This window comes from Mesorhizobium sp. 113-1-2, assembly GCF_016756475.1.
Classification (GTDB): Bacteria; Pseudomonadota; Alphaproteobacteria; order Rhizobiales; family Rhizobiaceae; genus Mesorhizobium; species Mesorhizobium loti_C.
Genome location: NZ_AP023242.1, coordinates 7,512,021 through 7,569,691, shown reverse-complemented (window position 1 = coordinate 7,569,691; position 57,671 = coordinate 7,512,021). Strand labels below are relative to the sequence as shown.

The window sequence follows — 57,671 nt, the reverse complement described above, 5'->3', positions numbered from 1 at the left end:
ATTTGGCTGCGCACCAGCGCCGCTTTCATCGATTAAGAATCCTCTTGCGAATCGATCGAGTCGGTAAGCGCGCGCGGTCTCATGAGGAGTATCGGTAGCAAGAAGATGGGCGAAGGCGTGGCCGCTGGCGGGCGTCGCCTTGAAGCCTCCAACGCACCAGCCCCCGTTGAAATAAAGGCCTTCGATGCTCGTGCGGTCGATAATCGGTGAGCCGTCCATCGACATGTCCATAACGCCGCCCCATTGCCGCAGGAGCCGCACCCGCCCGATCATTGGCATCACGGCCATGGCGCCTTCGCAGACATCCTCCACCATCGGCAAGTTCCCGCGCTGCGCATAGGAGTTGTAGCCGTCGATTTCGCCACAAAAGACAAGTCCGCCTTTATCGGATTGGCTTATATAGAAGTGCCCCGCGCCGAACATGATTACACCGGGGAGAACGGGCTTCAGACCTTCCGTGACGAATGCCTGCAGTACATGGCTCTCGATCGGAAGGCGCATCCCCGCCATCGCCATGACGCGGCTCGAGGAACCCGCCACTGCCACGCCGACTTTGTCAGCACCGATGTAGCCGCGCGAAGTCTCCACACCACAGATCTTGCCATCAACGATGCGGAAACCGGTCACCTCGCAATTCTGGATAAGGTCCACACCGTGCAGATCGGCGCCACGAGCGTAGCCCCATGCGACAGCGTCATGACGTGCCGTTCCCGCGCGTGGTTGCATCAAAGCGCCATGGATCGGGAAGCGCGCGTTGTCGTAGTTTAGGAAGGGAACCATCGTCCTCAGATCCTCCCTGCTCAACAGGCGGGCGTCCGCGCCGGTCAACATCATCGAATTGGCGCGGCGCCGATATGCATCTCGCTGCCAATCCGAGTGAAGGAGGTAGATGATGCCGCGCTGGGAGACCATCGAGTTGAAATTCAGTTCCTGCTCCAGTCCCTCCCAGAGTTTCAGTGAAAACTCGTAGAAGGGCCCGTTGCCGGGCAGCAGGTAGTTAGAACGGATGACCGTCGTGTTCCGGCCAACATTCCCGGAACCGAGCCAACCCTTCTCTAGAACGGCGATACGGGATTGCCGGAAGGTCTTGGCTAAGTAATAAGCCGTCGCGAGGCCGTGCCCGCCGCCACCAACGATGACGTAGTTATAGAACGGCTGTGGATCGGGATTGCGCCATAGAGGCTTCCATCCGGAATGACCTTTGAGCGCTTCAGTAAGAACGCGGAAGCCTGAAAATCTCATAACCGGGACCCTCGGTAGCACCATCCGAATTACAATTGCGTCATTCAAGACAAGCAGCTTCGAGATGTCCGAATGTGGGCGTAAGAGGTGTAACATTGCGCAAAAGGCGGCAATTACACAAAAAATCTGAGAATCTGCCCGAGATGCGTCAAAAAATGGCGTCGGTTGACGGGATTACGCCACGCGATATGCATTTCGCGAACAGAAGGTTTGCGATGGGTTGGGCGATCTCTTTGGGGGCGACTTTGATGAGGGGACTCGCTGAAGCTTTTGGCACGACACGCGATGGACGCCGGTCAAGCGCGGCGGTTGCTGGCGCTTGCGTCGATCTATGATGTGGCTCTCGTGACGATGCAGCGCGCTCGGCAGGGTCACGGTGCAGACCATGCGTGGTGCATGGTCCCGATGGTTTGGTCTAGGACAAGGCTCTGGGGAAGCTGAATGACGCTCAGCATTGTCGCAAGCAATCGACCTCGACGGCGTCATGTGCTGGCGGCTGTGCGACCTGGCCCGGTGGCTGTGGGAGGAATTCCGTGTCCCAGTAAGCGAGCAGACCCGCGAAGTGCGCCCTACGTGCTACCGCAAACCCTCGTCTCGCCCGAGGCATCAAGCGCAGATGCCTCGGGCGCTTCCAATCGAATATAGAGGCACCCAATCACCCAATATTGGCGAATATCGACATGTCGCCGTTGGGAGTCGCCGACGTGCTCAACAGCTTCCCAGGTTTTGCCAATCGATGCTCTGCCTTTGCAGCGCCTACAAAGAGGAGCAACTCGCCGTCGCCGATCAGCGGCAGGTGGCGATGGTCGGAGGCTTGATGCGCAGCGGATCCGGTCGCGTGGGTGCGAAGATTCCTCGCCATATGACGCAACTGCTTTCCTGCCCCAGAACTTGCGACGGAAAAATTGGCAGCCGCCGTTTCGGAGTCCGCTGCGCTCGCGTCGAGGCGGATACAATCGGGATTGTCTCGGGATCGACGCGCCGGTTGGACCGACACAGCCGAGAGGTGATGCTCGACGACTGCTTATGCTTGGCACGAGGATATCAATATCGCTTTGGGTTGATAGGTTACTCTAAGGGTCACAGCGGTGATCTTTTGGATCGCTGTCGCGTCTCGAACAGGGTTGGATCTATTCGCCTACCAAGCCTTGCGATTGAGGGGGCAGCCAATGATGCTCTAGAGAGCGAATCTCACGTTGAGATATCGGGAGTTACCGAATAGCTGTAATGTCTCATATCCTGTCGCCTGCCTCTTCCACAGTTTCAACAGACGCCTCATGGTGGCATCAATATTTCAGAGGAGGCCCCAGATTGGTGCAAACACTTCGGCCACATGCACCATTCTGTAGGGAGCACTCGAAGACAGTTTTTCAATTGAATCGGCGGCAGCGAAAATTGAAACTTATCGGGAGTGCAAATGGCGCAGATAGGCTGACGCCACTTTCACAATAGAGATGAACTGCCAAGTTATATTGGTTCCAGAAGATTAGGGGCTTTTGCAAACATGAAAGAGGCTGATGTTTTCCGGAAGCTGCAAAGCGAAGTCACCGATTGGCGCCGTTACCTTCATGAAAATCCGGAGCTGGACTTCCAGGAGTACAACACAGCAAGGTTTGTTGCCGAAAAGCTCGCTTCTTTTGGCATAAATCACATCGAAACGGGAATTGCGGGGACCGGCGTCGTTGCATTGCTTGAGGGAGAAGGCGGCGATGGGCCGACGATTGGCTTGAGAGCGGATATGGATGCCCTGCCAATAGTCGAGACATCAAATAAGCCTTGGGCTTCAAAAATCTCTGGTGTAATGCACGCCTGCGGCCATGACGGTCATACCGCCATGCTCCTGGGCGCCGCAAAACATCTTGCGAGGTCCCGCAATTTTAAGGGCTCCGTTGCCCTCATCTTCCAGCCGGCCGAGGAGCCAGATTTTCCAACGGGCGGCTTTAAAATGGTCCAGGAAGGGATCATGGATCGCTTCGGAATCTCCCAGGTTTTTGGCATGCATATCGCCCCGGGCATCGAGGTCGGCAAGTTTGGCATCCGCCATGGTGGAATCATGGGCTCCCAAGATGACTTCGATATCATTGTTAAGGGTCGGGGTGGCCATGCGGCCCATCCATATTGGACCATCGATCCCGTTGTCATTGCAGCCCAGATCATTATTGGCCTGCAAACCTTGGTATCCCGTAAAACCGATCCCCTAGAGGCGCTGGTAATCTCCGTCACCAAGTTAAACGCCGCACAGGCGTATAATGTCATTCCCGATCAGGTCGAGATCGGCGGGACCGTCAGGACCTCTGCATCCCACCTGCGGGATTTCGCCGAGCGAGAGATTTTCGCATCTGCCCAAGGCATTGCGCGAGGCTTCGGCGCAGATATCGAGTTCAAATATATCCGATCGGTTCCAGCGACCTTTAATTCCACCGAGGAAACCAATCTAGCGATCCAGGCGGCACGTAATCTTGTCGGGTCTGCAGCTGTTGATGATAACGTCAAATTTGCTATGGGAGCGGAGGATTTCGCGTACATGCTCGAAGCGCGACCGGGCGCTTACATTTTTCTTGGCAATGGGCCAACACCGGCGTGTCATAATCCAGCGTTTGACTTCGATGACGAGGCTTTGCCGTATGGCATCGGCTACTGGGTAAAGCTGGTCGAGACCGTATTGGGGTGAGCGGAGTTCACGTAGTCGTGCTAAAAAAACGCAAGATTGCCTTGCAGGGTTATCCCAAAGGCGCAGCCGACGCATGAGTCTGTCAAGGCCGAAGAGGTTGGGGGCACTCGCACTATATTTCGCGAGCGATGAAGCTAGCCCGGTGACCAGGACGCACATCGATCGATGGAGGCTTAGTTACTCCTGAAACCTACAGAGGACGACAGAAACTGCGAACGGCGCTGTGATCGCAAGTGCAATCCGTGGATCTATTATGACAACTTATGTACTGATAGTGACGTGCAAATCAACGCGCCGGATCGTTGCGGCGATATCGAACTGCTTGGCCGATCAAGGCTGCAAGATCATTGATTTCAGTCAGTTCGACGATCTCGATACCGGCAAGTTCTTCATGCGGGTCTCATTCATCTCTGAGGAAGGGGTCAACAAGCAGACACTGGTCGAAAGCCTCAAGCCGGTCGCCGAGACATTCAAGATGGATGCCGGGATCTACGACGCCCAGAAGCGGATGAAGGTGCTGCTCATGGTGTCGCGCTTCGGCCACTGCCTGAAGGACCTGCTCTACCGCTGGAAGATCGGCGCGCTGCCGATTGACATCGTCGGCGTCGTCTCCAACCATTTCGACTACCAGAAGGTCGTGGTCAACCACGACATTCCCTTCCACCGCTCCAAGGTGACGAAGGAGAACAAGCTGCAGGCCGAAGGCCAGATCATGGATATCGTCGAACAGACAGGCACTGAGCTGATCGTGCTGGCCCGCTACATGCAGGTGCTTTCGGACGCGGTGTGCAAGAAGATGTCGGGCCGGATCATCAACATCCACCATTCTTTCCTGCCGAGCTTCAAGGGCGCAAACCCTTACAAGCAGGCCTATAGCCGAGGCGTGAAGCTGATCGGCGCAACCGCGCATTACGTCACCGCCGATCTCGACGAAGGCCCGATTATCGAGCAGGACATCGCGCGCATCACACATGCGCAAAGCGCCGAGGACTATGTTTCCATCGGCCGCGACGTCGAGAGCCAGGTCCTGGCGCGGGCCGTACACGCCCACATCCACCACCGTTGCTTCATCAATGGCAACCGCGTCGTGGTCTTCCCGCCGAGCCCGGGGAGCTATGCCTCGGACCGGATGGGATGAGACGGCGATTGGCATCGATAGAATGGAGATCCGGCCGCCGTCACTACGTCTCTAAGCGTGTCGACAGCCCAACGTTCCCTTTGCCTGAGATGGCGGCGGTTGTCGACTCTCGACATTGCATCACGCTTTCTTAACGCCGCGGTGGGTTAGGGCAGATTATCCCCGACCACTACCGCCGCACTACGACGCCGTTCGGGTTTCCCGATCAAATTACTGCTCGCCCGGCCCAGGGCCAAAGACGGAAAGGCCAGCGAGATGTGCGGTTCGATGGTCGGACAACGGCGGTCTCGGCAAGAAAAGTGAGCCGATCCACGTGAAAGTCGCAGCAAGGGTTCAGAGATATTGTGATCGTCGTGCTGAGCGACCTGCCCGGTGGCCAGCAAGGTCACAATGGAATCCGAGCGTTGCAAATTGACATGGGTGGTCGCAATCATTGCTGCCCGCCCTAACGTCTGGGGCCGGCCGTACGTTTCAAATACCCCCAGATTATGATTCTCTTGTTTCAATAAGGTGGCAACAATCCAGTTTATCGCCGCGCAACAACATCTATAAATCTGATTGTTCAACATGCTGTACGGGAGAGATCGGTCCAGCGCCGACGCCACGGAGCAACCCCCCAAGGAAACTCTCAGGCACAAGAGACCGTACAGTGGGACAATCTGGAGAGATGCGCCGTTGCGCACGCCGAAGGGGAAAGCCAGGTAAGTCATCCGGGCTAAGCTCTCAGGTAAAGGAGACAGATTTGGGGACACCGCAGGTCAATCGGCTTGCACCCACTGTTCTTTCTGGAGATCGAAATGACGAAGATAGTTGTGATCGGCGCCGGCATTACGGGCGTTTCGACTGCCTATGCCCTTCTGAGCCAAGGGTATGATGTAACAGTCCTCGAGCGCCAACGCTATGCAGCGATGGAGACTTCGTTCGCAAATGGTGGCCAGCTATCAGCGAGTAACGCCGAGGTCTGGAACCATTGGTCGACAGTGGTTAAGGGGATCAAGTGGATGCTTAGGCCGGACGCGCCGCTGCTTATAAATCCTCTGCCAAACTGGCATAAGTACAGCTGGCTAGCCGAATTCGTGTCCAATATTGCGAAGTACCGCGACAACACCGTTGCGACCGCTCGGCTGGCCATATCCGCTCGGCGGTATATGTTCGACATTGCGGACCGCGAAGGTATCGAGTTCGATCACGTTACACGGGGCATTCTGCATATTTACTGGGACAAGCCGGGTTTTGATTACGCAACGAAGGTAAATGAAATGCTCACGGACGGCGGGCTCGATCGGCGGCCGGTGACGCCAGAAGAGATCGCGTCTATTGAACCTACGTTGCATGGGAAATTCTACGGCGGCTTTTTCACGCCCTCGGATTCGACCGGCGACATTCACAAATATACGACAGGCTTAGCGAGAGCCTGCGAGAGGTTGGGAGGTGCGTTTGAGTACGACGCAACGGTTGCTCGTATCGACCGCCGCGACCGGCTCGGGGTGTCCTATATGGTGCACGGCGGAGACGGGAAGGGGGTCGAGCAAATCTTGCAGGCCGATGGGATTGTAGTCTGTGCGGGCTCTGCAAGCCGTCAAATTGCAGCGATGCTTGGCGACCGCCTGAACATCTATCCCGTAAAAGGATATTCGATAACTGTGCACCTTGACGATGAGCGCTCCCAGTCTGCCGCGCCCTGGGTCAGCTTGCTTGATGACCGGGCGAAGATAGTTACCAGCCGGCTCGGCGATGGCCGCCTCCGAGTTGCGGGTACGGCGGAATTCAATGGCTACAACCGCGATATCAGAGATGATCGGATCAGGCCTTTGGTTGATTGGGCCCGAGAACTGTTTCCAGGAGTAAACACAAACCGCGTAATTCCCTGGGCCGGACTGCGCCCAATGATGGCAAGCATGATGCCTCGCGTTGGCAAAGGACGCGCGCCGGGCGTTTTTTATAACACAGGACATGGACACCTTGGCTGGACCTTGTCCGCGGCCACGTCCGCCCTGCTGGCGCACATCGTCGCTGACAGTCTGCCGGTGGCATCCCGCCATGCCGCGTAAATCTGGAGCGAAATATGAATAATGCATTTCGCTCAACCGTCGTCGAAGCCGCTCGGCTAACGATCGCTCGGGAATTCTATAATTTCATTTGCGACGATTCGTCAGCAAAACGCCATCCAGTCGGCGCTGTCCGGTCGCCTTGCGGCGAGCGAGACCTTCGCGCAGCTCGCCCTGCCGGTGTCCTCCCCACCGGCGGGGCGAAGTTTTCTTGTGCTCTGCAGGGAGACGCCGTTCCAGCTACAGCTCCTTGAGCAGGAGGAGTTGTATCGTTGAACGACTGTCGCCAAACATCCTCGTTCAAAACGTTGGCCGATCTTCCGCACCTCGAGGATACGCGACAGCTTAGGTTGTTTCGCTCGCAGCTATGGCCCTGAGAACACTTGAGTTATCACAGTCGTTCACAGGCTGCTATCTCCGAGCGCTTAAACGGTGGCGTGTCCTGGCGATCGCGAGGAGATGCATTTGATAGACACCTCGCGCGGCGTCAGTTTTAGGGCAAGTCTCAGGAGGTTCGAGTGTGTTGAGAACTTGGTTCCAGAAGCTGTCCGATATCTCGTCCCTGGCAAGAAAAGAGGGGATGTTGAAGGACGCGCTCACCGATGCCATCCAGCAGCTCGGTTTCGACTGCTATGCCTATCTTAACATCCGGCCAGTGCGGAGCTACGCGGTATCGAACTACGCGGACGAGTGGCAACAGCGCTATTTGGATCGGAACTACAAGGATATCGATCCTGTCGTCAGGACAGCGCGGGCAAGAATGGAGGCGTTCGCGTGGGCACCTGAAAGCCAGAGAAAGGTTTCGTCCCGTGTTCGCGCCTTCTACGCCGGGGACTGTCAGGAATTCTGTGCGCGAGGCCATGATGATGGAAAGGAGAGAATCATCACATGGCTATCGAGAAGGAACTTCTGGACCAGTTGCTTGCGGGTCGCGATCCGAATGAGGTTTTCGCCAGAGACGGGCTGTTCGACGATCTGAAGAAGGCGCTTTCGGAGCGGATTCTGAACGCCGAACTGGACGAGCATCTTGAAGATGAAGGCGACGCCGGCAATGCCAATCGCCGCAACGGCCATTCGAAGAAGTCGGTTCTGACGGGCACGTCGAAGATGACGCTTTCGATCCCGCGCGACCGGGCCGGAACATTCGACCCGAAGCTGATTGCCAAATACCAGCGCCGCCTTCCCGACTTCGACGCCAAGATCGTTTCGAAGTATGCGCGCGGCATGACGGTTCGCGAGATCCGCGGTCATCTCGAAGAGCTCTATGGCATCGACGTGTCGCCAGACCTGATCTCGGCCGTCACCGGCGCCGTCCTGGAGGAAGTGGCCGAGTGGCAGAACCGCCCGCTGGATGCGATCTATCCGCTCATCTTCTTCGATGCGATCCGGGTCAAGATCAGGGACGAAGGCTTCGTTCGCAACAAGGCCGTCTACATCACGCTCGGCATCCTGCCGGATGGCACGAAGGAGATCCTCGGCATCTGGATCGAGCAGACCGAGGGCGCCAAGTTCTGGCTGAGGGTGATGAACGAGTTGAAGAACCGGGGCGTCGCCGACATTCTCATTGCCGTTGTCGATGGCTTGAAGGGCTTCCCCGAGGCGATCAACGCCGTCTTCCCGCAGACCGTGGTCCAGACCTGTATCGTGCATCTGATCCGCCATTCGCTGGAGTTCGTGTCGTGGAAGGACCGCAAGCCCGTCGTGCCGGCGCTGCGCGCGATCTACCGGGCCAAGGACGCAGAAGCCGGCCTGGCCGCACTCGATGCGTTCGACGCCGGCTATTGGGGCCAGAGATATCCGGCGATCACGCAGAGCTGGCGGCGCAACTGGCAGCACGTTGTGCCGTTTAGGAGGTCTACAACAAACGCAGGCTCCATTCGGCGCTCGGATATCTGAGCCCGCAGCAGTTCGAGGATCAACACATCCGGCAGACTGGCAAATCAGCAGCCTGATATCTGTCCACCCCCAGGGGCGCACTCCAATCGGCGTCCAATTTTGCACACGATGACGTAATTGCTGTCGTTGCTCCTTTGGACGAAGACTCCGACGACGGCAGAAGCCGGCGAGGATTGAGATCAAGGAGGCCGCAGTGAAGCAATATGTCGGACTGGATGTGTGGCAGCGTGAGACCAGCGTGTGCGTGGTCGACGATGCCGGAAAGACAATCTTTCAAGGGAAAGCGAAGTCCGATCCAGGAGCGTTGACCGAGTTGTTACGCAAGCGTGCGCCTCACGCTGAGAGGATCGGCTTCGAGACTGGCGCCATGTCCAGCTGGTTATGGCACGAACTTAAACGGGTCGGATTGCCGGTCGTCTGCATTGATGCCCGACACGCGAAGGCGGCGCTTTCGGTTCGGATGAACAAGAGTGACGAGAACGACGCCCGCGGCCTGGCGGAGCTGGTTCGCGTCGGCTGGTATCGCGAAGTGAAGGTGAAAAGCGCAGAAAGCCAAGCCACGCGATCCATGCTAGTCACCCGATCAAGACTCGTCGGGATCCGACGCGATCTCGAAAACCAGGTCCGATCCATGCTGAAGGAATATGGCCTGCTGTTCGGACGGTCCATCGGTTCGCAGTTCAGGCGAAAAGCCCTGGAGCTGGTTGCTGACGGGCATGAGCTTCTGCCGGTTATCCAGCCTCTATTGACCATTCATGAGCAGGTCTGTCGTGAGCAGGAGAAGCTCGATCGGCAAGTTCGGCGTCTTGCCCATGGCGATGAAACCACCCGCCGGCTGATGACCGTTCGCGGCGTCGGTGTGGTGACCGCGCTCACCTTCCGACACACGATCGACGATCCGTCGCGCTTCCGCTCGGCCGCCAACGTAGGCGCCTATCTTGGCCTGACACCGCGACGAAAGCAGTCCGGCGAAACTGACATAAACGGCCGCGTCTCCCGTTGGGGAGATCGCCTGTTGCGGACCTATCTATACGAAGCGGCCAGCGTGCTCATGCACCGGACGAAGAAGTGGTCGACGCTGAAGGCGTGGGGCGTTCGTCTGTCGAAGCGGGTCGGCATGAAAAAGGCGAAGGTGGCAGTCGCTCGCAAGATCGCCGTTCTCCTTCACTGCCTCTGGGTAGATGGCACCAACTTTGAGTGGGGAAACGAAAAGATGGCGTAGCAGTTCGACCGCAAACCAGTTCTCGAGCCTCCCTTCGCGGAGCTCGTGATGTCCCCGCCGGGACGGCGGTTGCGGTGACCTCGTTGTTTCGGCTGAGGACGACTCTTCCGTACCTCGTTCCACACGTTGAGGCCCCCCGACCCGAACATCATCATGAGGCATTCGACCTCGGAAAGGACCATGACCCCGGCGATGGCAGAACAGAATTGATGACTATTCGAATGGGCGAAACACAATGCCCCACCGGGGCGTGGTGCGGTGACCTCGTTGAATCGGCTGACGTTGGCTCGCCAAAACGTCGATGCACACGTTGAGGCACCTCGACCGGGGACTTTGACGCCGGCACCGGAAGGAAAGAAAGGGCTTGTGCGTATTCCGATGAAGCCGGCCACCGATTCCGATTTGAAGCCGGCCAGTCATTCCGATTTCAATCCGGCCACCATTCCGATTTGAAGGCGGCCAGTTTTCGGTCTGATCCTGGGTCTCGTTGATGTTTGGGTTGGGTTTTGTTTCAGGTCAAGCTTCGGTGTTTTCGGGGACGATCGGCGGGCGCTGTTTTCGCATGCTTTCACCGGTGAGATCGATGCGATAGGCGTTGTGAACGAGGCGATCCAGGATGGCGTCGGCCAAAGTTGGGTTTGCAATAATTTCCCACCAGCGATCCACGGGCACCTGACTTGTGACGATGGTTGAGCGTCGTTCGTAGCGATCCTCAACGATCTCCAGGAGATCGCGGCGTTGGTCGTCATTGAGTTTTTCCGGTCCCCAGTCATCGAGGATCAGCAGGTCGGTCCTGGCAAGAGATTTGAGGATCCTGCCGTATCGCCCGTCGCCTCTTGCAAGCGCGAGGGCGGCGAACAGCCGGGGAACCCGGTGGTAGGCGACTGAGAAGTCTTCCCGGCAGGCCTGGTGGCCAAGAGCGCAGGCAAGCCAGCTTTTGCCGACGCCGGCTGGCCCGGTGACAAGAAGACCGTGATGCTTTCTGATCCAGTTGCAGCCGGCAAGCGCCATGAACATATTGCGGTCGAGGCCGCGTGCGGCGCGGAAGTCGGCATTCTCGATCTGCGCGTCATGGCGAAGCTTGGCAGCCCTGGCGCGAGCCTCGAAACGCTTCTGACGGCGCATGGTCGCCTCGCGTTCGAGCAGCATGGCAAGCCATTCGCCGTGCTCGAGGCCGCGCACTTCGGACTGTGCGTCGAGTTCCTGGAAAGCGGTTGCCATGCCGTAAAGGCCGAGCTCTCGCAGCATGTCGATGGTGGGATTGATCAGCATGGGTGGATCTCCTCAATGAAAGTAATCAGGGCCACGCAGATTGGCGTGATCGACGATGGCGGTTGGTTCGGTGGAATGGCGTGCGGCTTTGTGGTTGGCGATGAGCGAAGCAATGCTCTTGCAGTTCAGGCCACCGATCTCGACAGCGCGGGCTGACACGGATTCGGCCCGATTGCGATCGATGTCGCGAAACAGACGTAGGATGCCCAGACATGTTCGAAAGCCCTGCTCGGGATGCGGACGGCTGGCGAGAATTGCGATGACCAGACCTTCGGTCTGCGGCCCGATCGACGTGGCCCAGCGCCGAAAGCGCTCCGGCGTCCATTCGGCATAGCGCCGGTGGGAACTGGGCATGTGATCCGGATCGGTTCCATGGCGAGGACCTCCATAGCGGCGCTGATGCACCGCGACGCGCTTGCCGCGGTGGAAGATCTCAATGGTGCGCGCCGTTGCTCTCAGATCGACCTGCTGACGAATGAGGCTGTGGGGCACCGAATAAAAGAAGGTCTTGAACTCGACATGATAATCCGTCGAGACGCGAGCCAAACGCCATTCGGCAAACTCGTAATCCTCCAGTGGAAGACTGGCCAAAGCCGGGCGCTCGACGGTCTCGAAGAGCTGCCGGCGACTGACGCCCAGCCGGCGCATGACGTGGTCGTTGATGCGATCGAGTGCCCGGCCAATGGCGGCATTGGCTTCAGCAAGCGAGAAGAAGGTCTGATTGCGCAGACGCCCCAGAATGCAGGACTGGGCGAAACGCACTCCATTCTCCACTTTCGATTTATCCCGAGGCTTTCTTGGCCGTGCCGGAAGAACGCCGACGCCATAGTGGGAAGCCATCATGCCGTAGCTGCGGTTGATCTCGGGATCGTAGAAACTGGCGCGACTGACGCCAGACTTCAGATTGTCGGGAACGACGAGTCTGGGAACGCCGTGAAAAAAACGAAACATCCGGACATGCGAGCCAATCCAGTCGGGGAGCGTTTGCGTCCAGGTGGCCTCGGCAAAGGTGTAGCTGGACGCACCCAGCACCGCCACGAAGATCTCCGCCTCGCGGATCTCACCGGTCTTGCGATCGACAATCGGAATCTTTTTGCCGGAATAATCCACGAAGACCTTGTCGCCGGCCGCATGCTCCTGGCGCATCGTCGGTGACAGTCGCTGCTTAAATCCCCGTAGAAGTTCACAAAAGCGACTATAGCCGTAACCGTCGGGATGCGACCCGCGATACTCCTCCCACAGGATGAGCAAGGTGACGCCGGGCTTCTTGAGCTCGACCGCAAGATCGGTGTTGATGGCTTTTCAAAAGCGCGTCTAAACGACGACAAGCGTTTGGTGCTCGTGGACGGAACAAAAAGGCGGCCTTTGCAGGCCGCCGAGTGTCGAGGATGTGTGCTTCAGAGCGAGGACGGGGCGTTTTCGATATCGCTGTGATCCGTCGGTGTTCGTTGCTGCTCCTGGATAAGTTCCTGGAGTTTGACGCAGTAGTGCGACCAGATGCTGTCGGCGAGATCGTTGAGGAACTCGAAGACAGCGAGCGCCTGTTCGGGTGTCCATTCGGGATTAATGAGGAACTGGATTCCACGACTGAGGCCGGACGGTTGAGGATCTGGTTTCATGCCGCGGGTACCTTTTCGCCGGAGGAGCGGCTGGTGCGTTTTTCGCGCTGTGCCTTTGATCGCTCGGCCGCTTCCTTGAAGCGGTAGGAATCGCCTTCGATTGAGATCACCTCGGATCGGTGCATGAGGCGGTCGACGAGGCTGACGACACAGGCGGCATTGGGAAAGACCTCCGACCAATCAGCGAAGGGTCTGTTGGTGGTGATGATGGTGGAGCGTTTTTCGTAGCGCCGGCTGATGAGCTCGAACAGCAGGTCCGCATGCCGGTTCGAGTAGGACAGATACCCGACCTCGTCGATCGCCAGAACGTCGGCGGCGGCGTAGTGGTGAAGCCGTCGGCGCAAGGCTGCGTCGCTGTCGAGGGCGGCGAGTTCGCCGAGCATCTCGCTGGCGGTTCGGAAGAGGACGGTGTGACCGCAGATGAGCGCCTGGTGCGCGACATTGCGAGCAAGTGTCGATTTTCCGACGCCGTTTGGACCGATAAAGACGATGTTGGCGGCATCGTTCATGAAGGACAGGGTCATCAGATCCTCGACGGCGGCGCGGTCGATGCGGCGAGGCCAGTGCCAGTCATAATCGGACAGTTGCTTGAAGTGGCCGAGCCTGGCGGCACGCATGCGTCGCCGCATCGAACGGTCGGAGCGCCATTGAAGGACGGCGGCCAGCCAGTCCGCGCCAGCGATTTCGTCCCAATGGGTGATCAGGCCATTGAGGCGCAACGCCTTGGCCCTGTTGAGCAGGATATCGGGATTATTCATCATCTTTGCCTCCAAAGGTCAGTTGGTCGTAGCTGTCGAGGCGATGCGGCCGTACCGTCGTATCCTTGCGCCGCACGTGTTCGGGCAGGCTCGTTTCGACCGGCGGCGGAGCACCGCGGGCGACCCGGCGGCGTTCCAGTACGTCGCGAACCGACCTGGAATGGGAGGCGCCGGCATGCAAAGCTTCCTCGACGGCGGCCTGCAGTTCCTGCGCGCCGTACAGGTCAAGCAGTTTCAGCATCGCGTTGTGATCGCACCGATATTGGCGCCACGCTCGGCGGCCCGGATCATCAGCGTCCGGCAGGCCGGCACGGCGCGCGCCAGGCTGTTGAGGCCGCGATGCTGGCGCGCCTCGCGCTTGATTGCGACGAGAGCCTTGAGGTGCTGAGGGTCCTCGATCTGCTGGTCACGATCATAGCTGCGACGGTGACTGGCGATCATCTTTGCGCCGTCGAAGACGCGGACCAGGCCGAGATCGGCGCGCACGCTGAGCGTGCGCCGGACATGAGCATGCGGTACCGAGTAATCGTTGAGGTCGAAGCGCACATAGGGCGTTTTGCCGACCCTGGCGGCGACCTGCTCCTCGACGGGGTAAGGGTTGGCGGGCAGCGGCAGAAGCAGTGGCTGCTCTTGCGCAAACGCCTGGCGGACCGTTATCGTCCGGTCCTCTGGGCATGGCCGGTCGGCTGCCTGGTTGCGGCACCACTGTTCGGCCTGGGCATTCAGATCGTCGAGATCGGTGAACTTGCGGGCGATGAAGAATGCTTCCCTGATATGTCGTATGGCGCGCTCGACGCGGCCTTTTTCGTTGCCCCGGGCAACCGCGACAGGACGTGGCTCGAACCGATAGAAGCCGGCGAAGGCAAGCAGCGTCGGATGGAAGCGGATTGCATCGCCCTGGCGCTCGAGCACCGCACTCTTGAGATTGTCATAGAGCAGGACCCTGGGCAGCCCGCACCATGTGTTGAACGCGCCGACGTGACCGCGCAGAAAGTTTTCCATGCGCGCGTCGAGGAAGAAGCGCAGGTAGATGTCGCGTGAGTAGGAAAGCACCATCACGAACGCCATTAGCGGCCGGCGGGCGTTGCCGATGTCGATGTGACCGAAGTGGGCCCAGTCGACCTGTCCCTGCTCGCCCGGCAATGTGCGTAGCCGCAGGAACGCCTCGGCCGGCTTGCGTGGACGGTGCAGGGCAACCAGGTGCCGAAAGTGCGTGGGCAAGCCCCGGTAGCCCCGCTCGCGCACCATCGCATAAAGGCGGCTGGCGGTCAGCGAGGGGAACTTTTCCAGCGTCTGCTCAATGAATGGCAGATACGGTTCAATGATTGAGGCTCTCTGCAGCGGCTTATGCCGGGGCAATCCCGCCTGGGCCAGAACGCGATGCACCGTCGTGTGATGGACATGCAATTGCCTGGCGATGGTGCCGCAGCGCCACTTCTCGGCGTGATACAGGCGCAGGATCTGCGCTTCCAGTTCGGGGCTGATGGTCATGATGCGGGCTCTCCGTCTGCGTAGTCAGCTTCACGGGCATAACGAGGCCCCCGGCGACGCACGAAGCCGGTGCGAACGAACGGCGACAGCCGACAGTCGCAGCGCCGACAGCACGGCGTGGGCATGACCGATGTCGTCGCCCGCCCGACGACGTCAGCAAAAGCAGCGACGACATCGTTCGAGGGGCTGCCCGGTAGTGCACCGGCAGGAGATGAAGGTGGAGAATGATGCGTCACTTTATTGTGCCGAGCCCGATATCGTCGGGCCCGGGTCGCATGAGCCAAGCGTCCACGGCGGCTGCGCTGATAACGCCGCCCCGCCTCGCGCACACTCTCGCGGCGGGCAGCACGGGCGCAGACCTCCCCGCAGTAGCGCTGTCCCCGGTCGCAGCTGCGGCAGATCGTTACCTGCGAACGGCAGCGGCCGCACAGAAAGAAGCGGCCCGTAAACATCCGCGACGGTCCTTTCGGAGCGCCGCTGGGAGTTCGGAGAAAAGGTCGACGGAATGCGCTGACAATGCGATAATGCAGGTCGCGCACCGTCAGTGGAGCGTGACACCGAGCCCGGACTTGCCAGTTGAGATCGGTGTTACGCCGGATTGGTTCTGCGGCGCTGATTACCCGCAGATCTACCACAAGGCAGGCGCATGGCGGGGTACGTCGAAAGCCGCCTCAGGGCGACTGGAGACGTGCCCCGCGTCTTCTCAACCTCAGATGATCAGCACCGCGCCGCAAAGGCGGTCGCCCGCTACAGCGCTAGTTGAAGAGCGCGCGGGCGACCGCCTTTGCTCTCTCCAGCGCTTCAGATCTTGTCGTCGCTTATCAGCGGTTTTCGACCGTCGTCGACAGATCGGCCCAGTTCGGTTCCGTGCGTCGCCGCGTGCCCTGTTTGACGCCGTTGCGACTGAAGAGCTTGTGCTCAAGCGCATCGTCGGTCAGCTCCCCCGGCAAGGGCCAGCTCAATCCAACCGCGGCTGCACGCTGCAGATTATCCTGCACCGTACTGCGCGCTATTCCCAATACGACCGCAATCTCGCGGGAGCTCGTCCCGCTTCCGGCAAGCCGCAGCATTTGTCTCAATTGTCTCATGGTCAGCCTTCTCTTTGCCGGCATCAAAATGTCCCCGTTCATGGCGAGGTGATTGATGCCAAAGTTGCTGACCCAGGAGGTAATCTTCAGTGCCGAAAACTGGCCGGCTTTTGATTGGAATGGTGGCCGGCTTCAAATCGGAATGGTGGCCGGTCTTTGATCGGAATGGCGGCCGGCTTCACGTCGGAATCCGCAGGCTTGACCACTAGCCGCAATTAAAGGGCCGATTCACAGTTGCATAATGAATCGGGTCTTCGCTCTCGGAAGAAAGTCCTGGCTGTTCTGCGGTTCCGATCGCGGCGGACAGCGCGCTGCCATTCTCTACAGCCTGATCGTCAGCGCCTTATGCCGCGACGCGGCATAAGCAGGTTTATGCCGACCGCCGAACTATGCCGAGTGCCGCTTCCGATCATGGCGGTATGAAGCGCTTTGCCCGCCATTTCGACCAAGAACCGGTCGTTGACACTCGGCATAGTTCTGATGCTCAAAGGGCGTTCAGGAACTCAAGAAGCCTGTCGTTTGGTCGAAATCGTTCGGCCTTTGCGCGTTCGTATGGCTTCAGCTTGGCGAGTGCGGATTCCTTCAGCTCAAGATGTGCGTGAAGATAGGTCAGCGTCGTTTCCATCGCCTCATGGCCCAGCCATAGGGCGATGACCGAACAATCGACGCCCGCCTGCAGCAGCTCCATGGCAGCGCTGTGCCTCAAAACATGGGGCGACACCCGCTTCGAGCGGAGGGTGACGCAGTGTTCGCGAGCCTTGGCGACATATTTGTTCAGCAGCGCCTGCACGCCGTCGGCGCTCAGCTTGCCGCCGTGCGTGTTCGGAAAGACAGCCGTTGCGCCCCGCTTCCTGGGCTCGTTGAGCCAGCCCCGAAGAGCTTGCTGTGCAACCTTGGTGAGCGGCGTACTTCGCTCCTTGCGGCCCTTGCCAAGGCATCGCACGTGGGCACCGTGCCCCAGCATCACCGAGTGCCGGTCGAGATCGATGATCTCCGAGACCCGCAACCCCGTTTGCGCGGCCAGCAACAGCAGAGTGTGATCACGCCGTCCCAGCCATGTGCTGCGATCCGGACAGGCCAGGATCGCTTCAATCTCGGGCCTGGTGAGAAACTGAAGCTGTCGCTTGTCGCATCGCTTGCTCGGGATCGCGAGCACGCGATGAATCTGGGCGCTATGGGCCGGCTCCTCGAACGACGCATATCTAAAGAAAGACCGTATGGCCGTGAGGCGGAGGTTCCGGGTCCTCACCGAGGCGGATCGCAGGGTCTCGAGGTCCTCCAGGAATGCGCCGATGAAAGGCGCGTCCAAATCCCGAAGTGTCAACTGCGACGGAGACCTGCCAAGGCGTGTCTGCGCGAATGCAAACAGGAGCCGGAAGGTGTCGCGATAGGAGGCGATGGTGTTGGAGCTTACGCCTCGATGTCGCATGAGCCGATCGGTGAACCATCGCTCGATCAGCACGGCCAGATCGTTCGAGGCACTCATGAGCGAACCTCGCACCGCTCATCCAGCAGTCGCGCGGCATGGGTCATTAGCTCCGGCGCGGCGGATAGATACCAGTAGGTATCGCGAACATTGGCGTGGCCGAGAAAGGTCGAGAGGACCGGCAGTTCCCGCTCGACATCTTCGCCCGCACGATACCAGTTGGTCAGGGCCTGGACGGCGAAACGGTGACGAAGATCGTGAATCCGCGGACCATTGCGCTGCCCCCGCTGCCGCAGACCGATCTGTCGCGACAGCTGCCAGAACACCCGGTGCACGTATTGGTGCAGCAATCTGCCGCCCTGCTCGGCGACAAAGAAATAGGGGCTACGAGGCGCGACGAGATGCGCGTCGCGTCGCGCGGCGTAGTCCGACAGCACGGCGACCGTCGTGGCATGGAGCGGGACCAGCCGCGACTTGCCAAACCCTACTTCAACAGTGAGATTCTAAAAGCGTTGTGAGTTCAATGCGTTGCAGGCGCGAGAACGGGTGTTTGCACTACATTTTGCGGGTTTGGGCCGCCGCTCAAGCGGCCTGTTCGCGGATATTTTGCGGCAGGGCGACGCCGGCGGCCTGGAAGACGGACCCGACTTGGCCTTTCACGTGGGTTCGGGTGGTGATGCGCTTGCCATCCTTCTCGATCGTGGCCTCCTGCAGCCGGTCCAGGTCGCGCAGCAGATCGCCCCATTCGACGCTGAAGCCTTTGGCGGCGCAAAGATCCCCCAATTCCTTCTGCAGCAGCAGAGCCAGGAACGAGCAGAACACGTGACCGCGGATCGCCTCATCCGAGCTGTGATAGATTGGCCGGGTGCGCATCAGCGCCTTAGCCCGGCGGAACAGAACCTCCACCTGCAGAAGGTCGCGGTAGCGAAGGACCGCTTGCAGGGGCGTGATCCTGGCGTTGGTCCTTAAGACGAAGATCCCGTCATAGCGGGCCTCTTGGGCCAGCTTGCCGAGATCGATCTCGAAGGCGTCTCTGGTGACTGACTTCAAATAGCGTCGATAGGCCTTGTTGCCGATCAGCGCCTTGTCGCCTTTCTTCAGCTGCTTTTGCAGTCCCTCCACGATCGCCTGGCGATCGGCCTTGTCCTTTTCGGCCTCGGCTTCGTTGCGGCAGACGATGTAGCGCTGGCCGGAGAGCTTGACCTGTTTGACGAACAGCTGGGTCTCGCCCTTGACCCGCTCGACCAAGAGCGGCGTAAACGGCTGCTCGTCGTTCATCACCAGATCGCGCACGATGACGCTGGAGCGTTCGCGGGCGCCGAGGATGTATTCCAACTTCCGCGCCTCCAGCGCCGCGATGCTCGCCGCCGAGATCATGCCGCGATCGGCCACCACGCAGACCCGTCCCACCTTGAAGCGGTCGCGCAGCCGATCGACGATGGGCAACAGCACCGTGAGGTCGGCGGTGTTTCCAGCAACCATCTCCGTGCAGATCGGACGGCCCTGGCCGTCGATGACCACCGCCAGCACCATCTGCTTCAGATCGGGGCGATAATCCTTGGAGTGGCCATGCCGACCTAAACTCTCCCCGCCTTCTCCGTAGAACGACAAGGTGGTTGTATCCATGAACACCAGGGACAGATCAGTGAACAGGTCGCGGCGACGATCGAACAGCTGTTCCTCAATCAGATCCTTCACGCACCTTGGACCCAGGCCTCCTTCGGCTTGTTCTTCGATCTCCTCGCCCAGCCAGGTCATCGCCCGGTAAAGGTGATGCAGCTGAAGGCCCTCGATGCCGCCGATCTTGTAATCGGCCATCCAGTTCTCGCAGGCCCGATCTGACCCCGACACGAACAGACGGTGCAGGACGCTGACGAACACCGCCCGCTCGACGGCGAACTCAAAGCCGCGGATTTTCAGCAGATCGCCCAGAACCTCTGCGATCCCCAGCCGCTCCCACAGACGGCTGAACAACAGCGGCCCGCCGATGCGCATCGCGCTCAGCACGCCGGTGTCGATGTCATTTAAGATCAGGCTTCGTTCGCAGTGCCGGCCCAGCGACTCCACCAGCCGATCGAGCTCGCCGCTGGCCTGCAGCTGATCCTTCCGTCCCAGCGGCCGGATCAGCCGCTGGCGAACCCGGCCGCCCTCGCGCACGCTTTCGGCGAGATATAGGTAGCGATGGCCTCGCGCGACTTTCTCGACCACGAACATGCCGGAATTGTGCAGTGAGAATCACTAAAGATCAATCAAAACAATAAGTAACCCATAAATGTTTTCACTACAAATCTTGCGCGCCGAAAACCCGCATCAGCAAAATCAACAGCTTACAGAGCCAGTTGCCACCTTGTTCCGCCGCTACTGTTCAAGTCGGGCCAAACTTCGTCTCTCGAATGCTCGCCCACGACGACGCCGTCCTGGCGGATGACGATACGATCGGCGTAGGCCTGGATCCCGACCGGCCAGCCGATCGCGGTCGACAGCACCGAGTATTTGTTGTTGTCGAAGCGCACGGTGCAGGTCTTCGTCACCGAGGCGGGAACCGTGTGGAATCCGTCGAAGGGGCCGCGATACTTGACCAGCTTGCGCCCTGATCTTCTCGTAACACGTACTCATCTGAAAACGTCTATCGAGACTTCTGATCGGGATGAACCTGCCATTGCGCACATACAGTTATGGAATTGCGCCCAGTTCTTTCCCGACCTCTATAAACGTCTCGACTGCGCAATCGATATCCGCCAACGAATGCGCTGCCGACATTTGAGTGCGTATACGTGCTTGGCCTTTCGGCACGACCGGGTGGTAAAATCCGACAACATAGATTCCACGTGACAGCATCTTCTCGGCCATTTCCTGGGCCAGAAACGCGTCTCTCAACATCACTGGGATGATGGGGTGGTCCGCGCCGGCCAGACTGAAACCGGCACTTCTCATTTTCGACCGAAAACGTTCTGCGTTAGCGTAAAGCTTTTGGCGCAGAACGCTTCCGTGATCGATGATGTCGAATACCTTCAGGGAGGCAGCGGCAATCACCGGCGCCAGCGTGTTCGAGAAGAGATAGGGCCGAGAGCGCTGGCGCAGCCAGTCGATCACTTCTGTCTTGCCGGACGTGTAGCCGCCGGAGGCACCGCCGAGCGCCTTGCCGAGCGTGCCGGTAATGATGTCCACCCTAGCCTCCACATTGCAATATTCGGCAGAGCCCCGCCCATGCTCACCGACGAAGCCGACGGCGTGGCTATCGTCCACCATGACCATCGCATCGTACTTGTCGGCGAGGTCGCAAACGCCCCTGAGATTTGCGATAATGCCATCCATCGAGAACACGCCATCGGTGGCGATCAACTTAAAGCGCGCGCCGTCCGTCTTTTTTAGTTCCTCCTCCAGCGCCGCCATGTCGTTGTTGGCGTAGCGAAAGCGCTTCGCCTTGGAGAGCCGCACGCCATCTATGATCGAGGCGTGGTTCAGCGCATCAGAGATGATTGCGTCCTCTTCGCCGAGAAGTGTCTCGAACAGGCCGCCATTGGCATCGAAGCAGGAGGAGTAAAGGATGGTATCTGCCATGCCCAGAAAGCCGGAAATCCGAGCTTCGAGCTGCTTGTGCTCTTCCTGTGTGCCGCAGATGAAACGTACTGAGGCCATGCCATAGCCATAGCGGTCAAGCGCCTTTTTGGCGGCGTCAGCGATCTCTTCATTGTCCGCGAGGCCCAAATAGTTGTTTGCGCAAAAATTCAGCACATTGCTACCGTTGGCAACCCTGATCTCTGAAGACTGGCGGGAGGTAATGACCCGTTCGGATTTGTAGAGTCCGGCGGACTTAAGGTCCGCCAGTTCCTGCCTAAGATGCGCAAGAAAGGTTTGGGTCATCGATGTATCCTGGCGTTCAGCCCTAAGATGACGGCTCCTCCGCCAGCGGAGCCGTCCGTTCGAAGCCAGCGTTTGACCAGTTACAAATAGGTTACAGGGCTCGACCAAGCATCATCCGAATGCCTTTGCCAGTACAGCTCCATCAGTTGGCGAGTCACGACACCAACTCTGCCGCTGCCGATGGAGGATCCATCAACGCGCGTCACTGGCATGATACCCCCTGCAGTGGAGGTGATGAATACCTCGTCCGCTTCGTTCAGTTCATCACGCGATAGGTCTGCGGCCGTAACCGTTAGCCCGACATCCCTGCACAAGTCGAAGGCGGTCTGCCGGGTAATCCCCGGAAGAACCCCAAAGGCTGGAGTCTTCAACTGACCGTTCTTAACAGTGAAAACATTGAAGCCGGGGCCTTCGGCAATATTGCCATTGGTGTCCATAACAAGCGCGGTTTCGGCCCCAGCATCGTAGGCGTCAAAAAGACCCTTCACCAGGTCCAGCCAGTGGTAGTTTTTAATTGTCGGATCGACTGATTCTGGTGGGATTCGAACGGTTTCGCTTACGCCCACGTGCAAACCTCGCTCCAACTGTTCTTTGTTGGCAACCGAGCCGAAAGGCACAGCAAAGGCAATGAACCGGTTTTCAGCGTCGCGCGGATCGCGGCTAAATGTCGGTGAAGCTCCGCGCGTGCATATCATCTCAACATAGGCTGATTTGTGTCCAGAAAGAGCGACGCAGTTCGAAAGAATCCGCTCGACATCTTGGCGATCGTAGGGCAACTTCATTCGGAGACGCTCCATCCCCCTGAAGAAGCGATCAAGATGAAGATCCAGTCTGAAGAAGCGCCCCTCCCAGACGTGCACGGTATCGTAGGTAGCGTCCGAGTGCAGGAATCCCCAGTCAAGGACCGAAACCTTAGCTTCTGACATTGGGAGATACTGTCCGTCCATGAAGGCGACACCATGAGGATAACGGCGCGTATCCTTATAGCTAGCTTCGACCTCCGGCACTCCCATCATCGGCTCCGTCGTGGCAACTCTCATGTTTTCTTCCTCTAAACGTGGCTACGCCAAGATCTCTGCACGCGCCTGACTTCATGCCGCCCTCGAGGGACTCATGTACGCACAAGCTTGTTGCTGTTAGTCGGTGGCTCTAAGATCCCGTTAGGTCTGGAACTTCTAATTTCCGCACATTCCGGCAAAACGCCAGCTGCACCGATTCATCGCATCAAACGATGGGCATGCACGATCAAATCGCCACCGCAAGCGCAATAGGTGCTTCAAAAAACAGCTTCTGCTGGCGAAAAAAATCAGCATGAACAGGCCTTAGACCAGAATACGAGGTTCAAACTTCACACGGTCGAGTGTGATCATACTTCTAAACTTGCGAACGTTTGGGTTGATATAGAGCTTTGTCTTCAGGAACACGTCAAACGCTTCAACGTCTTCCACGGCGACGATCAGGACGAAATCTGCATCTCCCGTGACCATGTAACATTGGGTTACTTCTTTTGCGGCGCGCATGGCGCGCTTGAATTCGTCGACAAGATCCAGACGTTCCCGGTCTAGTTCCACATTAACAACAACGGTCAGGGATTTCCCCAGAGCTTTCGGATCCCACTAGGGTCCGGACCCATAAGTCCGCGATTGAGATCGGCGGTACTTCCCACGTGAGCTTTAGAAAGATGGATCGTTCCCAAGCCGTGCGAGTATTGCCCGCGCCTCATCGCTCATTTCGCGGACAATCTCGGCGGCGGGCTGGACGTGGCGGACGAGGCTGACGCCTTGGCCCGACCATAGGGCAAGGGCATCAATGTCGCCCTCGTCACCCGATCCCGGCGTGTGAGATTGGTATGAAACCACATCACCATATGGCGACTTTGCTACCACGACGCCTTCGTTGGGACGCCCACCCGTCGGCGGGCGTCCGGCTGCCTCCCAAGCTTCAATGGTTTTGTTGCGGAGGCTACGGTGCGGAGCGTCGGGCCAGCCGACGTCGAAAACCGTCCCATATTCTGTGTCCGTCTCCTTGGCCGAGAGGATGCGGTCGCGATAGCGCGCATGGATTGGAGCTTCGATGCTCGCGAGAAAGCGGGTACCGATCCAAGCGCCCGCGGCACCAAGTGCCATCGCCGCGGCTAGACACCTAGACCGCGTCCATCCGCAATGCCACCGGCGGCAAGAACTGGGACCGGCGCGACCTGGTCAACAACTGCCGGAACCAACGCCATCGTGGCAACTCTACCGTAAACGTGGCCACCGGCCTCCCAGCCTTGCGCGACGATTGCGTCCGCACCATCCTCGGCTGATATCCGAGCCTGTTCGGCGCTTCCTACCGTATGCAGCACCTTTGCCCCGCCACGATGCGGCGCCTCAGCCATCAGCGGGCCTGCCTGGCCCCAGAAAAATGAGATTACCGGCACGCCTTCTTCCAAGCAGATCGCGAGGCGCTCCTCCTGCGGATATGTCAACACGAGATTGACGCCGAATGGTCGCTCGGTCAGGGCCTTGGTGGCCCGAATTTCTGCGCGTACCGCTTCGGGCGGACTCCAGCCGAGGGCGAGCATCCCGAGGCCGCCTGCATTGCTAACTGCGGCCGCGAATTGCGGAGACGTAGCTCCACCCATTGCCGCCTGGACAATCGGGATTTCTATGCCGACGAGAGTAGTGAAAGCGTTGGGCATTGCGATCCCCCTGAGTCCACCATCCCGTCGCGGCCTTGCCCGATCTAGGGACAGTGGTCCAAAGGGGGCACGGAATCAACAGGGATTTCGTCGGAATCTGCTTCGTGATTCACGGTCTCCAAAGGGAGACCACACGGATGAATCGCGATTATTTCTGGCTGACCGAGGAGCAGTTTGGGCGGCTCGTGGCGCTCTTGCCAACTGACACACGCGGAAGCCGCGGGTTGATGATCGCCGGGTGATCAGCGGTATCGTGCATGTCCTGAGGTCAGGTGGTCGTTGGGTCGACGCACCGGATGCCTACGGCCCGCGCAAGACGCTCTACAACCGCTTCGTCCGATGGGCGGCCAAGGGCGTCTGGGCCGACATCTTCCATGCCTTGGTCTCGGCTAGCGGACCGCCCGCGGAGGTGCTTATCGACTCCTCGGCGGTGAAGGCGCATCGATGTGCCTCAGCCGGCAAAGGAGGGGAACAAAATCAGGCGATCGGCCGATCGCGCGGTGGTCGAACCACGAAAATCCACGCCCTGACCGACGGCCTGTGCCGTCCAATCGCTTTCCTTTTGACCGGTGGCCAGGTCGCCGATTGCAGTGCCGCGGATTTGCTTCTGGAGCAGATGCCGAAGAGCCCGATCCTGCACGCCGACAAGGGCTATGACACCAATGCCATCCGGCACAAGGTCGAGGGCAAAGGGACGATGCCGAACATTCCGCCGAAAGCTAACCGACGCTGGAAGAACTGCTTCTCGCCATTCCTATACCGCGATCGCAACGCCATCGAGCGGATGTTTGGACGGCTCAAGGATTTCCGCCGCATTGCCACACGATACGATCGATCGGCGACGAGCTTCCTCGCCGCCGTCTTCCTCGCGGCAATCGTCAGCTACTGGTTATGAGTCCGGACCCTAACACTACTTTGGCAGTTTAGGTTTGACGGCGTCTGCGAGCAGCTTCTCACAGTGAGGACATCTGCGGGGCGGCGGCCGCGTGAAGAGGTCGAGAATTGCTTGTCTAACAGCTGGCATGCTCGGTTGTGGCGGTGGTCCGCCGACTCTTTTTTTTCCGTCCCGCTGCTTTGAGGCGGCGGGCTTGGAGAAAGGCGTAGGCGATCATGGTCATCAAGGCGTGTCGATGTAATCCAGTCCATGATCGGCCTTCGAAGTGGTCGAGGCCGAGTTCCTCCTTCAATTGCTGATGTGCCTGCTCACAGACCCACCTCGCCTTGATCGTGGCGGCGAGCATCTTGAGGCTCGCATCGGCCGGTAAGTTCGACACATAGTATTTTTGCTCGCCAGTCGACCGGCGTTCGCCGACGAGCCAGACCTCGTCGCCTGGCATGCATTGCATGCGATTGTCGAGCATCCGGTGCTTATGACCATCCGCAACGCGGACACGGCGAGCCGCAAACAAACATGTCAGCCGACCTTTAGTGCCGCGCCGCCAGCTTATCTTGTGCCATCTCTCACCAGACAGCATCACCTCGGCAGAGACCGGCGGCTGGTCCGGGATGTGATATTGGCGGCGCCTGCCTGTGGTCGCGACCGGGAAGATCAGATCAACATCGGCCGGATAGACGTTTTGGCGTCGCGATAGTCCTACAGCCCACAGCAGACCGCGCTCACTCAAAGCCTGACGAAAAGAGCTGCTCGACCCGTAGCCCGCGTCGGCAAGCACGCAGCCGAAACGCACGCCGGAGGCGATGACACGATCGATCTCTTCGATGGCGATCTCCGGCTTTGTCAGAGCGACCTGTCGATCCTTCGGGACGCGCGCCCGCATCATCCGCTCGGGATCATTCGTCCAGGTGTCGGGCAAGAAGAGCCGAAGGCCCACCATCACCGGCACTTCGCGTGAGGCCAGGGTCACCGACACCAGCGACTGGCAGTTGGATGTCTTGCCAAGCGACGAAGCGTATTGAGGCGCGACACCAACCGAATGTTGTCCCTTCTTCGGTAACGCTGTGTCGTCAATGACGAGAAAACCCGCCTCATCGCCGACCAGGCGATCTGCCTCCTTCAGCAGGGCGGCCTCGAGCGGAGCGCTGTCCCAAACCCCTGCCGCGACAAAATGATGAAGCTGATCGTAGCCGACATCGCCCGCTCGCGCGGCCATCGGTTGTACGCTCTTACGGTCGCCCGGCCCGATCAGACCGGCAATGTACAGCGGACACATCCGGCGCCGAGCTGGATGCGAAAGACCTGCCAAAAACGGTTGAAGCCAGTGCTCGAGATCGGCTTGCCAGTCCACGTCCATTGATCGGCCCTCCATACGCCGACCTCCCATGAATCACGCAAACTCTCTCTTGGGAATTCCAAAAACTCGCCCGCCCCTAAAAACCTGCCAAAGTAGTGCTAAACTAATTACCGGCGCTATGGCAAGCCTCCTTCGACATTTTCTCAGGATTAAATGTTTAAGGGCCGTCAGTCCGAACAGTCAGTGATCCTGCCTTGGTGCGCTGGTACCTGGCCTACAATCTCAGCCTGCATGACCTTGAGGAGATGATGGCCGAGCGGGGCATCGCCGTCGACCACATGACCATTCCCTGCTGGACCGTTCGGTTCGCACCGTTACTGCTGGAGCATTCAACCGGCACAAGCGTAGCGTGACGGGGAAGTGGCATGTCGTCGAGACGTACATCAAGGTCCGCGACCACTGGATGTATCCTTACCGCGCCATCGACAGTCGTCCGTGAAGAACTCGGAATACTTTGATTCCGTTTAACAATTTCCCCTGATTTCGGTTTTCGGATTGCCGAATTTCGTGGCTTTAGGCTGCGGTTTCCTGCAAATTGGATGCGCTTGTTCTGCGTGATTCGAGGCGATGACGAAGCAGCGAGGGAAGCGAACGATGCGACTGAAGGAACGGCGCGAGAGCGGCCAGACGGACCTGTTGCGATCCCGGCTCGACCACATCCTCAATATGGATCATGCGCTGGTGAAACTGGCCAAGACGATCGACTGGCGTTTCCTCGAAGAACGGCTGGGCGAGGTCTACGACGACGATCCTGGCCGGCCGCCTTTGCCGACCCGGCTGATGGCGGGATTGGCCATCCTCAAGTCGATGCACAACCTGTCCGACGAAAGCCTGTGCGAACGCTGGCTGGAGAATCCCTACTACCAGGTGTTCTGCGGCGAGGAGTTCTTCCAGCACCGCTTGCCTTCGATCGCACGTCATTGACGCGCTGGCGGCTGCGCATGGGCGAAGGGCGGCTCACGGCTCTGCTCCAGGAGAGCCTTGCGGCGGCGACCAGGTTGGGGGCGGCCAAGCCGTCGGACTTCCGCGCGGTAATCGTCGACACTACCGTGCAGGAAAAGGCCATCACCTTCCCGACCGACGCCAAGCTGATGCATCGCGCCCGCGAGCGGCTGGTCAAGCTGGCCAGGAAGCATGGCATTGCCCTGCGCCAGTCCTATGCGCGGGTCGGCAAGATCGCGCTGATCAAGCATCAGCGCTATGCCCATGCCAAGCAATTCAAGCGGGCCAACCGGCAACTCAGGCGCCTGCGCACCATGCTGGGCGCGGTGATCCGCGACATCACCCGCAAGCTTGCCATGCGGCCAGAGCTGATCCAGGTCTTTGCTCTGCCGCTGTCGCTGGCCCGGCGCGTCAGGGACCAGCGCCAGCGCGAGCGGGGCAAGAAGGTGTATTCCCTGCACGCTCCGGAGGTCGAGTGCATTGGCAAGGGCAAGGCCCACAAGCCCTACGAGTTCGGCGTCAAGGTCTCCGTCGCCACCCCGCTGCAGCGCAGCCGCGGCGGCCAGTTCGTCGCCCATGTCCAGACGCTGCCCGGCAATCCTTATGACGGCCACACGCTAACGACCATCATCCCGGCGATCGAGGACACCATCGGCGTCAGCCTCGGCAAGATCGTCACCGATGCCGGCTATCGCGGCCACAACGCGTTCCTCGCGAATGTAGTGGAACGGCCGCTCGACCTTGCCTCTCGTTTTGGCGCGGTAAGGCCGACACGCCTTGGGATGGAAACCATAGTGGCGGGCAAGATCGACGAGGGCACGGTTGTAGACGATGCCGCCGGTATCGCCTTCGCCGATCACAGCCGTCTTCATACGGTCGTAAAGCACGTCGCGAGGAGCGCCGCCTAGCGCCTCGAAAGCCCCAGCATGGCAGCGCAAGACAGTCGGCAGATCCTGGTGGACGACGAAGCGTGCCCAGATAAGGCGACTGAAGCCAAGCACCATGGAGAATAGCCAGACGATTCTCGGCGTGGTCGGCTCATCGGCAAAGACGACATTGAACTGGGCGAAGTCGACCTGCGCCTGCTCGCCGGGCGGGGTCTCGAAGCGAACCTCGTATCCACGCTCCGCCGCGGCAGGACGGACGTTGCGCAGGAAGTCGGTGACGGCAGTGTAGCCGCCGCCATAGCCGAGGTCCTTCAGTTCGCGGAAAAGCCGGCTGCCGGTGAGTCCGGGATATCGCCTGACGCGTTCGCGAAGATAGGCCGTGAAGGGATCGATCACCGCCTGACGCGGCTTGCGCGGTCCGTAGGCCGGAGCCTCGAGCCCGCGCGCAATGTATTTGCGCACCGTCTTGCGGTCGATCCCGCTCTCCCTGGCGATCGCCGACACCGACAGGCCCTGCCGATGCAAATCCAGTATCCATCATCATCTCCCCGATCTTGATCACCGAATCCCTCTCCCGACCATCAGGAGAAGCATCAACGATCACGCGCCGGCGACAGCGCTAAACTGGGGAGGATTCAAACGGCACTTCTGGGGAGTATGCACTTCTGGGGAGTATTGAGCCGGCATCGACAGTCGGCTATAACTTGTATGGGGCGATGATTGTCAAGCTTGGTTCGTGGTTCGTTTCCTCATCTTCCTGGTTCGGGCCAACTGGCGACCATCTCCTCGTCCCGACCTGCTTCGAACGGGCCGCCGCGTGCAGGGACGGTCAAGGGTGGGCCGCAGGCCCGATCGCACAGCGACTTGTCCTTGACGGTCACGAGCACCGGCGGCAGGCTTGCTGGGTCGGGTGAGTCCCTTTCTTGTAGGGGCCAAACAGCCGACGATGGATTCCGAGGCGAGCTCGCCGAGCCAGGCGCGGAGGTCGCGCGGCAGACTTGTATGCGGTAGATCCCCCGTGGATCTGAACCATGATGCAGCATGCGCATCGGTGGCGAAGCTCCGGGGCGACGGGCCCATTCTTCAACACGGTCTGTAAAACACCATTTTGTAGCGCGGGTCACCGCCACCTCGGATCGTCATCGGCAGACCCTCTGCTAGAGGGGGCCCGCCAATTGTGCCTTGTTCTCCTCTTCCCACGTGCTGTCACGCCGCGCGCAAACTGACGCCTTGCGGCACCTCGCCCGCGGTGACGAGACACCACAGCGCGATCAGCAGCTTGCGGGCCAGCGCTACGATCATCGTCTTGTGCGTGGTCTTGCGGCCGTCGTTCGTGCGCCCTGGAACCATTGGGCCAGGGCACTGTCCTTTTGGAAGCGCAGAAACCGCCAGGCCAACTGGATCATGCCGCGCCGCACGCGGGCATTGCCGGCGCGTGCCAGCCCTTTCTCGCGGCGGCGTTTGCCGCTCTCGTCCGGCGACCCCGTCAGCCCGGCATAGCGCGCCACGGCGCGGCGATCGCGCAAGCCGCGCGACAGGATCTCGTGGACCAGCATGTCCGCCGTCTCGACGCCGATGCCGATAATCCGCGCGATGAGGCGAACCATCGCATGCGGGCCGTTTTCCGCCGCCGGGATGGCCGAGAGCTTGCGCTCCCGTTCCTGTTCAATCGCGCGGATCTGCTGGCGCACCAGGCTGAGCCGCTCGAGGAAGCGGTGGACCTCGGCGCGGGTGTTGTGCGGCAGCGCCGTCCCCTCAGCCGTGCGGATATCCTCGAGCCTATCCGCCGCGCTGCGCAGGCTCAGCCGGAAGCTGTGGATGCCGAAGCGGGCGAGCACCGCCTTGATGCGGTTGATAAGCCGCGTCTGCTCGCCGACCAGGCTCTCCCGCTCGCGGCTCGGCCGTCGCGCGTCCTCCTCTTCGATGGTCGGGATCGCAGCCATGGAGCAATGGCGTTTCTCGCCGCGCAGCCAGCCAAGAAAGGCACGCATCAACAGTTCGGCGTCGAGGCGATCGGTCTTGGCGCGGCGGTGCTCGCGCGACACCGCAACGCTGGCGGGATGGATGGCGTAGGCCTCGATGCCGTGCGCCCGCAAAAAGCGCGCCAACCAGAAGCCGTCGCCGGCCGCCTCATAGGCGACGGCGATCCGCTTGATCGCGTGCCCGGCCTGGCCGGCTTCGTCGCGCCAGCGCTGCAACAGCTTCAACAGTGCTGGCGCATCGGCATCGAGCTTCTTGAGCGGCTGGCATTTGAGACCGGAACAAGCGCGGCAACCAGCCACTTCGCCTTGCTCATTTCGATGACGGCGATGATCGTGTTATTCTGCTCAAGAGCGGTAAGGGACCGGCTTGCGTCAAAAGATTGCGACATGGGGACGCTCCTTCTGCTGGATGTTCTTGGAGCGCCGAAGGATGCCACACCCTCGCGGCTCGCCCCATATCATCTTCAGCCTCCTGCTCAACTGGCTGAGGCTTTTGTGTGCCTTCTTCCTGGCGCTGTTCGCCACCCCCGCAGCGCCGCCGATCCAGCCACGAACAGCCTAATCACCGCTCTGGACGATCCAACCGGCGCACGCCCATTTACCAGCCCAGTCTTTCCGGCCCTGATCGCAACCGCCGTCAGCGAAATCGACCTTCTTCACAGCCGACTCGACAGTGTCGGCGACACAGTCGAATCTGGTTCAGCGAGCATGACTTATCATCGGCCAAGAGGTTCTTCAGAAAAGCGCTCGCACGTCATGGCCGGCCCGACCGCGTCGTCATCGATGGTTAGCCAGACCAACCAGAAGGCCATCGTTTCCTGTGACATCACAAATCGCTTGCAGGACCGTTTCGGCGTCGGCTGAAGCCGATCCGGAACCGCAAGAGTAAATACCGGAATGACAGGATCGAACAGGACCATCGGCGCATCAAGCGCCGATCCCGTCAATGCTCGGCTTCAAATCACCAGCACCAGCCGCGATTATCCTAAACGGCATTCAAATGGTTCACACGATGCGTCAGCGACAGGCGAGGTCCGCCTTCGATCCGAATCCATCCCTAGCCGAGCAGCGTCAGACCTCTTTGCGCTCCCATTCAGCCGTTGCAACAAGACCCGCGCGTGCGATGGCGCGCTCCGTCATGGCCTGGACATGCCTTGACTTACAACTTCTCTGATCCGGCGCATCGAGAATCTCTTGGTGGCATCTTGAACGAGGCATCCTGTAGACTGGCTGGGTTGTTGTCAGCCAAAGCGTCCCGCACCTCCGAACGGGTGCTCACGAGTTTGAAATCCGTGCTCACGATCCCCCGAAATACGCAAGCATGCTGCCGGAGCTATTGCAGAAATTTGTTAGAATTTTAACTAAGGAAGGCGCATTTTAGGAGTTATAGTCCCGCACGTTTGTTGTGGGTGCGGCTTGATTACAAGTGCCCACTCAGAAAAGGATTTTTCTCATGCGCATCCTAGAAACGCCGCGCCTAATACTAAGGCCGCCGTCGCATAGCGACGAGCTTTTTTTACGTGGACTTTATAGCGATCCGTTCGTGGTAAACGCCGTCCTGGATGGGGTCTATCCGACGATAGAGCAGTCGAAAGCGGAACTGCTTCGCTTCATCAATCATTGGCAGCACAATCGTTTCGGCCTGTGGATGGTGTTCGTCAAAGTTCAAGGCCAACCCAAAGAATTCGCTGGCTATTCTGGATTGGCGCACAGCGGCCCGAATCTGCCCGAAGATCCAAGTAACGTGGAACTCGCACACTGCTTCCACCTTGCGGCCTCGGGGAAGGGGATCGCGCCCGAGGCCGGCAGGGCAGCAGTTCGATTTGCTTTCGAGCACCTGGAGCTTGAGAAGGTCACCGCATTCATTGACCCAATGAACACACGTTCGCTTCGCGCAGCTCCGAAAGTGGGGCTTTGCTATGTCAGAGACAGGATCTACAAGAACACGATGATGAGATACTTAGAAGCGTCTCCTATGACCGCTGTAAAAACTGAGAAGTTACTTGTTTCGACCCACACCGCTCCAGGGCTTATCCCAGATCAGTAATGGTACGATCAAACGGCGTGTCAGTGCGCTGCTTTGCTTAGTTTGGATGCTGGCACAATTGATAGCACCGACGGGCCCGAGGCGATCGGTGTTCCGACACAGGATCTGGTCTTCGACCGTGGCCCGATGGGAACGGCATTCTCGAGATGCTTATTGATGCTACGGCCCCGTGGAAATAAAATCTTCTGTAAGCTGAAATTGGTGCTGCCTGGAACACAGTCGATCGATGGTCCCCGTGAAGAATTTCGGAAGCGACTGATTTAGATAGAAATTCAGCTGATTTCCAGATCTCGATTTTGCCGGAAATCGCGGCCTTCGTGGGTGGATTGTTGCAATAGAATTTGTGGTTTCACTGCCTAGTGAAGTGATTCGCTGCATGTCGCGGTGAATCGGAGAGCCAGGGAGGATGTGTTGCAATGCGATTACCGAGCGTTCCAATCGGCGCAAGCGTAGCGTGACCGGGAAGTGGCTAACAGCTCGCCGGTCCGAAGCATCGCATGCATGATCATTGTCAGCTTGCGCGTTGAAGCTGAAAGAACGGCTAAATGTTTGATCCCGGACTTTGATGGGGCATCCTTACACTACTTTGGCAGGTTTTTAGGGGCGGGCGAGTTTTTGGAATTCCCAAGAGAGAGTTTGCGTGATTCATGGGAGGTCGGCGTATGGAGGGCCGATCAATGGACGTGGACTGGCAAGCCGATCTCGAGCACTGGCTTCAACCGTTTTTGGCAGGTCTTTCGCATCCAGCTCGGCGCCGGATGTGTCCGCTGTACATTGCCGGTCTGATCGGGCCGGGCGACCGTAAGAGCGTACAACCGATGGCCGCGCGAGCGGGCGATGTCGGCTACGATCAGCTTCATCATTTTGTCGCGGCAGGGGTTTGGGACAGCGCTCCGCTCGAGGCCGCCCTGCTGAAGGAGGCAGATCGCCTGGTCGGCGATGAGGCGGGTTTTCTCGTCATTGACGACACAGCGTTACCGAAGAAGGGACAACATTCGGTTGGTGTCGCGCCTCAATACGCTTCGTCGCTTGGCAAGACATCCAACTGCCAGTCGCTGGTGTCGGTGACCCTGGCCTCACGCGAAGTGCCGGTGATGGTGGGCCTTCGGCTCTTCTTGCCCGACACCTGGACGAATGATCCCGAGCGGATGATGCGGGCGCGCGTCCCGAAGGATCGACAGGTCGCTCTGACAAAGCCGGAGATCGCCATCGAAGAGATCGATCGTGTCATCGCCTCCGGCGTGCGTTTCGGCTGCGTGCTTGCCGACGCGGGCTACGGGTCGAGCAGCTCTTTTCGTCAGGCTTTGAGTGAGCGCGGTCTGCTGTGGGCTGTAGGACTATCGCGACGCCAAAACGTCTATCCGGCCGATGTTGATCTGATCTTCCCGGTCGCGACCACAGGCAGGCGCCGCCAATATCACATCCCGGACCAGCCGCCGGTCTCTGCCGAGGTGATGCTGTCTGGTGAGAGATGGCACAAGATAAGCTGGCGGCGCGGCACTAAAGGTCGGCTGACATGTTTGTTTGCGGCTCGCCGTGTCCGCGTTGCGGATGGTCATAAGCACCGGATGCTCGACAATCGCATGCAATGCATGCCAGGCGACGAGGTCTGGCTCGTCGGCGAACGCCGGTCGACTGGCGAGCAAAAATACTATGTGTCGAACTTACCGGCCGATGCGAGCCTCAAGATGCTCGCCGCCACGATCAAGGCGAGGTGGGTCTGTGAGCAGGCACATCAGCAATTGAAGGAGGAACTCGGCCTCGACCACTTCGAAGGCCGATCATGGACTGGATTACATCGACACGCCTTGATGACCATGATCGCCTACGCCTTTCTCCAAGCCCGCCGCCTCAAAGCAGCGGGACGGAAAAAAAAGAGTCGGCGGACCACCGCCACAACCGAGCATGCCAGCTGTTAGACAAGCAATTCTCGACCTCTTCACGCGGCCGCCGCCCCGCAGATGTCCTCACTGTGAGAAGCTGCTCGCAGACGCCGTCAAACCTAAACTGCCAAAGTAGTGCTTATCTTCCGAATCAAAGGATGCGCTATGGGCCAGGTTCTGCATGGGAGCGCCACAACGACAGAGGCGGTCCGTCGAGCGATACAGCATAGTCAAGAGAGCCTGAGGACGCTGGCCAGGCGCTACGGGATCAACCAGAAGACGGTTGCGAAGTGGAAGAGGCGAGCTTCGGTCGCCGATCTACCGACTGGTCCGAAGGAACCGAGATCGACGGTGCTCTCGATTGAGGAGGAGGCGGTCATTGTCGCTTTCCGCCGCTACACGCTGCTACCGCTCGACGACTGCCTCTATGCGCTTCAAGCGACCATCCCGCACCTGACGCGGTCTTCATTGCATCGCTGCCTGCAACGCCATGGCATCGGCCGGCTCCCGGATGTCGAGGGCGACAAACCGGCGAAGAGGAAATTCAAGAGCTACCCGATCGGCTACTTCCACATCGACATTGCCGAGGTCCGGACCGAGCAGGGCAAGCTGCACATGTTCGTCGCCATCGACCGCACCTCGAAGTTCGCCTTCGTCGAGTTGCACGAGAAGGCCCCCACAGCCGTATCAAGAGACTTTCTACTGCGGTTGATCGCGGCCGTGCCCTACAAGATCCACACCGTGCTTACCGACAATGGCATCCAGTTCACCACCCCCGGTGCCGGTGGCTCGGCGGTGCCGCTGATCAAGGAGGCAATCGCCAATGGCGAGATCTTCCGCGCTCACGCCTTCAAATACGCCTGCGCTAGGAACGACATCGAGCACCGCACGACCAAGGCCAGGCATCCGTGGACCACTGATGTGATCGACAAGAGCCTTTTTGATAAATCTGCGCTATTCTCCTGTCGCGCACGGACGACCGCGTGGCGAAGAGCAGGGTCCGAGGTGAGAGCCCTGCCGCGCAGCTTCTATCGTCGCACCTCGTTTGCGGCATCCGTGCGCGCCTTTCTCGGGCCTCGCGGGTTCCAACCGGCGACGAAGCGGGCATAGGCGCTTTCGGCCTGCTCGACCCAGCGCCGCTCTTCTTCCCGGTGGCTCTTGATGTTGTAGGCGTGCGCGGCCCCCTTTTGGCCGCGCACAGCCTTGCCCGACTTGAACAGTAGCGGCGGAACAAGGTGGCAACTGGCTCTGTAAGCTGTTGATTTTGCTGATGCGGGTTTTCGGCGCGCAAGATTTGTAGTGAAAACATTTATGGGTTACTTATTGTTTTGATTGATCTTTAGTGATTCTCACTGCACAATTCCGGCATGTTCGTGGTCGAGAAAGTCGCGCGAGGCCATCGCTACCTATATCTCGCCGAAAGCGTGCGCGAGGGCGGCCGGGTTCGCCAGCGGCTGATCCGGCCGCTGGGACGGAAGGATCAGCTGCAGGCCAGCGGCGAGCTCGATCGGCTGGTGGAGTCGCTGGGCCGGCACTGCGAACGAAGCCTGATCTTAAATGACATCGACACCGGCGTGCTGAGCGCGATGCGCATCGGCGGGCCGCTGTTGTTCAGCCGTCTGTGGGAGCGGCTGGGGATCGCAGAGGTTCTGGGCGATCTGCTGAAAATCCGCGGCTTTGAGTTCGCCGTCGAGCGGGCGGTGTTCGTCAGCGTCCTGCACCGTCTGTTCGTGTCGGGGTCAGATCGGGCCTGCGAGAACTGGATGGCCGATTACAAGATCGGCGGCATCGAGGGCCTTCAGCTGCATCACCTTTACCGGGCGATGACCTGGCTGGGCGAGGAGATCGAAGAACAAGCCGAAGGAGGCCTGGGTCCAAGGTGCGTGAAGGATCTGATTGAGGAACAGCTGTTCGATCGTCGCCGCGACCTGTTCACTGATCTGTCCCTGGTGTTCATGGATACAACCACCTTGTCGTTCTACGGAGAAGGCGGGGAGAGTTTAGGTCGGCATGGCCACTCCAAGGATTATCGCCCCGATCTGAAGCAGATGGTGCTGGCGGTGGTCATCGACGGCCAGGGCCGTCCGATCTGCACGGAGATGGTTGCTGGAAACACCGCCGACCTCACGGTGCTGTTGCCCATCGTCGATCGGCTGCGCGACCGCTTCAAGGTGGGACGGGTCTGCGTGGTGGCCGATCGCGGCATGATCTCGGCGGCGAGCATCGCGGCGCTGGAGGCGCGGAAGTTGGAATACATCCTCGGCGCCCGCGAACGCTCCAGCGTCATCGTGCGCGATCTGGTGATGAACGACGAGCAGCCGTTTACGCCGCTCTTGGTCGAGCGGGTCAAGGGCGAGACCCAGCTGTTCGTCAAACAGGTCAAGCTCTCCGGCCAGCGCTACATCGTCTGCCGCAACGAAGCCGAGGCCGAAAAGGACAAGGCCGATCGCCAGGCGATCGTGGAGGGACTGCAAAAGCAGCTGAAGAAAGGCGACAAGGCGCTGATCGGCAACAAGGCCTATCGACGCTATTTGAAGTCAGTCACCAGAGACGCCTTCGAGATCGATCTCGGCAAGCTGGCCCAAGAGGCCCGCTATGACGGGATCTTCGTCTTAAGGACCAACGCCAGGATCACGCCCCTGCAAGCGGTCCTTCGCTACCGCGACCTTCTGCAGGTGGAGGTTCTGTTCCGCCGGGCTAAGGCGCTGATGCGCACCCGGCCAATCTATCACAGCTCGGATGAGGCGATCCGCGGTCACGTGTTCTGCTCGTTCCTGGCTCTGCTGCTGCAGAAGGAATTGGGGGATCTTTGCGCCGCCAAAGGCTTCAGCGTCGAATGGGGCGATCTGCTGCGCGACCTGGACCGGCTGCAGGAGGCCACGATCGAGAAGGATGGCAAGCGCATCACCACCCGAACCCACGTGAAAGGCCAAGTCGGGTCCGTCTTCCAGGCCGCCGGCGTCGCCCTGCCGCAAAATATCCGCGAACAGGCCGCTTGAGCGGCGGCCCAAACCCGCAAAATGTAGTGCAAACACCCGTTCTCGCGCCTGCAACGCATTGAACTCACAACGCTTTTAGAATCTCACTGTTGAAGTAGGGCCTTGCTCCCGGCCTTGAGTTCCACATCGCGCAGCTTCTTGGCATGCAGGGAGGGTCGAGCCCACGCGTAACTCTCGCCCTTCATCAACAGATGCCAGATCACGACAGAGAGTTTGCGTGCGGTTGCGACGGCCGCGACATGCTGGCCGCGCCGGGCTCGCACGCGCAGGAAGAAGGCTCGCAACGGTCCGGGAGCACGAGCGGCCGCCCAGGCCGCCTCGACGAGCATGCCGCGCGCATGACCACGGCCCTGCTTGGTGATCCGCCCATGGTAGGCCGGACCTGGCCCGGACTGTCGGACGCTTGGGTTCAACCCGAGATAGCTCACGAGCTTCTGCGGATCGTCGAAGCGCGACACGTCGCCGATCGCCGCCTTCATCGCCAGCGCGACGGTCATGTCGACGCCGGGAATGGTCATCAGCCGCTTCACGCCTTCATCCGCGAGAGCCGAGCGGGCAAGATCGCGTTCGATGACCTGGAGGTCTTCGCCCAATCGGTCGAACTCGCGCAGATGCCGATCGATCGCGAGGCGCTCGTCCTGCGGTACGACCTGCTCGCTCAACCATGACCGGCCCTTAGTGCCGCACAGGTCGGCATGCGGGCAGGACGGGATCAGGTGGCTATGAAGGATCGACTGGATGACGTTCTTCAATCGAGATCTCTGTCGGACTGCGGATTCCGACGATGGCGCGCATGTATTCCGATCTGATGCCGCGCAGCGTTCCGATCTGATCGCGCGCAGGTGGAGCACCTGATCGTCGGGGAAGATGTCACTGCATTTGCGGTTCGGTCAAGCGGCAGCGGAGATGATGGATCTGCGCATGGATTCGCCGTTGAGTTCGAGCCGGTGAGCGTTGTGTACGAGGCGGTCGAGGATGGCATCGGCGTAGGTGGGATCTCCGATCAGATCGAACCAGCGGGCCACCGGGAGTTGGCTGGTCACCAGCGTTGAGCGACGCCCGTACCGGTCTTCGAGGATTTCGAGCAGGTGGTGACGGGCATTGCCGTCGAGCGGTTCGAGGCCCCAATCGTCGAGGATAAGGAGATCGACCCTGGCCAGGCTTTTCATGCGCGCGGCGATGCGGCCGTCGCCCTTGGCCAGGGACAGGTCATCGATGAGCCGCGGCAGTCGGGTGTAGAGGACCGAACGGTTGTCACGGCAGGCCTTGTGACCGATGGCGCAGGCCAACCAGCTCTTCCCGACCCCGGCCGGCCCGACGATGGCCAAGCTCTCATGGGCGGCGATCCAGTCGCCCTTGAGCAGCTTGTCGAACAGCCGGCGATCGAGACCGCGCGCAGCACGGTAATCGACATCCTCGGGCACGGCATGGTGGCGTAGCCGCGCATGACGAAGGCGGAGCGCAAGGCGCCGGTCATTACGGTATGTCGCCTCGTGATCGAGCAGCAGGGCAAGCCATTCGGCGTGGCTGAGGTTGTCGGCATCGCTGTTGCTTTCCAATTCGATGAACGCATGGGCCATGCCGGCCAGGCCGAGTTGCCCCAGCAGTTCGAGTGTCGGATGTTTGAGCATTGTAGTCCTTTCAGTTGTAATATCCGGAGCCCCGGATGTTGGTGTGGAAGATCGGCGTGTGGTCCGAGGCTTCGCGCGCCGGAACCTTGTCGAGCCCCTTCTCGAGGATCGATTTGACCGAGGGATAGTTGCGCGCCTGGATCTCCAGCGCGCGCCGCGCGGCCGCTTCCAGGCGTTCGGCGCCGAAGCGCTTCGCTAGCCCGATGATGCCGAGGCATGAACGGTAACCCTGCTCGGGATGCGGCCGATCCTCGATGATCTTTTCAACCAGCAACGACAGCATCGGCCCGATCCGCGCCGCTTCCTCCCGGATCTTCACGGGCGTCCATTCACGGTAGCGCCGATGGCTCGAGGGCATATGTTCGGGGATCGTCGTATGCCGCCCGTTGCCGCTGCCACGCATGTGCGCGGCGATGCGTTCGCCATCGAGGAAGATTTCGACGGTGCGTGTGGTAATTCGAGCCTCGACCTCGCGGCGGGCGAAGCGCCAGGGCACCGAGTAATGGTGGTGCTCAATCGCGATGTGATAATCGAGTCCGACTCGGCAACGCTTCCACTCAGCGTGGACCCACCGTTCCGCCGGCAGCGGCTTGAGGTTCGGCGCGTCGATCTCCTCGAACAGCTGGCGCCGCGTTTTGCTGAACTGGCGAAGCACCCGTGTGTCGTTGAGATCGGTGATGCATTCGGCGACCGCCGCGTTCACCTCGGCCAGGCTGTAGAAGATCCGGTTGCGCAAGCGGCCCAGGACCCAGCGTTCGACAATGCCGACACAGGCCTCGACTTTCGCCTTATCGCGTGGCTTCCTCGGTCTTGCCGGGAGCACCGCCGTGCCGTAATGACGCGCCATGTCGGTGTAGCTGCGGTTGACCATCGGATCGAAGTGACACGCCTTAATCACCGCGACCTTCGCGTTGTCCGGGACCAGAAGATGGGCCACGCCGCCGAAGAAGGCGAAGGCGCCATTGTGCGCCTCGATCCAGTCCGCGAACTGCTCGGTCCACGTCGCGCAGGCAAATGACAAGCTCGATCCGCCGAGCACCGCCACAAACAGATGGGCATCGCGCACCTCACCGGTCCGGCGGTCGACCACAACCGGCACCGTGTCGCCGGCGTAATCGACAAACATCTTCTCACCGCCCGCGTGGCTCTGCCGCATCGTCAGAGGCAGGCGGCCCTCCCAGCGCCGGAACAGGTCACACCAACGGCTGTAGCGATAGCCATCCGGGTGGGCGGCGACATACTCTTCCCACAGAACCTGCAGCGTCACATGCTTGCGCTTCAGCTCACGTGCTACCGCCGACCAGTCCGGTTCCGGCTGTTTGCGCCGGCCGGGCTTCATCCCAGGTAAGCCGTATAGGCAAGCTTCCAGGTCGGCATCGCTCATCTCGGCCGGGACCGGCCAGTTCAGCCCGGAGCGTGCAAACCGCTTCAGCATATCCCGGACCGTCGTCGGCCCGACCCCGGCACGCTCGCCAGCCATCCGCGTCGATAGCCCCGCTTCCAAGCTCAGACGTAAAATCTCGCGCACGTGGCGCATCCTAACCCTCCTCGTCGGCATCCATTCCTCCGGTCGTTGCCCGACCGGAACATGCCCCAAGGATCACGTTCTCCTAACTCCGAACTGCGCGCGATCGTGTCGGAATCCCGCGCGGGTAATTCTCGGAATGCTGCGCGCCATCAGTTCGGAATGCCGCGCGCGATCAAATCGGAACGGTGCGCGCGATGATCTCGGAATCCGCAGTCGGACAATCTGATTGCGCCGTGTCACCTGTCGACGCAGAGCCTGCGTCGGCTCATCCGGAATCCAGACTTCCGGCAGGAAGCCGCTGGCATAGAGCTGCGCCAGAACGCTGGCATCGATCGTGTCCGTCTTGATCTTGGCATAGGCGATGATGCGCACCTGCTTGGGGTTTGCGATCACCACTTTCTTCACATGCGGCGCGACAACCGCGGCGGCCGAGGACGCGTTGCCCGTCGCCTCGATCACCACGACATCATCCAACGACAGCTTTGCGGCGAAGGCATCCAGCAGATCGCGCCGCATGTCGACACGACCCAGCCGCCTGAGCCTGCCGTCCTCCCAAGCTACCGCCTCGGCGAAGGCGCGATGGATATCCAGTCCGATGATGCGCATGCCCGTTCCTCCTTCTTGGCTCGGTCAAAGACGGGAGCTGGCGGGCAACACGACATCTACTGATCCGCGCTCGCAGCGCATCCGGGAAAGTCGCGAGGGGCGGCCATGTAACGAGCTCGGGCTCTCAGCCCACGGTCTATTGACGGCCTGCCTGCACCTTCGTGCTCCCGGTGCCCCACGTCCTGGATGGGCTCACCATAAGGCCGTTCCAAAACAAGAACAGCAGGACGAAAAGGCACCACAGATCACATACCGGATAACGGCCAGGTCGAGAGAATGAACCGGACTATCAAGGACGCCACCGTCAAGCGCTTCTACTATGAGAGCCACGACCAACTCCGCACCCATCTCGCCGACTTCGTCGCCGCCTACAACTTCGCCCGCAGGCTCAAGACCCTCAAGGGGCTCACGCCCTACGAGTTCATCTGCAAGGCGTGGGCGTCACAACCGGAACGCTTCAAACTCAATCCGCTCCAGCAAATGCCGGGACCGAACATTTAGGCTTCAACCGAGCGGCTGTGGTCCTAGTGACCGGTTGAGGATGACCGCGGCCGCCTAGTATAGCAGTCGGGGGAACCGATTGTCGCCACGGCGCGAGATATGACCATCTTGATCGACCACGCCGGACTGGTAGCACCTCGGGGGGCAGGCCAACATGCCCCCAAGGTCCGCGAGTTCCTGAGGTTTGCCGGATCCTCCACGGCTGCGGCAAAGGCGGTGGCTGTGACGGTGCCTACACCGGGCACTTACATGAGCAAACGGTAGTGCTGGTCCTCACGCGCCATCCCGGCCAGTTGCTTGCTCAGCTCTACTGTGTGATATCGCACGTCACTCCATACCCGAAGCATTGGCACCACGATGCGCGCGTTCCGCTGATGCGTTCGGAATATCCCCTGTATCGAACGTGCCAGGGGAAAACTATCATAAAAACAAGGGGAGTTTGCGATCCTGTCGGGTATCCGACATCGAGGGACCCAAACCCTACACCGGCGGTCGATTTTGCATATCGTCTCCCGTCATCGCGCTCAGAGCCGCTTTGACATGCCGACTTTCCAGGCAGACGACGGGAAGCCTTCATCGACAAGGTGTCCGCCGATCGCCGGGACAATCGATGGCCGGCGATCGCTGGATGCGGGCTTCGTACTCTTCCGACTGCCGTGTCCCGTGTCATACCGACCAAAACCGCTCGGTCCGTCGCACCATCGATCCAGATGCCGTCTGATTTAGCAACGAAACGCCACGGACGCGCATTGCTGCAACATGCAACTTAGCTCCGTACCATCTGAGCCTCGACAATTCCGCTCTGGCGCTTTGTTTGTTTTGATGTTGAAGATTCGCAATCCGACGAAGCATTTGCTCAAGTAGCGCCGGCCGACCCAAGCAGCCCTTGGCGCGTGCGCGCGAACTGCTTGACTGCATCGACGAATCGGTCGAGATCCGATTGCAAAACCGGAAGGCTCAGCGCAATCATTCCACGCCGGGCCATGTAAAAACCCGCGTGCAGCATGTCGAGAAAGAACAGTTCCCGCAGACCATCCTCTCGAGCCGTCGGCGTGTAAGCGGAACGTATCAGGGGGGGGCGGTAGTGCGCGGTGGCAACCGAGCCCACCCCAGAAAAGTGCATCGACACGTCGAGCTTCATAAGCCGGTTATTCAGTGCTGTCCGTAGCCGCTCGCCGCGTACGTACAGCTCCTCCGCGACTTCCCTTGTGAAGATTTCCCCAAGAGCGACCCGTCCGGCGGCCATCGACAGGACGTTGTTGTTGAAGGTACCTGCGTGCGGCAGACGCCCGTCGAAGAGGGACAACACGTCGGCCCGGCCGCCGAACGCCCCAAAGCTCATTCCGCCGGCCATATACTTGCCGAGCGTCGTCAGATCGGGACTAATGTCCAAGCGCTTTTGGAGCCCACCATCAGACATTCGTGATGTCATGACCTCATCGAAGATAAGCAATGCGCCCACCTCCCGCGTAGCCTCCCGCAACATTTGCAGGAAACTGATCTCCGCAGGGATACAGCCACCGCTACCCAACATAGGTTCGACGATCACCGCCGCGAGCCGATCCCGGTTCTGCGCGATGACCGCGGCTGCAGAGTCCCTGTCGTTGTAGTCGGTCGAGAGAAATGGGAACGGGACGGTGACGGGGGACGGACCCTGAGGAGTGAACAACAGCACACCGCCATGGTAGCCGCCCCGAAAAGCAAGGATCATGTCGCGACCGGTATGGAAGCGGGCCGCGGTAAGCGCCATAAGATTGGCTTCTGTGCCGCTGTTTGTAAAGCGTACGAGCTCCATTGACGGAAACCGCGCACAGATGAGCTTCGCAAGCTCGTATTCAGCCTCGCCTACCGCTGCAAGGTTTAAACCTCGGGCCATAGCTTGTTGAACAGCCGCGTGGATCCGAGGTTCCGAGTGGCCAAATAGCCCCGCTGTGTATTCACCGCAAAGATTCACAACCTTATGGCCATCAATGTCCCAGAGCGTACTTCCCTCACCTTTGTCCATGGCAATCGGAAATGGCTGATAATATAGCACGGAGCGGGTGTTCCCACCTGCCAACACGGTGCGAGCTTGGCTGTGAAGTTCGGCGCTTCTAGGATGCCCAGCGATGAAGCGCTTCCTCGCGTCCACGAGGCACGATTCAAGTGTGTTGTTCGGTTCTGTCGCTGCCAACATCTCAACATCTCTACTCTACGCGTCGCCCTGACGCACATAGGGGAAGGCGACGTGGCCGCGCGGCTCACTGTCTCGCACCGAGAAGTCTAAGATTGGCAGGTGTCAAGATGTCTTCAATCTGGCCCACATTATGAGTCTCCCATTTCATCCAAGCGCGCTCAGTGACGATTCTGCTTGCGGTCAAGCTGCTAGATTTTCCTGAAGCCGCCATTGCAGCAGGCGTTCGAAGTCCGCGAGCAATTGTGTCGGCCGCCGAATCGTTCCACCAATATACAGAAGTCTTATTGTTTATCGATCATCACGAGACTGACCAGGACGCGAATGACCACAAGCGCAAAGTGCCGGCCGGTGCGCGCCTGTGCCTGTCCTGAAGCTGGGCAAAGCGTGCCAGCAGTCCTGTGATATCGCCGCCGCGTACCGCATGTTTCGACATCTTCTACCGGCGACAGCGAAGTGATCAACCAGGTCGATTTACTGAGTTCCAAAGAAATGAAGATCGCGCCAAGATCGGTGCGGATAGCGGCAGGCGCCGCAGATCGATCGGCTACAACACGCATGATTGGCCTCCACGGAGTTGTTGGTCAGCAACCCCACTCTGCCAGAGCGCATGTCGCTATCCACCACCGGTCATGGGATCTTTGATGGGGCATCCTTACTTATCTTCCGAATCAAAGGATGCGCTATGGGCCAAGTTCTGCATGGGAGCGCCACAACGACAGAGGCGGTCCGTCGAGCGATACAGCATAGTCAAGAGAGCCTGAGGACGCTGGCCAAGCGCTATGGGATCAACCAGAAGATGGTTGCGAAGTGGAAGAGGCGAGCTTCGGTCGCCGATCTACCGACTGGTCCGAAGGAACCGCGATCGATGGTGCTCTCGATCGAGGAGGAGGCGGTCATTGTCGCTTTCCGCCGCTACACGCTGCTGCCGCTCGACGACTGCCTCTATGCGCTTCAGGCGACCATCCCGCACCTGACGCGGTCTTCATTGCATCGCTGTCTGCAACGCCATAGCATCGGCCGGCTCCCGGATGTCGAGGGCGACAAACCGGCGAAGAGGAAATTCAAGAGCTACCCGATCGGCTACCTCCACATCGACATTGCCGAGGTCAGGACCGAGCAGGGCAAGCTGCACATGTTCGTCGCTATCGACCGCACCTCAAAGTTCGCCTTCGTCGAGTTGCACGAGAAGGCCCCACAGCCGTATCAAGAGACTTTCTGCTGCGGTTGATCGCGGCCGTGCCCTACAAGATCCACACCGGGCTTACCGACAACGACATCCAGTTCACCACCCCCAGTGCCGGTGGCTCGGCGGTGCCGCTGATCAAGGAGGCAATCGCCAATGGCGAGATCTTCCGCGCTCACGCCTTCGAATACGCCTGCGCCAGGAACGACATCGAGCACCGCACGACCAAGGCCAGGCATCCGTGGACCACTGACGTGATCGACAAGAGCCTTTTTGACAAATCTGCGCTATTCTCCTGTCGCGCACGGACGACCGCGTGGCGAAGAGCAGGGCCCGAGGTGAGAGCCCCGCGCAGCTTCTATAGTCGCTCCTCATTTGCGGCGCCCGTGCGCGCCTGTCTCGGACCTCGCGGGTTCCACCCAGCGACGAAGCGTGCATAGGCGCCCTCGGCCTGCTCCACCCAGCGGGCGCTCTTCTTCCCGGTGGCTCTTGATGTTGTAGGCGTGCGCGGCCCCCTTTTGGCCGCGCACAGCCTTGCTCCCGGCCTTGAGTTCCACATCGCGCAGCTTCTTGGCATGCAGGGAGGGTCGAGCCCACGCGTAACTCTCGCCCTTCATCAACAGATGCCAGATCACGACAGAGAGTTTGCGTGCTGTTGCGACGGCCGCGACATGCTGTCCGCGCCGGGCTCGCACGCGCAGGAAGAAGGCTCGCAACGGTCCGGGAGCACGAGCGGCCGCCCAGGCCGCCTCGACGAGCATGCCGCGCGCATGACCACGGCCCTGCTTGGTGATCCGCCCATGGTAGGCCGGACCTGGTCCGGACTGTCGGACGCTTGGGTTCAACCCGAGATAGCTCACGAGCTTCCGCGGATCGTCGAAGCGCGACACGTCGCCGATCGCCGCCTTCATCGCCAGCGCGACGGTCATGTCGACGCCGGGAATGGTCATCAGCCGCTTCACGCCTTCATCGGCGAGAGCCGAGCGGGCAAGATCGCGTTCGATGACCTGGAGGTCTTCGCCCAATCGGTCGAACTCGCGCAGATGCCGATCGATCGCGAGGCGCTCGTCCTGCGGTACGACCTGCTCGCTCAACCATGACCGGCCCTTAGTGCCGCACAGGTCGGCATGCGGGCAGGACGGGATCTGGTGGCTATGAAGGATCGACTGGATGACGTTCTTCAATCGAGATCTCTGCCGGACAATCTGATTGCGCCGTGTCACCTGTCGACGCAGAGCCTGCGTCGGCTCATCCGGAATCCAGACTTCCGGCAGGAAGCCGCTGGCATAGAGCTGCGCCAGAACGCTGGCATCGATCGTGTCCGTCTTGATCTTGGCATAGGCGATGATGCGCACCTGCTTGGGGTTTGCGATCACCACTTTCTTCACATGCGGCGCGACAACCGCGGCGGCCGAGGACGCGTTGCCCGTCGCCTCGATCACCACAACATCATCCAACGACAGCTTTGCGGCGAAGGCATCCAGCAGATCGCGTCGCATGTCGACGCGGCCCAGCCGCCTGAGCCTGCCGTCCTCCCAAGCTACCGCCTCGGCGAAGGCGCGATGGATATCCAGTCCGATGATGCGCATGCCCGTTCCTCCTTCTTGGCTCGGTCAAAGACGGGAGCTGGCGGGCAACACGACATCTACTGATCCGCGCTCACAGCGCATCCGGGAAAGTCGCGAGGGGCGGCCATGTAACGAGCTCGGGCTCTCAGCCCACGGTCTATTGACGGCCTGCCTGCACCTTCGTGCTCCCGGTGCCCCACGTCCCGGATGGGCTCACCATAAGGCCGTTCCAAAACAAGAACAGCAGGACGAAAAGGCACCACAGATCACATACCGGATAATGGCCAGGTCGAGAGAATGAACCGGACTATCAAGGACGCCACCGTCAAGCGCTTCTACTATGAGAGCCACGACCAACTCCGCACCCATCTCGCCGACTTCGTCGCCGCCTATAACTTCGCCCGCAGGCTCAAGACCCACAGACATGCTTATTGGCTGCTCATTGTGTCAGTAAGGCATAGCGATTGGCATATTGCGCCAAAATGCGTCGCCCGCCGAAATAGGCGCTTCAAAAACAAGCCTTTGTGTGAAATGCTTTGGCATCCGGGTCACCGCGCAATTTTAGATTGCCGGCATGGTTTCGTTACTGATGAGTTGGCCGCGAACGTCGTGAAAGTTGCCGCCATGACGTTCGATTCAGGCTCCGCAACGTGCTGGCGCCATACTCTGGCGGTTGCCGGACTACGAGCCATGGCAGGGTCGATCTGCAATTGTCCGGACGTCGCGTGTCGATGATCTCCGCGCCATCGCCGAGCGGTCGGCTGGCTTTGGCAATGGCGGCAAGGTTCTTCAGAGTACGGGCTACGGCTCACTGTCACAGATTTCGATCAGATCTCTGGGCGTTTGTCCGCCGATGGCTGCAACTGCTTGAAGGCGGCGGAGGCCTGCACCACTCCCAGATCATCAAAGTGCTTGCCGACGATCTGCAGTCCGACCGGCGTGCGGGGGTGAAGCCGCAAGGCACGATGGCGGCGGGATTCCAGGACATATTGAATTGAGGGGTGAACTCGACCCAAGAGAGCTCGTCCCAGTAATCTGTTGCGTGGTGACAAAGCCATCCTGATCGACTGCCCGCCACAGCCAGTGCCCCTTTCCGGCAATGGTGATCACCGCCTCGGTGCCAGCGATCACTCGGTCGAGGCGTGCGGCGACGGATGCGGGTAGCAAACTCGCGACCAAACTTCTCGGCCCAGCGACGAACCGTCTCGTGGCCGACCTCGATCCCGCGGGCGGCGAGCATCATAAGCCAAGTCCCAACAGCATCCAGTTATTATGACGATGCCATCTGGATGGTGCCGTGAACCCGATGCATTTCAAACAAAGGCTTGTTTTTGAAGCGCCCATTTCGGCGGGCGACGCATTTTGGCGCAATATGCCAATTGCTATGCCTTACTGACACGATGAGCAGCCAATAAGCATGTCTGTGGGTTCTGGGCAACAAACGAAACAAAGGGGAACAGGGATGAATAGGTTTCTGATAAGGCTCACAGCGACCGCATCGATCGCATTTGCATCGCTGACTCTGGCTATCTCGGCCCATGCTGGCGAAGTGCTTGATCGCGTCCTCGCCACGAAGACACTGACAGTGGCGACAAGCGCCTCGTTCCCCCTAGCGTCGTTCATAGACGAAAAGGGTCAACTTGACGGTTTCGATATCGAGGTTGCCAAGGGCATTGCGAAGTATCTGGGCGTGGAGGCCAAATTCGTGACGCCGGGGTGGGATATCATAACTTCGGGCAGATGGGAGGGCCGTTGGGACCTTGCCATGGGTCAGATGACGCCGACCGCACCGCGCGCCAAACTGTTCGACTTTCCAGCCGCGTACATCTACGGCAACTCGGTTGCCGCCGTTCACAAGGATAGCAAGGCCACGAAGCCTTCTGATCTTGATGGCAAGGTGGTCGGCGTTTCTGCGGGATCTTCAGAAGAGTCCTATGCTAAGCACACGCTCGAAGTGTACAACGCTCCGCCGGTAAAATTCCAATTCACACCGAGCGAGGTGAAGGGCTACGAATCCGCCAACAGTGCAGCGGATGATCTTCGCCTGGGCGATGGCGTTCGTCTTGACGGCGTCCTCGATGAGGAACTGTCTGTGAAAGCAAAGATCAAGGCCGGGTATCCATTCAAAATTATCGGTGAGCCGCTCGTATCCGCGCCGGCGGTGATCGCCGTGCTTCATGGTGACAAGGAATTCAGCGATAAGGTTGCGGGGGCGGTCAAGAGCATGAGAGAAGACGGCTCGCTCTCCAAACTGTCGATCAAATGGTACGGCTCGGATCAAACCGCCCTAAAGTAGTACTGAAGCGGCCCAGGTTAACCTGGGCCGCTTCCTCCGGAGGAATTCCTATGCTTTATCAGGATACAGTTGAATCCGAGCTACTCGTTCATAAACCATGGTTTGTTGCCTCAATCTTTGTCGTCGTGCTTGCGGTTTTCCTGATGGTCAACCTCACTGGCACGACCTTCGGCGAACTCATGCGCCCGGTCATCGGGGACCCGCTCCAAAGCGGGTTCTATGGTCGCTTCGCGATCGCCTTTATGATTGCAGTCATCTTCTGCCTCAACATCGTGTTGATAGGTTTTGCGCCGTTGAAAGTGCAAATCGGCGTTGTATGGCTTGAACTACTTCTCCTGTTTCTTGCCTTCTTCAAATCATTTAACCTGAGCATGCCCTTCATCTGGGGGAATTTGCCGTACCTGATCACCCAAGGGGTGATGACAACGATCTACATTTCGGCGATTTCACTCGTCTTTGCATCTCTCATCGCCATCGTCGCGGCGATTGCAAAACTTTCCAGCAATGGCTTCGCCTACGCCATGGCCAGCTTCTACACGTCGTTTTTCCGTGGGCTGCCGCTCCTGATGCAGATCTACCTGATCTATCTGGGGCTGCCACAACTGGGCATCGTCATTGACGCTGTTCCTTCCGGCATCCTGGCGCTGTCGCTTTGCGTGGGCGCCTACATGACGGAGATTTTCCGCGCCGGCATCCAAAGCATCGACCGCGGCCAGTGGGAAGCGTCCCGTTCCATGGGGTTCGGATTTGGCTTGACCATGCGCAGGATCATCCTGCCGCAGGCCTTTCCGGTCATCATTCCTCCTATGGGCAACACCTTTATCGCAATGTTGAAGGACAGCTCGCTCGTGTCGGTGCTTGGTGTATGGGAACTGACCTTCCTTGCACGCACGATCGGCCAGCCAACCTTCCATCACATGGAGATGCTGATAACGGCTGCAATCATCTACTGGATCATGTCGGCCTGCCTCGAGGTTGCTCAATCACGGCTCGAGCGTCACCTCGCAAGGAGTAAAGTGCGATGACCGTTAGCAACATAAATCAGCTGAAGGGCCCAAACGGAGGCAGCACCTCGCAGTCGATTGGCAATTGGCTGCACGTAGAGTTACCTTCACCACAGCAGTCTTCCAGCTCAAAGCAGGCGCTGATGAATGCCGACAAAGTTATCGAAGCGACCAACGTTTCCAAATGGTACGGCACGTTCAGAGCATTGACGGATATCAATCTCACCGTCCGCAAAGGCGAACGCATCGTTATCTGCGGCCCCTCGGGATCCGGGAAATCGACGCTAATCCGCTGCTTCAACCGGCTCGAAGCGCATCAGGAGGGCGAGATCACCGTCAACGGGATCAGATTGCACAACAGAATGCGCAACGTGACTGAAGTTCGCAAGAACGTTGGCATGGTCTTTCAGCATTTCAATCTCTTCCCCCACATGACGGCACTGATGAACTGCATGGCCGCCCCGATGTGGATTAAGGGCGTGCCAAGAGCCGAGGCAAGGAAGACGGCCTTGGTGTTCCTGGAGCGGGTGCGCATTCCCGAACAGGCAAACAAATACCCGGTTCAGCTCTCTGGGGGGCAGCAGCAACGCGTTGCCATTGCTCGCTCGCTCTGCATGGAACCTGCCGTGATGCTGTTTGACGAGCCGACTTCGGCACTCGATCCTGAAATGGTATCGGAAGTACTCGACACCATGACAAGTCTTGCCCGCGACGGGATGACCATGGTCTGCGTCACCCACGAAATGGGCTTTGCCCGTGCCGTCGCCGACCGGGTGATCTTCATGGATGCGGGTCGGATCGTCGAAGAAGCCGCTCCCGAAGACTTCTTCACCAATCCCCAGCACGACAGAACAAAGCTTTTCCTCAGCCAAATCTTGCAGCACTGAGAGCTTCGGCGAAGTCAACGATGGTTCAGGGGTGCGGACGGTTAAAGTCGATAGTATAGTACGCCCCTGGAAGGCACCTTCTTTAGTTTACGATCCTCGATCGACAATGGACCCGTGTGTCTCGAAGCCATAGCTTGCGCGCCCTAGTGGGGTGATCTCGACCTTGCCTTTCTGCTACAGCGACTGCGGGCGGCAGAACAATTGGGAAATCACGGCGCGATTCACCCGAGGGTCGACGCGCTCATAGTGTTCAATACACATAACATTACTTATCTGACGGGATATACTACACCATCGCAAGGGGACAGCTGAGGGCGTCCAGCTCTGGTAATTCCAGGGCATGAGGGCGTCGATATCGCTGTTTGGCCAGTCATCGGCGATGCGCTCGAGGGTCTGGGTGAGCCAGGCGTGCCGATCGCATCGATTGCGCGCCGAACGTCATCCCATGCAAGGCGGGGCGGCAAATGCGCCAAACGCCAATGAGGCGTCCTTGGGACGACGCGGTCGAGATCCTGGTCATGGTGGCCAGCCCAACATAAAAACTGAAGAAATGTTCGGATGTGAGAAGTCGCTGCCGCGCGGGTGCCGGTGGTCGCCGATAGCGACAGCCGATGCTCGACAGCAGCGAGGACGTGCTCAGCCGTCAACGCCTCGAGGTTTTGACCGGGATGATGATGGCGGAACCAATCCAGAAAGCGGCGGCCGCCCAGTAGAACGCCTTCGCGGGTCTTCGGCTCAAGTCCTCGCACCTTGCGCAAATAGTCGGAAAATGAGGTCAGAAGCGGAGTATCCGGATCATCATCTACCCTGGGAGCGGAAGCAATGAAGTGGCTCCGGAGCCACTCGCCGTGCATGTCCCAGCGCCGATGCTGCCCCAATGCGTGGAGAATCCGTAGTAAACGTACATAAATAGCTGTCGACGACATCTTGATGGATCGGCATCCGACCACAGCGGGTTGCGGCAAACTGGCTAAAGCGCGCGATCCGGCTCAGGTAGATCTTGGCGGACGCTCGCTTGTAACCAACGGCGAAAAAATACTCCGCGAGGCGATCCATCTCGCCACCGAGTGCACCGCTACGCAGGCGCTTGAGCACCCCACAATAGGAAAAATAGAACTTGAGCATTCTGCCCCTCCGCGTTGTGGCACAGGGGAATCCCGCGCCATGAGAGAGGCATGAAATATTATGTGGCGGAGGCAAGCTGGGTTTGGCCGGCGCGAAAGGGGTCAGGGCGGCTCCGCCACATAATCTCGCCCGACGCATAAGAACGGTTATGTGGCGCGCCACATAACCGTTCGCCGGCGATCTTTATGTCTTCCGCGGCCAACGCGGCACGTAATCTCGTTGGGCCCGCCTGCATGGACGACAAGATCAAGCCGAGTATGGGGGCGGAGGACTTTGCCTATATGCTTGAGGCGCGGCCGGGCGCTTACATTCTCCTTGGCAATGGTCCGACCGCTGCCGTGCATAATCCTCAGTATGATTTCAATGACGACGCCCTGGCTTTTGGATCGGCTACTGGGTCAACGAAGGGGAGACGGCGCTGCCTGTGTGAAGTTTGTTGGCCGGAAGGTGGGAGGTGCGGTCGGGTGCAATGCCGAACTGGGCTTATACACATCACAGCGAGGTTGAGTGAAGCGGCGCGATGGAAGCAAAGGCTCGTAGGAGGGAGCAGGAGGCGGGCGCAGATGCGGACGTAGTTTTGCCAGCGACATTTGCACCGCTCAGGAACCCGCCCTTTCGTTCGATCTGGCTCGCCACGCAGGTTCGAGTCTCTTGATGCAGACTGTTGCCATCAGCTGGCTGTTGGCAACGATCTCGACCTCCGATCTGATGGTCGCACTGGTACCAGCTTCATCGACGCTGCCGGCGTTCATCTTATCTGTCTTCGCCGGGGCTATCGCCGACAATTTCAGTCGTCGAAGGGTCATGTTCGCCGGCCGGTGCATTATGGCTATAGCATCTGCAATGCTGACCGCGTCAGTGGCGCTCGGCTTTGCCGACCCGTGGATGATCCTTGGTTTCAGCTTTTTAATTGCAAACGGCGGTGCGCTCAACGATCCCGCCTAGCAAGCCTCGGTTGGCGACATGGTGGACCGGCGCGATGTTCCAGCTGCCGTCACCCTGCTATCTGTCGGCTGTCGCATTGCCTCAAGGAAAATGTTACCGCGCGGGTTCGTTGCCTCACCTAAAATGTTACCCGTGAAGGCGCATGTCCCCATGATGCCTTCACCATCAGGGAGGCATCATGAAGACGAAGATGACACATGCCATGCGCATGGAACTGGCCAATGCGGTCCGGGATCGCTATGCGGCCGCAGCGAACAAGGACAAGCGCAGGATCCTGGAGGAGTTCATCGCCGCGACGGGGTATCACGAAAAGTCCGCAATCCGTGTCCTGAACAGCCACCCGAAGCCGAAGCATCGCCAGATCCGTCAACGCCTGTCGCTCTATGACGAGGCCGCGCGGGGCGCCTTGATCGTGCTGTGGGAAACTTCCGATCGAGTTTGCGGCAAGCGCCTTAAGGCACTGCTGCCCATTCTATTGCCGGCGCTGGAACGCAATGGGCATTTGAAGCTCGAGGAGGAGATACGCCACAAGGTCCTGTCGATGAGCGCCGCGACGATCGACCGCTTGCTCCAGATGCCAAGGCGCAACATGCGTACGAAAAAGAAGCCAAGGGTTGTGCCAGAGCCCCGGCGGCGCATCAAAATGCGCACCTTCGCTGACTGGAACGAGCCGCTTCCAGGCAGCATGGAAATGGACCTGGTTGCTCATTGCGGAGAGGTCAACCGCGGTAGCTACGTTCACAGCCTGGTTATGACCGACATCGCGAGCGGATGGACGGAGGCCGCGCCCATCGTGGTCCGAGAAGGTACCCTCGTGGTCGAGACACTCGACCGGATCCGCACGGGCTTGCCCTTTGCCCTGAGAGCGCTGGATGTGGATAATGGCAGCGAGTTCGTTGCGGATTCCGACGTGAAGCCGGCCGCCATTCCGATCAAAGACCGGCCACCATTCCGATTTGAAGCCGGCCACCATTCCAATCAAAAGCCGGCCAGTTTTCGGCACTGAAGATTACCTCCTGGGTCAGCAACTTTGGCATCAATCACCTCGCCATGAACGGGGACATTTTGATGCCGGCAAAGAGAAGGCTGACCATGAGACAATTGAGACAAATGCTGCGGCTTGCCGGAAGCGGGACGAGCTCCCGCGAGATTGCGGTCGTATTGGGAATAGCGCGCAGTACGGTGCAGGATAATCTGCAGCGTGCAGCCGCGGTTGGATTGAGCTGGCCCTTGCCGGGGGAGCTGACCGACGATGCGCTTGAGCACAAGCTCTTCAGTCGCAACGGCGTCAAACAGGGCACGCGGCGACGCACGGAACCGAACTGGGCCGATCTTGCGGTCGAGCTCAAGAAGCCCGGCGTCACCTTGCTCATCCTGTGGGAGGAGTATCGCGGGTCGCATCCCGACGGTTACGGCTATAGTCGCTTTTGTGAACTTCTACGGGGATTTAAGCAGCGACTGTCACCGACGATGCGCCAGGAGCATGCGGCCGGCGACAAGGTCTTCGTGGATTATTCCGGCAAAAAGATTCCGATTGTCGATCGCAAGACCGGTGAGATCCGCGAGGCGGAGATCTTCGTGGCGGTGCTGGGTGCGTCCAGCTACACCTTTGCCGAGGCCACCTGGACGCAAACGCTCCCCGACTGGATTGGCTCGCATGTCCGGATGTTTCGTTTTTTTCACGGCGTTCCCAGACTCGTCGTTCCCGACAATCTGAAGTCTGGCGTCAGTCGCGCCAGTTTCTACGATCCCGAGATCAACCGCAGCTACGGCATGATGGCTTCCCACTATGGCGTCGGCGTTCTTCCGGCACGGCCAAGAAAGCCTCGGGATAAATCGAAAGTGGAGAATGGAGTGCGTTTCGCCCAGTCCTGCATTCTGGGGCGTCTGCGCAATCAGACCTTCTTCTCGCTTGCTGAAGCCAATGCCGCCATTGGCCGGGCACTCGATCGCATCAACGACCACGTCATGCGCCGGCTGGGCGTCAGTCGCCGGCAGCTCTTCGAGACCGTCGAGCGCCCGGCTTTGGCCAGTCTTCCACTGGAGGATTACGAGTTTGCCGAATGGCGTTTGGCTCGCGTCTCGACGGATTATCATGTCGAGTTCAAGACCTTCTTTTATTCGGTGCCCCACAGCCTCATTCGTCAGCAGGTCGATCTGAGAGCAACGGCGCGCACCATTGAGATCTTCCACCGCGGCAAGCGCGTCGCGGTGCATCAGCGCCGCTATGGAGGTCCTCGCCATGGAACCGATCCGGATCACATGCCCAGTTCCCACCGGCGCTATGCCGAATGGACGCCGGAGCGCTTTCGGCGCTGGGCCACGTCGATCGGGCCGCAGACCGAAGGTCTGGTCATCGCAATTCTCGCCAGCCGTCCGCATCCCGAGCAGGGCTTTCGAACATGTCTGGGCATCCTACGTCTGTTTCGCGACATCGATCGCAATCGGGCCGAATCCGTGTCAGCCCGCGCTGTCGAGATCGGTGGCCTGAACTGCAAGAGCATTGCTTCGCTCATCGCCAACCACAAAGCCGCACGCCATTCCACCGAACCAACCGCCATCGTCGATCACGCCAATCTGCGTGGCCCTGATTACTTTCATTGAGGAGATCCACCCATGCTGATCAATCCCACCATCGACATGCTGCGAGAGCTCGGCCTTTACGGCATGGCAACCGCTTTCCAGGAACTCGACGCACAGTCCGAAGTGCGCGGCCTCGAGCACGGCGAATGGCTTGCCATGCTGCTCGAACGCGAGGCGACCATGCGCCGTCAGAAGCGTTTCGAGGCTCGCGCCAGGGCTGCCAAGCTTCGCCATGACGCGCAGATCGAGAATGCCGACTTCCGCGCCGCACGCGGCCTCGACCGCAATATGTTCATGGCGCTTGCCGGCTGCAACTGGATCAGAAAGCATCACGGTCTTCTTGTCACCGGGCCAGCCGGCGTCGGCAAAAGCTGGCTTGCCTGCGCTCTTGGCCACCAGGCCTGCCGGGAAGACTTCTCAGTCGCCTACCACCGGGTTCCCCGGCTGTTCGCCGCCCTCGCGCTTGCAAGAGGCGACGGGCGATACGGCAGGATCCTCAAATCTCTTGCCAGGACCGACCTGCTGATCCTCGATGACTGGGGACCGGAAAAACTCAATGACGACCAACGCCGCGATCTCCTGGAGATCGTTGAGGATCGCTACGAACGACGCTCAACCATCGTCACAAGTCAGGTGCCCGTGGATCGCTGGTGGGAAATTATTGCAAACCCAACTTTGGCCGACGCCATCCTGGATCGCCTCGTTCACAACGCCTATCGCATCGATCTCACCGGTGAAAGCATGCGAAAACAGCGCCCGCCGATCGTCCCCGAAAACACCGAAGCTTGACCTGAAACAAAACCCAACCCAAACATCAACGAGACCCAGGATCAGACCGAAAACTGGCCGCCTTCAAATCGGAATGGTGGCCGGAATGAAATCGGAATGACTGGCCGGCTTCATCGGAATACGCAAGTTCGTCAACAACAGGCTGATCGAATATTGCCTTGGTCACGGCATCGAACTCACTCGCTCGCGGCCTTACCGTAAGAACGACCAAGCGTGGATAGAGCAGAAAAATGGCGCCGTTGTACGGAAGCTCCTGGGGTATCGGCGCTTCGAGGGCTTGGCGGCGGCCAGAGCGATCACGCGCCTCTACGCGGCATCCCGGCTGTTCGTGAACTTCTTCCAGCCCTCGTTCAAGCTGGCTGCCAAACAGCGTGACGGTGCGAAGGTGGCCAAGCGCTATCATCCGCCGCAGACGCCCTGCGAGCGTCTCCTGCAGGCGGAGGCTATCCCGATGACCGCCAAGAACAAGCTGCGCGAGATCGCCGGCGACCTCGATCCGCTGAAGCTGCTGGAGGAGATGCGAGCTGTCCAGGCTTATCTGGCGGCGCTGGCTGACGGCGAAACACCGCCACCGGCGACATCGGAACCGCCCAACCTGGCCGCGTTCGTAGCCAGCCTATCGAGCGCCTGGCATGCGGGCGAGATACGTCCGACCTTCTCCATTGAGGCCAAACCGCGTTACCTGCGAAGTCTACAAAAGGTCTCGACACAAACCCTTATTGCGAGTCCCACCGCCACGCTCAAACCGGTGATCCCACCCACTCCTCCCGTGACAGCCGCGACGATGCAGGAGAAGCCGAAGCCGGTCTACGCCGAGCCTGGCCAAGCCCGCGTCCAGGCGCTCCGCATGGTGTGGCCGATCGTTTGTCGCCGATTGGAGGAATTCCCCAACATCAACGCCACGCAGCTCTTCGAGGAGCTGTGCGTCCAGTTTCCAGGTCGATTTACCCGCAAGCAGTACAAAACACTCGTTCGACGGGTCAATCTCTGGCGCCAAGCGGCTCGCGCCCGCGGTGTTGTCGTTGGGCCAAAGACTTATCGTCGGCTCAACGACAAACCGCGCGGCCGACGTCCCGACATCTTTAAGGACCATTGGGAAGAGATGGCACGATGCCTTGAAGAGCGTCCGGATCAGACCGCACTTGAACTTCTCGTCGAGTTCCAGGCCCGTCACCCCGGACGATACAGCTTGCACCAGCTTCACACGTTGCAGAAGCGAGTAAGGGCGTGGCGACAACAAGCCGTGCAGCGGCTCATCGGCGAGGTCAGCCGCCTAGCGCCGTATGTCGCTTCAGACTCCGCACGTCTGGCGAGCGGGTAACATTCTTGATGAGGCAGCCGGTAACAAAATTCCGTGAGGCAACACGACATCGGCTTCAACACTGTTCGGACAGTGGGTCCGGCGCTCGGCGGCATCGTGGTCGCCTCGTTCGGGCTTGTGA

40 protein-coding genes, 22 pseudogenes and 1 riboswitch (2 of these 63 cut by a window edge) are annotated in these 57,671 nt (G+C 59.6%); of the genes and pseudogenes, 29 read left to right on the top strand and 33 right to left on the bottom strand.

Features of this window, described 5'->3' with window-relative positions; genetic code table 11:
• Both JN279_RS36370 and JN279_RS36365 read right to left on the bottom strand, forming a co-directional pair.
• Window positions 1-1,242: the 5' portion of a sarcosine oxidase subunit beta family protein gene (locus tag JN279_RS36370; RefSeq protein ID WP_202351569.1), read on the bottom strand. 9 nt of this gene lie to the left of the window's left edge; 1,242 of the gene's 1,251 nt are visible here — the first part of the coding sequence; its start codon is at window positions 1,240-1,242; the stop codon falls past the left edge of the window.
• Between the two features lie 655 nt (window positions 1,243-1,897).
• Window positions 1,898-2,104: a hypothetical protein gene (locus tag JN279_RS36365; RefSeq protein WP_202351568.1), complete on the bottom strand. Its 207-nt coding sequence runs from the start codon at window positions 2,102-2,104 to the stop codon at window positions 1,898-1,900.
• 642 nt (window positions 2,105-2,746) lie between these two features.
• Here JN279_RS36365 and JN279_RS36360 point away from each other — a divergent pair.
• Entirely contained in the window at window positions 2,747-3,913 is a 1,167-nt protein-coding gene (locus tag JN279_RS36360; protein WP_202351567.1) for a M20 aminoacylase family protein, read from the top strand.
• A 253-nt stretch (window positions 3,914-4,166) separates the two neighbouring features.
• Entirely contained in the window at window positions 4,167-5,051 is an 885-nt protein-coding gene (gene purU / locus JN279_RS36355) for a formyltetrahydrofolate deformylase (RefSeq protein ID WP_202351566.1), read from the top strand.
• Between the two features lie 146 nt (window positions 5,052-5,197).
• Here purU and JN279_RS36350 read toward each other — a convergent pair whose 3' ends face one another.
• Window positions 5,198-5,485: a hypothetical protein gene (locus tag JN279_RS36350; RefSeq protein WP_202351565.1), complete on the bottom strand. Its 288-nt coding sequence runs from the start codon at window positions 5,483-5,485 to the stop codon at window positions 5,198-5,200.
• 215 nt (window positions 5,486-5,700) lie between these two features.
• Window positions 5,701-5,801, top strand: a riboswitch (glycine riboswitch).
• 47 nt (window positions 5,802-5,848) lie between these two features.
• Here JN279_RS36350 and JN279_RS36345 point away from each other — a divergent pair.
• The 6 genes and pseudogenes from JN279_RS36345 to JN279_RS36325 all read left to right on the top strand — a co-directional run bounded on the left by JN279_RS36345 (window position 5,849) and on the right by JN279_RS36325 (window position 10,670).
• A complete protein-coding gene (locus JN279_RS36345; RefSeq protein WP_202351564.1) occupies window positions 5,849-7,102 on the top strand; it encodes a D-amino acid dehydrogenase in 1,254 nt (417 codons plus the stop codon).
• 577 nt (window positions 7,103-7,679) lie between these two features.
• The gene (locus JN279_RS36340; RefSeq protein ID WP_244734811.1) at window positions 7,680-8,078 is read left to right on the top strand and encodes an autoinducer binding domain-containing protein; all 399 of its coding nucleotides are present in this window, start codon (window positions 7,680-7,682) and stop codon (window positions 8,076-8,078) included.
• Window positions 7,988-8,947 (top strand): annotated as a pseudogene (locus JN279_RS36335) (IS256 family transposase); the annotation flags it as partial. The gene JN279_RS36340 and the pseudogene JN279_RS36335, both read left to right, overlap by 91 nt.
• 35 nt (window positions 8,948-8,982) lie before the next feature.
• Window positions 8,983-9,051: pseudogene (locus tag JN279_RS39020) on the top strand (hypothetical protein); the annotation flags it as partial.
• Window positions 9,052-9,188: 137 nt separating this feature from the next.
• Window positions 9,189-10,217, top strand: coding sequence for an IS110 family transposase (locus tag JN279_RS36330; protein ID WP_202351562.1), 1,029 nt, complete (start codon window positions 9,189-9,191; stop codon window positions 10,215-10,217).
• A 267-nt stretch (window positions 10,218-10,484) separates the two neighbouring features.
• On the top strand, window positions 10,485-10,670 hold the full coding sequence (locus JN279_RS36325) for a hypothetical protein (RefSeq protein ID WP_202351561.1): 186 nt from the start codon (window positions 10,485-10,487) through the stop codon (window positions 10,668-10,670).
• Between the two features lie 63 nt (window positions 10,671-10,733).
• Here JN279_RS36325 and istB (JN279_RS36320) read toward each other — a convergent pair whose 3' ends face one another.
• From istB (JN279_RS36320) to JN279_RS38785, 16 genes and pseudogenes are all read right to left on the bottom strand, one after another.
• Window positions 10,734-11,489: an IS21-like element helper ATPase IstB gene (gene istB, locus JN279_RS36320; protein ID WP_202351540.1), complete on the bottom strand. Its 756-nt coding sequence runs from the start codon at window positions 11,487-11,489 to the stop codon at window positions 10,734-10,736.
• A 12-nt stretch (window positions 11,490-11,501) separates the two neighbouring features.
• A complete protein-coding gene (gene istA, locus JN279_RS36315) occupies window positions 11,502-12,785 on the bottom strand; it encodes an IS21 family transposase (protein WP_446720442.1) in 1,284 nt (427 codons plus the stop codon).
• A 101-nt stretch (window positions 12,786-12,886) separates the two neighbouring features.
• Window positions 12,887-13,108, bottom strand: coding sequence for a hypothetical protein (locus tag JN279_RS36310; protein WP_202351560.1), 222 nt, complete (start codon window positions 13,106-13,108; stop codon window positions 12,887-12,889).
• Window positions 13,105-13,869, bottom strand: coding sequence for an IS21-like element helper ATPase IstB (istB, locus tag JN279_RS36305; RefSeq protein ID WP_202351559.1), 765 nt, complete (start codon window positions 13,867-13,869; stop codon window positions 13,105-13,107). Before istB (JN279_RS36305) ends, JN279_RS36310 begins: the two co-directional genes overlap by 4 nt.
• Window positions 13,859-14,107, bottom strand: coding sequence for a hypothetical protein (locus tag JN279_RS36300; RefSeq protein ID WP_202351558.1), 249 nt, complete (start codon window positions 14,105-14,107; stop codon window positions 13,859-13,861). Before JN279_RS36300 ends, istB (JN279_RS36305) begins: the two co-directional genes overlap by 11 nt.
• Window positions 14,101-15,357 (bottom strand): IS21 family transposase, encoded by a 1,257-nt coding sequence (gene istA / locus JN279_RS36295; RefSeq protein ID WP_202351557.1) that lies wholly within the window; start codon window positions 15,355-15,357, stop codon window positions 14,101-14,103. The genes JN279_RS36300 and istA (JN279_RS36295) overlap by 7 nt, the downstream gene beginning before the upstream one ends.
• 821 nt (window positions 15,358-16,178) lie before the next feature.
• The gene (locus tag JN279_RS36290) at window positions 16,179-16,487 is read right to left on the bottom strand and encodes a hypothetical protein (protein ID WP_202351556.1); all 309 of its coding nucleotides are present in this window, start codon (window positions 16,485-16,487) and stop codon (window positions 16,179-16,181) included.
• Between the two features lie 442 nt (window positions 16,488-16,929).
• Window positions 16,930-17,931 (bottom strand): tyrosine-type recombinase/integrase, encoded by a 1,002-nt coding sequence (locus tag JN279_RS36285; protein ID WP_202351555.1) that lies wholly within the window; start codon window positions 17,929-17,931, stop codon window positions 16,930-16,932.
• Window positions 17,928-18,338 carry a tyrosine-type recombinase/integrase gene (locus tag JN279_RS36280; RefSeq protein ID WP_274608717.1) on the bottom strand — a complete coding sequence of 137 codons (411 nt, stop codon included), beginning with the start codon at window positions 18,336-18,338 and terminating at the stop codon, window positions 17,928-17,930. Before JN279_RS36280 ends, JN279_RS36285 begins: the two co-directional genes overlap by 4 nt.
• A gap of 115 nt (window positions 18,339-18,453) precedes the next feature.
• A complete protein-coding gene (locus tag JN279_RS36275) occupies window positions 18,454-20,085 on the bottom strand; it encodes an IS1634 family transposase (protein WP_202351548.1) in 1,632 nt (543 codons plus the stop codon).
• 173 nt (window positions 20,086-20,258) lie between these two features.
• A pseudogene (locus tag JN279_RS36270) lies at window positions 20,259-20,453 on the bottom strand (Mu transposase domain-containing protein); the annotation flags it as partial.
• A 91-nt stretch (window positions 20,454-20,544) separates the two neighbouring features.
• Window positions 20,545-21,735 (bottom strand): glycine C-acetyltransferase, encoded by a 1,191-nt coding sequence (locus JN279_RS36265; protein WP_202351554.1) that lies wholly within the window; start codon window positions 21,733-21,735, stop codon window positions 20,545-20,547.
• A gap of 80 nt (window positions 21,736-21,815) precedes the next feature.
• Complete coding sequence (locus JN279_RS36260) at window positions 21,816-22,751, bottom strand: aminotransferase class IV (RefSeq protein ID WP_202353880.1); 936 nt, start codon at window positions 22,749-22,751, stop codon at window positions 21,816-21,818.
• Window positions 22,752-23,057: 306 nt separating this feature from the next.
• The gene (locus JN279_RS36255) at window positions 23,058-23,255 is read right to left on the bottom strand and encodes an Lrp/AsnC ligand binding domain-containing protein (RefSeq protein ID WP_244734809.1); all 198 of its coding nucleotides are present in this window, start codon (window positions 23,253-23,255) and stop codon (window positions 23,058-23,060) included.
• Between the two features lie 153 nt (window positions 23,256-23,408).
• Window positions 23,409-23,861: an NAD(P)H-dependent flavin oxidoreductase gene (locus JN279_RS38790; protein WP_202351553.1), complete on the bottom strand. Its 453-nt coding sequence runs from the start codon at window positions 23,859-23,861 to the stop codon at window positions 23,409-23,411.
• 8 nt (window positions 23,862-23,869) lie between these two features.
• Window positions 23,870-24,415 carry an NAD(P)H-dependent flavin oxidoreductase gene (locus JN279_RS38785; protein WP_202351552.1) on the bottom strand — a complete coding sequence of 182 codons (546 nt, stop codon included), beginning with the start codon at window positions 24,413-24,415 and terminating at the stop codon, window positions 23,870-23,872.
• Window positions 24,416-24,552: 137 nt separating this feature from the next.
• On the opposite strand from JN279_RS38785, the gene JN279_RS36240 reads away from it, so the two are divergent.
• Window positions 24,553-25,310 (top strand): IS5 family transposase gene (locus JN279_RS36240; protein ID WP_202351551.1). Its coding sequence is split into 2 segments (ribosomal slippage): window positions 24,553-24,631 and window positions 24,631-25,310, totalling 759 coding nucleotides; the frame shifts between segments, so codons are not numbered across the junction.
• A 115-nt stretch (window positions 25,311-25,425) separates the two neighbouring features.
• Here the strand turns inward: JN279_RS36240 and JN279_RS36235 are convergent.
• Window positions 25,426-26,704 (bottom strand): annotated as a pseudogene (locus tag JN279_RS36235) (IS701 family transposase).
• Window positions 26,705-26,820: 116 nt separating this feature from the next.
• Between JN279_RS36235 and JN279_RS36230 the strand changes: the two are divergent.
• Window positions 26,821-27,097 (top strand): annotated as a pseudogene (locus tag JN279_RS36230) (IS6 family transposase); the annotation flags it as partial.
• Between the two features lie 164 nt (window positions 27,098-27,261).
• A pseudogene (locus tag JN279_RS36225) lies at window positions 27,262-28,316 on the top strand (IS5 family transposase); the annotation flags it as partial.
• Here JN279_RS36225 and istA (JN279_RS36220) read toward each other — a convergent pair.
• Both istA (JN279_RS36220) and JN279_RS36215 read right to left on the bottom strand, forming a co-directional pair.
• Window positions 28,305-29,058, bottom strand: a pseudogene (gene istA, locus JN279_RS36220) (IS21 family transposase); the annotation flags it as partial. The pseudogenes JN279_RS36225 and istA (JN279_RS36220) sit on opposite strands and share 12 nt — an antisense overlap.
• Window positions 29,059-29,794: 736 nt before the next feature.
• Entirely contained in the window at window positions 29,795-30,703 is a 909-nt protein-coding gene (locus JN279_RS36215; protein WP_244734313.1) for an IS110 family transposase, read from the bottom strand.
• 429 nt (window positions 30,704-31,132) lie between these two features.
• Here JN279_RS36215 and JN279_RS36210 point away from each other — a divergent pair.
• From JN279_RS36210 to JN279_RS36190, 5 genes and pseudogenes are all read left to right on the top strand, one after another.
• Window positions 31,133-31,547, top strand: a pseudogene (locus JN279_RS36210) (DDE-type integrase/transposase/recombinase); the annotation flags it as partial.
• 384 nt (window positions 31,548-31,931) lie between these two features.
• Entirely contained in the window at window positions 31,932-32,525 is a 594-nt protein-coding gene (locus JN279_RS36205) for a GNAT family N-acetyltransferase (RefSeq protein WP_202351550.1), read from the top strand.
• A 640-nt stretch (window positions 32,526-33,165) separates the two neighbouring features.
• Window positions 33,166-34,444, top strand: a pseudogene (locus JN279_RS36200) (IS701 family transposase).
• A 129-nt stretch (window positions 34,445-34,573) separates the two neighbouring features.
• Window positions 34,574-35,323 (top strand): annotated as a pseudogene (locus JN279_RS36195) (DDE-type integrase/transposase/recombinase); the annotation flags it as partial.
• A 452-nt stretch (window positions 35,324-35,775) separates the two neighbouring features.
• Entirely contained in the window at window positions 35,776-37,407 is a 1,632-nt protein-coding gene (locus tag JN279_RS36190) for an IS1634 family transposase (RefSeq protein ID WP_202351548.1), read from the top strand.
• Between the two features lie 98 nt (window positions 37,408-37,505).
• Here the strand turns inward: JN279_RS36190 and JN279_RS36185 are convergent.
• From JN279_RS36185 to JN279_RS36170, 4 genes and pseudogenes are all read right to left on the bottom strand, one after another.
• A pseudogene (locus JN279_RS36185) lies at window positions 37,506-38,177 on the bottom strand (IS110 family transposase); the annotation flags it as partial.
• Window positions 38,178-38,297: 120 nt separating this feature from the next.
• Entirely contained in the window at window positions 38,298-39,038 is a 741-nt protein-coding gene (gene istB / locus JN279_RS36180) for an IS21-like element helper ATPase IstB (RefSeq protein WP_202295168.1), read from the bottom strand.
• Between the two features lie 10 nt (window positions 39,039-39,048).
• A complete protein-coding gene (gene istA / locus JN279_RS36175; protein ID WP_202350295.1) occupies window positions 39,049-40,575 on the bottom strand; it encodes an IS21 family transposase in 1,527 nt (508 codons plus the stop codon).
• A gap of 198 nt (window positions 40,576-40,773) precedes the next feature.
• Window positions 40,774-41,172, bottom strand: a pseudogene (locus JN279_RS36170) (IS110 family transposase); the annotation flags it as partial.
• Between the two features lie 258 nt (window positions 41,173-41,430).
• Between JN279_RS36170 and JN279_RS36165 the strand changes: the two are divergent.
• A pseudogene (locus JN279_RS36165) lies at window positions 41,431-41,673 on the top strand (integrase core domain-containing protein); the annotation flags it as partial.
• Window positions 41,674-42,529: 856 nt separating this feature from the next.
• Here JN279_RS36165 and JN279_RS36160 read toward each other — a convergent pair.
• Both JN279_RS36160 and JN279_RS36155 read right to left on the bottom strand, forming a co-directional pair.
• Window positions 42,530-43,849, bottom strand: a complete 1,320-nt coding sequence (locus JN279_RS36160; protein ID WP_202351547.1) for an aspartate aminotransferase family protein — start codon at window positions 43,847-43,849, stop codon at window positions 42,530-42,532.
• Between the two features lie 317 nt (window positions 43,850-44,166).
• Window positions 44,167-44,406, bottom strand: a pseudogene (locus JN279_RS36155) (IS110 family transposase); the annotation flags it as partial.
• Window positions 44,407-44,531: 125 nt separating this feature from the next.
• On the opposite strand from JN279_RS36155, the pseudogene JN279_RS36150 reads away from it, so the two are divergent.
• Window positions 44,532-45,140, top strand: a pseudogene (locus tag JN279_RS36150) (IS481 family transposase); the annotation flags it as partial.
• Between the two features lie 250 nt (window positions 45,141-45,390).
• Here the strand turns inward: JN279_RS36150 and JN279_RS36145 are convergent.
• Window positions 45,391-46,621 (bottom strand): annotated as a pseudogene (locus JN279_RS36145) (IS110 family transposase).
• A gap of 258 nt (window positions 46,622-46,879) precedes the next feature.
• On the opposite strand from JN279_RS36145, the pseudogene JN279_RS36140 reads away from it, so the two are divergent.
• A pseudogene (locus tag JN279_RS36140) lies at window positions 46,880-47,023 on the top strand (integrase core domain-containing protein); the annotation flags it as partial.
• 624 nt (window positions 47,024-47,647) lie between these two features.
• Here the strand turns inward: JN279_RS36140 and JN279_RS38525 are convergent.
• Window positions 47,648-47,840 (bottom strand): annotated as a pseudogene (locus JN279_RS38525) (IS6 family transposase); the annotation flags it as partial.
• Between the two features lie 222 nt (window positions 47,841-48,062).
• Between JN279_RS38525 and JN279_RS36135 the strand changes: the two are divergent.
• The 3 genes from JN279_RS36135 (at window position 48,063) to JN279_RS36125 (ending at window position 50,787) form a co-directional block, all read left to right on the top strand.
• Entirely contained in the window at window positions 48,063-48,896 is an 834-nt protein-coding gene (locus tag JN279_RS36135) for a transporter substrate-binding domain-containing protein (protein ID WP_202351545.1), read from the top strand.
• A gap of 50 nt (window positions 48,897-48,946) precedes the next feature.
• Window positions 48,947-49,921: an amino acid ABC transporter permease gene (locus JN279_RS36130; protein ID WP_202351544.1), complete on the top strand. Its 975-nt coding sequence runs from the start codon at window positions 48,947-48,949 to the stop codon at window positions 49,919-49,921.
• A gap of 122 nt (window positions 49,922-50,043) precedes the next feature.
• Window positions 50,044-50,787: an amino acid ABC transporter ATP-binding protein gene (locus JN279_RS36125; protein WP_202353879.1), complete on the top strand. Its 744-nt coding sequence runs from the start codon at window positions 50,044-50,046 to the stop codon at window positions 50,785-50,787.
• Between the two features lie 327 nt (window positions 50,788-51,114).
• On the opposite strand, the pseudogene JN279_RS36115 reads toward JN279_RS36125, so the two are convergent.
• From JN279_RS36115 to JN279_RS38515, 3 genes and pseudogenes are all read right to left on the bottom strand, one after another.
• Window positions 51,115-51,213: pseudogene (locus tag JN279_RS36115) on the bottom strand (transposase domain-containing protein); the annotation flags it as partial.
• A 158-nt stretch (window positions 51,214-51,371) separates the two neighbouring features.
• A pseudogene (locus tag JN279_RS38520) lies at window positions 51,372-51,641 on the bottom strand (integrase); the annotation flags it as partial.
• A complete protein-coding gene (locus JN279_RS38515; protein ID WP_244734311.1) occupies window positions 51,586-51,912 on the bottom strand; it encodes a hypothetical protein in 327 nt (108 codons plus the stop codon). The pseudogene JN279_RS38520 and the gene JN279_RS38515, both read right to left, overlap by 56 nt.
• A 185-nt stretch (window positions 51,913-52,097) precedes the next feature.
• On the opposite strand from JN279_RS38515, the gene JN279_RS38880 reads away from it, so the two are divergent.
• From JN279_RS38880 to JN279_RS36075, 7 genes and pseudogenes are all read left to right on the top strand, one after another.
• Complete coding sequence (locus tag JN279_RS38880) at window positions 52,098-52,487, top strand: M20/M25/M40 family metallo-hydrolase (RefSeq protein ID WP_342216302.1); 390 nt, start codon at window positions 52,098-52,100, stop codon at window positions 52,485-52,487.
• Window positions 52,433-52,935 (top strand): annotated as a pseudogene (locus tag JN279_RS36100) (MFS transporter); the annotation flags it as partial. The gene JN279_RS38880 and the pseudogene JN279_RS36100, both read left to right, overlap by 55 nt.
• 100 nt (window positions 52,936-53,035) lie before the next feature.
• Window positions 53,036-53,863, top strand: a complete 828-nt coding sequence (locus JN279_RS36095; protein WP_202351542.1) for a hypothetical protein — start codon at window positions 53,036-53,038, stop codon at window positions 53,861-53,863.
• Window positions 53,864-53,949: 86 nt separating this feature from the next.
• Window positions 53,950-55,461, top strand: coding sequence for an IS21 family transposase (istA, locus tag JN279_RS36090; RefSeq protein WP_202351541.1), 1,512 nt, complete (start codon window positions 53,950-53,952; stop codon window positions 55,459-55,461).
• A 12-nt stretch (window positions 55,462-55,473) separates the two neighbouring features.
• A complete protein-coding gene (gene istB, locus JN279_RS36085) occupies window positions 55,474-56,229 on the top strand; it encodes an IS21-like element helper ATPase IstB (RefSeq protein ID WP_202351540.1) in 756 nt (251 codons plus the stop codon).
• A gap of 277 nt (window positions 56,230-56,506) precedes the next feature.
• Window positions 56,507-57,550, top strand: a complete 1,044-nt coding sequence (locus tag JN279_RS36080) for a hypothetical protein (protein ID WP_202351539.1) — start codon at window positions 56,507-56,509, stop codon at window positions 57,548-57,550.
• A gap of 48 nt (window positions 57,551-57,598) precedes the next feature.
• Window positions 57,599-57,671 (top strand): annotated as a pseudogene (locus tag JN279_RS36075) (MFS transporter) (its annotated part continues 603 nt past the right edge of the window); the annotation flags it as partial.

Bases quoted from the DNA above. Each gene is read 5' to 3' on its own strand.
- JN279_RS36285 (WP_202351555.1), bottom strand. From the start codon at position 17,931: ATGAGTGCCTCGAACGATCTGGCCGTGCTGATCGAGCGATGGTTCACC.
- JN279_RS36265 (WP_202351554.1), bottom strand. From the start codon at position 21,735: ATGACCCAAACCTTTCTTGCGCATCTTAGGCAGGAACTGGCGGACCTT.
- istB (WP_202351540.1), top strand. From the start codon at position 55,474: ATGCTGATCAATCCCACCATCGACATGCTGCGAGAGCTCGGCCTTTAC.
- JN279_RS36130 (WP_202351544.1), top strand. From the start codon at position 48,947: ATGCTTTATCAGGATACAGTTGAATCCGAGCTACTCGTTCATAAACCA.
- JN279_RS38785 (WP_202351552.1), bottom strand. From the start codon at position 24,415: ATGCCCAACGCTTTCACTACTCTCGTCGGCATAGAAATCCCGATTGTC.
- JN279_RS36160 (WP_202351547.1), bottom strand. From the start codon at position 43,849: ATGTTGGCAGCGACAGAACCGAACAACACACTTGAATCGTGCCTCGTG.
- istA (WP_202350295.1), bottom strand. From the start codon at position 40,575: ATGCGCCACGTGCGCGAGATTTTACGTCTGAGCTTGGAAGCGGGGCTA.
- JN279_RS36290 (WP_202351556.1), bottom strand. From the start codon at position 16,487: ATGAACGGGGACATTTTGATGCCGGCAAAGAGAAGGCTGACCATGAGA.
- JN279_RS36260 (WP_202353880.1), bottom strand. From the start codon at position 22,751: ATGATGGGAGTGCCGGAGGTCGAAGCTAGCTATAAGGATACGCGCCGT.
- JN279_RS36095 (WP_202351542.1), top strand. From the start codon at position 53,036: ATGAAGACGAAGATGACACATGCCATGCGCATGGAACTGGCCAATGCG.
- istB (WP_202351540.1), bottom strand. From the start codon at position 11,489: ATGCTGATCAATCCCACCATCGACATGCTGCGAGAGCTCGGCCTTTAC.
- istA (WP_202351557.1), bottom strand. From the start codon at position 15,357: ATGACCATCAGCCCCGAACTGGAAGCGCAGATCCTGCGCCTGTATCAC.
- JN279_RS38515 (WP_244734311.1), bottom strand. From the start codon at position 51,912: ATGCTCAAGTTCTATTTTTCCTATTGTGGGGTGCTCAAGCGCCTGCGT.
- JN279_RS36300 (WP_202351558.1), bottom strand. From the start codon at position 14,107: ATGCTGAAACTGCTTGACCTGTACGGCGCGCAGGAACTGCAGGCCGCC.
- JN279_RS36350 (WP_202351565.1), bottom strand. From the start codon at position 5,485: ATGATTGCGACCACCCATGTCAATTTGCAACGCTCGGATTCCATTGTG.
- purU (WP_202351566.1), top strand. From the start codon at position 4,167: ATGACAACTTATGTACTGATAGTGACGTGCAAATCAACGCGCCGGATC.
- JN279_RS36360 (WP_202351567.1), top strand. From the start codon at position 2,747: ATGAAAGAGGCTGATGTTTTCCGGAAGCTGCAAAGCGAAGTCACCGAT.
- JN279_RS36255 (WP_244734809.1), bottom strand. From the start codon at position 23,255: ATGCGCGCCGCAAAAGAAGTAACCCAATGTTACATGGTCACGGGAGAT.
- JN279_RS36365 (WP_202351568.1), bottom strand. From the start codon at position 2,104: ATGGCGAGGAATCTTCGCACCCACGCGACCGGATCCGCTGCGCATCAA.
- JN279_RS36205 (WP_202351550.1), top strand. From the start codon at position 31,932: ATGCGCATCCTAGAAACGCCGCGCCTAATACTAAGGCCGCCGTCGCAT.
- istB (WP_202295168.1), bottom strand. From the start codon at position 39,038: ATGCTCAAACATCCGACACTCGAACTGCTGGGGCAACTCGGCCTGGCC.
- JN279_RS38880 (WP_342216302.1), top strand. From the start codon at position 52,098: ATGTCTTCCGCGGCCAACGCGGCACGTAATCTCGTTGGGCCCGCCTGC.
- JN279_RS38790 (WP_202351553.1), bottom strand. From the start codon at position 23,861: ATGGCACTTGGTGCCGCGGGCGCTTGGATCGGTACCCGCTTTCTCGCG.
- istA (WP_202351541.1), top strand. From the start codon at position 53,950: ATGAGACAATTGAGACAAATGCTGCGGCTTGCCGGAAGCGGGACGAGC.
- JN279_RS36125 (WP_202353879.1), top strand. From the start codon at position 50,044: ATGAATGCCGACAAAGTTATCGAAGCGACCAACGTTTCCAAATGGTAC.
- JN279_RS36275 (WP_202351548.1), bottom strand. From the start codon at position 20,085: ATGTTCGTGGTCGAGAAAGTCGCGCGAGGCCATCGCTACCTATATCTC.
- istB (WP_202351559.1), bottom strand. From the start codon at position 13,869: ATGATGAATAATCCCGATATCCTGCTCAACAGGGCCAAGGCGTTGCGC.
- JN279_RS36345 (WP_202351564.1), top strand. From the start codon at position 5,849: ATGACGAAGATAGTTGTGATCGGCGCCGGCATTACGGGCGTTTCGACT.
- JN279_RS36310 (WP_202351560.1), bottom strand. From the start codon at position 13,108: ATGAAACCAGATCCTCAACCGTCCGGCCTCAGTCGTGGAATCCAGTTC.
- JN279_RS36135 (WP_202351545.1), top strand. From the start codon at position 48,063: ATGAATAGGTTTCTGATAAGGCTCACAGCGACCGCATCGATCGCATTT.
- JN279_RS36190 (WP_202351548.1), top strand. From the start codon at position 35,776: ATGTTCGTGGTCGAGAAAGTCGCGCGAGGCCATCGCTACCTATATCTC.
- JN279_RS36340 (WP_244734811.1), top strand. From the start codon at position 7,680: ATGTTGAAGGACGCGCTCACCGATGCCATCCAGCAGCTCGGTTTCGAC.